The 49011-nt window shown below is 69.6% G+C and carries 38 protein-coding genes and 5 pseudogenes; 27 read left to right on the plus strand and 16 right to left on the minus strand.

The genetic code is table 11. The features are described from left to right. Nucleotides 1–697 precede the first annotated feature (697 nt). Nucleotides 698–1084 carry a hypothetical protein gene (locus ACIRRY_RS49590; RefSeq protein WP_403987038.1) on the minus strand — a complete coding sequence of 129 codons (387 nt, stop codon included), beginning with the start codon at nt 1082–1084 and terminating at the stop codon, nt 698–700. 323 nt (nt 1085–1407) lie between these two features. On the opposite strand from ACIRRY_RS49590, the gene ACIRRY_RS49595 reads away from it, so the two are divergent. Continuing rightward, a complete protein-coding gene (locus ACIRRY_RS49595) occupies nt 1408–1980 on the plus strand; it encodes a Uma2 family endonuclease (protein ID WP_403987041.1) in 573 nt (190 codons plus the stop codon). 356 nt (nt 1981–2336) lie between these two features. On the opposite strand, the gene ACIRRY_RS49600 is transcribed toward ACIRRY_RS49595, so the two are convergent. The 3 genes from ACIRRY_RS49600 to ACIRRY_RS49610 form a co-directional block, all read right to left on the minus strand. Further along, nucleotides 2337–2981: a hypothetical protein gene (locus ACIRRY_RS49600; RefSeq protein ID WP_403987044.1), complete on the minus strand. Its 645-nt coding sequence runs from the start codon at nt 2979–2981 to the stop codon at nt 2337–2339. 1296 nt (nt 2982–4277) lie between these two features. Next, nucleotides 4278–4481, minus strand: coding sequence for a hypothetical protein (locus ACIRRY_RS49605; RefSeq protein ID WP_403987047.1), 204 nt, complete (start codon nt 4479–4481; stop codon nt 4278–4280). A gap of 272 nt (nt 4482–4753) precedes the next feature. Then, nucleotides 4754–5479 (minus strand): TetR/AcrR family transcriptional regulator, encoded by a 726-nt coding sequence (locus ACIRRY_RS49610; RefSeq protein WP_403987050.1) that lies wholly within the window; start codon nt 5477–5479, stop codon nt 4754–4756. 135 nt (nt 5480–5614) lie between these two features. On the opposite strand from ACIRRY_RS49610, the gene ACIRRY_RS49615 reads away from it, so the two are divergent. From ACIRRY_RS49615 to ACIRRY_RS49625, 3 genes are all read left to right on the plus strand, one after another. Beyond that, nucleotides 5615–6739 (plus strand): FAD-dependent oxidoreductase, encoded by a 1125-nt coding sequence (locus tag ACIRRY_RS49615; protein ID WP_403987053.1) that lies wholly within the window; start codon nt 5615–5617, stop codon nt 6737–6739. Between the two features lie 168 nt (nt 6740–6907). Further along, nucleotides 6908–7270: a PadR family transcriptional regulator gene (locus tag ACIRRY_RS49620; protein WP_403987055.1), complete on the plus strand. Its 363-nt coding sequence runs from the start codon at nt 6908–6910 to the stop codon at nt 7268–7270. Next, nucleotides 7271–7849, plus strand: coding sequence for an HAAS signaling domain-containing protein (locus tag ACIRRY_RS49625; protein ID WP_403987058.1), 579 nt, complete (start codon nt 7271–7273; stop codon nt 7847–7849). A 547-nt stretch (nt 7850–8396) separates the two neighbouring features. On the opposite strand, the pseudogene ACIRRY_RS49630 reads toward ACIRRY_RS49625, so the two are convergent. Then, nucleotides 8397–8690: pseudogene (locus ACIRRY_RS49630) on the minus strand (LexA family protein); the annotation flags it as partial. A 71-nt stretch (nt 8691–8761) separates the two neighbouring features. Between ACIRRY_RS49630 and ACIRRY_RS49635 the strand changes: the two are divergent. The 6 genes and pseudogenes from ACIRRY_RS49635 to ACIRRY_RS49660 all read left to right on the plus strand — a co-directional run bounded on the left by ACIRRY_RS49635 (nt 8762) and on the right by ACIRRY_RS49660 (nt 11795). Then, nucleotides 8762–9307, plus strand: a complete 546-nt coding sequence (locus ACIRRY_RS49635) for a SigE family RNA polymerase sigma factor (RefSeq protein WP_403987061.1) — start codon at nt 8762–8764, stop codon at nt 9305–9307. Then, the gene (locus ACIRRY_RS49640) at nt 9304–10011 is read left to right on the plus strand and encodes a SecDF P1 head subdomain-containing protein (protein ID WP_403987064.1); all 708 of its coding nucleotides are present in this window, start codon (nt 9304–9306) and stop codon (nt 10009–10011) included. The genes ACIRRY_RS49635 and ACIRRY_RS49640 overlap by 4 nt, the downstream gene beginning before the upstream one ends. Before the next feature lie 200 nt (nt 10012–10211). Then, entirely contained in the window at nt 10212–10352 is a 141-nt protein-coding gene (locus ACIRRY_RS49645) for a hypothetical protein (protein ID WP_403987067.1), read from the plus strand. 148 nt (nt 10353–10500) lie between these two features. After that, nucleotides 10501–10693, plus strand: a pseudogene (locus ACIRRY_RS49650) (IS256 family transposase); the annotation flags it as partial. Nucleotides 10694–10875: 182 nt separating this feature from the next. Continuing rightward, on the plus strand, nt 10876–11244 hold the full coding sequence (locus ACIRRY_RS49655) for a hypothetical protein (RefSeq protein WP_403987070.1): 369 nt from the start codon (nt 10876–10878) through the stop codon (nt 11242–11244). An 8-nt stretch (nt 11245–11252) separates the two neighbouring features. Then, a complete protein-coding gene (locus tag ACIRRY_RS49660; protein ID WP_403987073.1) occupies nt 11253–11795 on the plus strand; it encodes a sigma-70 family RNA polymerase sigma factor in 543 nt (180 codons plus the stop codon). Between the two features lie 463 nt (nt 11796–12258). On the opposite strand, the pseudogene ACIRRY_RS49665 reads toward ACIRRY_RS49660, so the two are convergent. The 7 genes and pseudogenes from ACIRRY_RS49665 to ACIRRY_RS49695 all read right to left on the minus strand — a co-directional run. After that, a pseudogene (locus ACIRRY_RS49665) lies at nt 12259–12399 on the minus strand (transposase); the annotation flags it as partial. A 578-nt stretch (nt 12400–12977) separates the two neighbouring features. Beyond that, on the minus strand, nt 12978–13358 hold the full coding sequence (locus ACIRRY_RS49670) for a hypothetical protein (protein WP_403987076.1): 381 nt from the start codon (nt 13356–13358) through the stop codon (nt 12978–12980). A 357-nt stretch (nt 13359–13715) separates the two neighbouring features. Then, nucleotides 13716–14603 (minus strand): IS3 family transposase, encoded by an 888-nt coding sequence (locus tag ACIRRY_RS49675; protein WP_403987079.1) that lies wholly within the window; start codon nt 14601–14603, stop codon nt 13716–13718. Beyond that, entirely contained in the window at nt 14600–14899 is a 300-nt protein-coding gene (locus tag ACIRRY_RS49680) for a transposase (RefSeq protein ID WP_403987082.1), read from the minus strand. The genes ACIRRY_RS49675 and ACIRRY_RS49680 overlap by 4 nt, the downstream gene beginning before the upstream one ends. Nucleotides 14900–14963: 64 nt before the next feature. Continuing rightward, entirely contained in the window at nt 14964–15455 is a 492-nt protein-coding gene (locus ACIRRY_RS49685; RefSeq protein ID WP_403987143.1) for a hypothetical protein, read from the minus strand. A gap of 81 nt (nt 15456–15536) precedes the next feature. After that, a pseudogene (locus ACIRRY_RS49690) lies at nt 15537–15822 on the minus strand (3-dehydroquinate synthase); the annotation flags it as partial. A gap of 118 nt (nt 15823–15940) precedes the next feature. Further along, nucleotides 15941–16912: a LuxR C-terminal-related transcriptional regulator gene (locus ACIRRY_RS49695; protein WP_403987085.1), complete on the minus strand. Its 972-nt coding sequence runs from the start codon at nt 16910–16912 to the stop codon at nt 15941–15943. Between the two features lie 387 nt (nt 16913–17299). On the opposite strand from ACIRRY_RS49695, the gene ACIRRY_RS49700 reads away from it, so the two are divergent. The 12 genes from ACIRRY_RS49700 (at nt 17300) to ACIRRY_RS49755 (ending at nt 41532) form a co-directional block, all read left to right on the plus strand. Further along, on the plus strand, nt 17300–17470 hold the full coding sequence (locus ACIRRY_RS49700) for a hypothetical protein (protein WP_403987088.1): 171 nt from the start codon (nt 17300–17302) through the stop codon (nt 17468–17470). 7 nt (nt 17471–17477) lie between these two features. Then, nucleotides 17478–17777 carry a hypothetical protein gene (locus tag ACIRRY_RS49705; protein WP_403987091.1) on the plus strand — a complete coding sequence of 100 codons (300 nt, stop codon included), beginning with the start codon at nt 17478–17480 and terminating at the stop codon, nt 17775–17777. A gap of 273 nt (nt 17778–18050) precedes the next feature. After that, nucleotides 18051–18290 carry an MbtH family protein gene (locus ACIRRY_RS49710; protein WP_403987094.1) on the plus strand — a complete coding sequence of 80 codons (240 nt, stop codon included), beginning with the start codon at nt 18051–18053 and terminating at the stop codon, nt 18288–18290. Then, nucleotides 18287–19822 (plus strand): condensation domain-containing protein, encoded by a 1536-nt coding sequence (locus ACIRRY_RS49715; RefSeq protein ID WP_403987097.1) that lies wholly within the window; start codon nt 18287–18289, stop codon nt 19820–19822. The genes ACIRRY_RS49710 and ACIRRY_RS49715 overlap by 4 nt, the downstream gene beginning before the upstream one ends. Then, entirely contained in the window at nt 19813–21126 is a 1314-nt protein-coding gene (locus ACIRRY_RS49720) for an MFS transporter (RefSeq protein WP_403987100.1), read from the plus strand. The genes ACIRRY_RS49715 and ACIRRY_RS49720 overlap by 10 nt, the downstream gene beginning before the upstream one ends. 8 nt (nt 21127–21134) lie before the next feature. After that, complete coding sequence (locus tag ACIRRY_RS49725; protein WP_403987102.1) at nt 21135–22178, plus strand: TauD/TfdA family dioxygenase; 1044 nt, start codon at nt 21135–21137, stop codon at nt 22176–22178. 2 nt (nt 22179–22180) lie between these two features. Further along, nucleotides 22181–26005 carry an amino acid adenylation domain-containing protein gene (locus ACIRRY_RS49730; RefSeq protein ID WP_403987105.1) on the plus strand — a complete coding sequence of 1275 codons (3825 nt, stop codon included), beginning with the start codon at nt 22181–22183 and terminating at the stop codon, nt 26003–26005. Continuing rightward, nucleotides 25998–31688 (plus strand): amino acid adenylation domain-containing protein, encoded by a 5691-nt coding sequence (locus ACIRRY_RS49735; protein WP_403987107.1) that lies wholly within the window; start codon nt 25998–26000, stop codon nt 31686–31688. The genes ACIRRY_RS49730 and ACIRRY_RS49735 overlap by 8 nt, the downstream gene beginning before the upstream one ends. 62 nt (nt 31689–31750) lie before the next feature. Next, nucleotides 31751–39040, plus strand: coding sequence for an amino acid adenylation domain-containing protein (locus ACIRRY_RS49740; protein ID WP_403987109.1), 7290 nt, complete (start codon nt 31751–31753; stop codon nt 39038–39040). 25 nt (nt 39041–39065) lie between these two features. Further along, nucleotides 39066–39905, plus strand: coding sequence for a thioesterase II family protein (locus ACIRRY_RS49745; RefSeq protein WP_403987112.1), 840 nt, complete (start codon nt 39066–39068; stop codon nt 39903–39905). Nucleotides 39906–40158: 253 nt separating this feature from the next. Continuing rightward, the gene (locus tag ACIRRY_RS49750) at nt 40159–40608 is read left to right on the plus strand and encodes a cysteine dioxygenase (protein WP_403987137.1); all 450 of its coding nucleotides are present in this window, start codon (nt 40159–40161) and stop codon (nt 40606–40608) included. Nucleotides 40609–40971: 363 nt separating this feature from the next. Beyond that, a complete protein-coding gene (locus tag ACIRRY_RS49755) occupies nt 40972–41532 on the plus strand; it encodes a GNAT family N-acetyltransferase (protein ID WP_403987115.1) in 561 nt (186 codons plus the stop codon). Here the strand turns inward: ACIRRY_RS49755 and ACIRRY_RS49760 are convergent. From ACIRRY_RS49760 to ACIRRY_RS49770, 3 genes and pseudogenes are all read right to left on the minus strand, one after another. Further along, nucleotides 41478–42278, minus strand: a complete 801-nt coding sequence (locus ACIRRY_RS49760) for a transposase (RefSeq protein WP_403987118.1) — start codon at nt 42276–42278, stop codon at nt 41478–41480. The genes ACIRRY_RS49755 and ACIRRY_RS49760 overlap by 55 nt on opposite strands. Nucleotides 42279–42461: 183 nt before the next feature. Beyond that, complete coding sequence (locus tag ACIRRY_RS49765; protein WP_403987121.1) at nt 42462–43034, minus strand: S1 RNA-binding domain-containing protein; 573 nt, start codon at nt 43032–43034, stop codon at nt 42462–42464. A 46-nt stretch (nt 43035–43080) separates the two neighbouring features. Next, nucleotides 43081–43227 (minus strand): annotated as a pseudogene (locus ACIRRY_RS49770) (IS630 family transposase); the annotation flags it as partial. Between the two features lie 68 nt (nt 43228–43295). On the opposite strand from ACIRRY_RS49770, the gene ACIRRY_RS49775 reads away from it, so the two are divergent. From ACIRRY_RS49775 to ACIRRY_RS49795, 5 genes are all read left to right on the plus strand, one after another. Then, nucleotides 43296–43604: a transposase gene (locus tag ACIRRY_RS49775; protein ID WP_403987124.1), complete on the plus strand. Its 309-nt coding sequence runs from the start codon at nt 43296–43298 to the stop codon at nt 43602–43604. Next, nucleotides 43601–44518 (plus strand): IS3 family transposase, encoded by a 918-nt coding sequence (locus tag ACIRRY_RS49780; protein WP_403987127.1) that lies wholly within the window; start codon nt 43601–43603, stop codon nt 44516–44518. The genes ACIRRY_RS49775 and ACIRRY_RS49780 overlap by 4 nt, the downstream gene beginning before the upstream one ends. A gap of 120 nt (nt 44519–44638) precedes the next feature. Further along, a complete protein-coding gene (locus ACIRRY_RS49785; RefSeq protein ID WP_389096723.1) occupies nt 44639–44851 on the plus strand; it encodes a hypothetical protein in 213 nt (70 codons plus the stop codon). A 724-nt stretch (nt 44852–45575) separates the two neighbouring features. Next, nucleotides 45576–48095, plus strand: a complete 2520-nt coding sequence (locus ACIRRY_RS49790) for a DnaB-like helicase C-terminal domain-containing protein (RefSeq protein ID WP_403987140.1) — start codon at nt 45576–45578, stop codon at nt 48093–48095. Further along, complete coding sequence (locus ACIRRY_RS49795) at nt 48095–48667, plus strand: hypothetical protein (RefSeq protein ID WP_403987131.1); 573 nt, start codon at nt 48095–48097, stop codon at nt 48665–48667. The genes ACIRRY_RS49790 and ACIRRY_RS49795 overlap by 1 nt, the downstream gene beginning before the upstream one ends. 50 nt (nt 48668–48717) lie before the next feature. Here ACIRRY_RS49795 and ACIRRY_RS49800 read toward each other — a convergent pair. Continuing rightward, on the minus strand, nt 48718–49011 hold a 294-nt coding region (locus tag ACIRRY_RS49800), incomplete at its 5' end, for an integrase core domain-containing protein (RefSeq protein WP_403987134.1).

The following is a 49011-nucleotide window of genomic DNA, read 5'->3' on the forward strand; positions in this document are numbered from 1 at the left end:
CGCAGAGAACTCCGGCGCTGCGCGCCTCCGGGCCGAGGATCGCATTCCCGCCCGGCCTGAAGGCCGGGATTCCCTGCGAAGAACAAGGGATGGACAGTGAGGGCTTGTCCCGCGCCGCGGAAGGCTGGACCTCCGCCGCGGCTCATCCCTCGGCACGACCGGAGCACCGACGAAAGACCGGGTGCGACACCGACGGACATCTGCGGGGGAGAAGACGTATCCCCGCCCCGTGTGAAGCCATCGGAAGGGAACGCGGCATGACGGGCGCTCCCCGCGTCGCCTCTCTCATCGTGGCCGAGGACGGCCTCATCGACCACAATCGGCAGCACGCCGAACTCACCGAGGCCGCCTGCCGCATACCCGAAGACTGGAGATACCGAAGTCCGTTGCCGAGTGAGACGGTCTGGCCCAGGGGCCGATCTGTGTGCCTGCGGCCTGTACGAAGTCCGTGATCGCCTGGAGAGCGGCCTCACTCCGCGTGTGGCGTTCCTGTCCGTTGGCCGCGCCGGAATGGCTTTTACGCGTTCCAGCGCGTCTCGGCTCAGTTCTGCTACTGCACGGGCGCCGTACTCAGCCGCCTGGGCCGCGTCGGTGATCGCCCCGAGATCCAGCAGCAGGTCCATGGCCTCGACCGCGTCGGTGCTGCGCTTGACCAGTTCTGCCACCTGCTCGGCAGCCTCCGTTACCGGCAGGCCCCTCAGGTCCAGGCGCGCAGCCCCAGCCCGTTGCTGAAGGCGTCCGCCAGTTCCTGGGCCAGCGCCTGCTGAGCGGGCGGCCGTTCGGGGCCGGTGACCGGCGCTGCGGCAGTGAACAGCCCGAACTCGCCCCACAACGCGTCACCGACCATCTTGGGGTCTTCCTCGGCATGCCGGGTGTCGATCCAGCTCTGCCCCGAACCGCTCACCGGGTGCAGCTGCTGGGCCGCCTTCTGCAGATGCTTGACCCGCTCCCGCGTCGAGGGAGCCTCACCGGTCCGCAGGTTGATCACCGGGACGGTCCACAACGGGGCCATCCGCGCCGCGAGATCCGCGGCGACATCCCTAAAGCCCAGAACGTCGCCCCGCTTGACGGGTAACGCAGGCACATACTGAAACGACACGGGGCCCCCAATCCCGACCGTCAACTGATCGCAGAGTGACACGCGACACCAGGACGCGAAAGAACGCCTCACCCCCAGACGCCGCAGCAGGCTCGCCTGTCGGCCATGTGCGCTTCTTTCGCGCCCCGAGTGTGCTTCAACTCCCTCTTTTTGAGGGTGGAAGCTGCTTCCGGTGACCAGACCACGAGCCTCTCCGATCTATCCGGGCGTCTGGCTGCATCAACTACGCTGTCACTGATCGTGTGGCCTGTGTCCGTGCTCCGGGAGCAAGGCCCCTTGACCACCTTTGAAGGCGCCTGGAGGCAGCCGTGACCGCCGGACTTCCTGACTGGATGATCCCGCCCAGGCCGAGTGGCTGGGAGGCGGAGGACCTTGACCACCTTCCGCAGGCGCCGCGGCACACCGAACTCATCGACGGAGCATTGATCTTCATGATGTCGCCGCAGCGGTCCTGGCACTCCCGGCTCGTGGAGAATCTCACGTTCGGCTTGCGGCAGGCAGCTCCCGCGGGCTTCGAAGCGGAGCGGGAGATGACGGTCCGCCTGGACAGGAAGAGCCGGCCCGAGCCCGACATCCTTGTCTCTACCGCCGCATATGATCCTGACCGCACCTGGTACGCGCCCGAGGATGTCGCTCTGGTCGTCGAGGTCGTCTCGGAGGAGTCGGCGGACCGTGACCGGTCTCTGAAACCCTTCAAGTATGGCCAGGCCAAGATCGCCCACTTCTGGCGTATCGAGGACGAGGGGGGCGCCCCCACTGTCCACACCTACGAACTCGACGCTATGACGAGTACCTATGTGCCCACAGGCATCCACCGAGGTCGACTGAAGGTGTCCGTACCCTTCCCCCTGGATATCGATCTCGACGCCCTCGTACCGTGACCGAGGAGTGAAGCTTCCGCCGATTGTGTCCGGAGACCGACGGCCTGATGGTCCTGGTCATCCGTGCAGACCCGGCGAAGGCGCCGCGCCCGCTCCTGATCCAAGGTGCCGCACCGATCCGTCTGCACGGACGCAACGCGGTGGCAGGCCGGTCACGGCTCACCGAACTGATCACTGAGGCCGCTCCCCAGCGTGTGGCTTCCGAGCTGAGGCTGCCGCAGACCGGATTCCCCACTGACAACGAAGGGAAGCCGACGGCGGACTTCCTCGTGCGTACGGGGATCGTCGTTCCGGTCGGCGCTCAGCCACCTGGCGCCCGCTGTCCGAACGCAGCACCGTGTTCCCGGAGCCCGGCTTCAGCGGTCGGTGCCCTCGGGCTGGCCCTCGGTCCCAGATACGGCCACCGGTGCGGATGCGGCGGGGGCGGTGTAGAAGACGGAGTTGCCCTGCTTGGTGCGCTGGGCCTGGCTCTTGGCCACGAGGCCCTCGGTGGTGACGCGGACGACCTTGGTCTTGATGGTGCGCTCGGGGTGAGCCTTGCTGAGTGCGGTGGAGATTTCCGCGGCGGAGCGTGGCTCGCTCTGTTCGACGAGGTGGCGGCGGATGAGTTCCACCAGGGTGGGCTGGGCCTTGGCTGTGCCGGTCTTGGACGTGGTCCTGTCGGCGACTGGCTTCCCGGCCGTCGTGCTTTCCCGCGGGGCCGTGGTCTTCCGTGCCCTTCGCCTGCTGGGGGGTGCGGCCTCGGTCTCCTGCGGGGGAGTCGGTGCGGTGGCACTCTCGGCGGTGGCCGGCGGGCCATCCGGTTCGCGTGTGACACCGAGCGCCTGCTGGATGTTGACCAGCACGCTGTGATCCTGCTGCAGGGCATTCATCTGCTGTTGCAGGGCGGCGATTTCCGCGCCGACGCGTTCCTGTTCCTTGAGGTTGCCTTCGAGGTCTCCGGCCACCTGGGCGGTGTACTGGGATGTCAGTCCCGTGGCGGCCGTTGTGCTTTCGGACATGATGCTGGCCTTTCCTCGGTGTGCGGCGGTGATCCATGCGCGCGGTCTTGAACAGAGGCAGGCTCCCTCTGCGCCGTACCGGCGGTGCAGCCACTGTGACTGCCGCAGGATGCCTTGGTGTAGAGATACTACGGACAGGCGGAACCAATTGTTCCTCTCGAGTGGCATCCGTGGTCCGGCACGGACGTCAGCGCCACGCCGTCTGGCTCCTTTGGGGCCCTGCTACCGGGCGGGTCCGTGTGCAGGGGCTGGGGCAGTTCCGGACTGGCTCGGCGGTCTCCTGATGGCGGTGCCAAGTTGTCAGGGCGCCTGTTGTCACCAGCCGGTCGAGGAGCTCTCCGGTCTGCTGCGGGGAGTGCCCACACAGGCGCATGCCGCACAGCAACCCGTCGGCAGCCGGACACGACCGCGGGTGTCGGCGCGCAGAGCGCACTGCAGGCTATGCAGCCGGGCGGAAGGGGAGACGAACCGGGGCAGCGTGTCACTGAGGTAGATGAGCATCTCCCGCACGCGTACCCGCTCGTCGAGTTCCGGGCGGGGCCCGACGCGGACAGGGGACGGAGGGCCGGGGGAGGAGTGCGGCCGAGCAGTGTGTCCGGCACCACGGCGGTATGGCTGGTCGCCCCCGTGCAGGCCGTACGGGCGTCGGCCAGCCGCCAGGCGAGGCCGCCGCGGTCACGGTAGACGGTGACACCGACGAGGGAAAGAGCGATCACGCCGCACAGGACAGTGGCGAAGACCTTCTTCCGCTGAACTTCCCCCAGATGCGGGCGTTCGGCTGTGACGGTCTGCCGTTCGCCGAACATCCCCTGGACCAGGAAGTGTCCGCTTCGTTGGAGCCGCTGCTCAAGCCGCTCCCGGGAGACAAGAAGGCTGTAGGTCGTGCCGGTCGGGCGGTCCCACGGCGCGCACACCCGTCGTGGCCCGTGACCGCTGAACGCCGTGCGCACGGCCGTGGAGCCGGTGACGACGCCGATATCCGCGCTCCGCCCAGGACGGGATGTGCGCGGGCGCCCTCGACGCGGCGTGGACCGCCGAAACTCAAGGCTCTCGCATGATCTGGGACGACCACGAGGCCACCTGGCCACCGTCGAGGCCTATCAGGCCGAACACGGCCATCTCGCCGTCCCGCCCAGCAGCCCGGCGGCCAGTTCCTCGTCGACCAGCGGGCCTTGGCCCGCAAGGACTGCCTCGCACCCGAGCGCACCGCCGCTTCCAGAAGACCCGGTGCCGGCCGTGAGGATGAGGGCGGCGGTGGAGAGATCGTCGACTTCGTCGAGACGGAGGCAGTGGCGATCATCGGTTGAGACCAAGCGCGGTTCGAGACCGAGGATCCTGGCAGCCTTGTGGATCGACAGGCGTGTCATCTCCGAGGCTGACCACCGTGCGCACACCGGCCAGGTCACGCGCGGCCCAGAGCACGGTCAGATCGGGCACCGAGGAGCCCGGGACAAGATGGCCGCCATCCATGCCGAACGATGGCGCGAGCCAGTCGATCACCGTGCTCTCCACCAGTCGCGCGCCCGGCGAGGTCCCCGGATGCAGCAGGTTCTGGTTACGGCTCGCCGCTCACGTGATCCAGGGGGTGGGGCCCATATGGATGAAAAAGCCCGGTGCCCCGACCGGGTGGCGCCCTTGAATGCCGGGTCACTCGATCCCCCGTCGGTATTTTGTCGTCGAAAGGGAATCCGATTTAGAGAAGCCTGGTCAACGCGGCAGTGGCCCGTCACTTGTGAATGTTTCGGTGCCGTGGGGCCATCGCATGCCGCAGGTCAACCGGATGCGGGCCGGAGATTGTTCATGAGCAGGCCGAGGGTGAACTTGAAGCGGTCGTGTCCGGTGCCGGAGATGAGCTCGGCGGCGTGGGTTCGGGTCTGTGGGAATTTCTCGGCCGGCAGTGCGGTGAAGCGGGCCAGCAACTCCTCGTGGCTGAGCACCCATTCCGGGTCCTGGTGCCGGTGCCGTTGCCGGACCAGTGACCGTTCCAGGGCGTACGCGCTGACGTAGAGGGACAGCGCGTCGCGGGCCCAGCCGGCCGTCCTCGGTTCGATGCCGCCCGCGAGCAGGATCGCCAGGATTCCCTCGCCGACCCGCAGCGTTTCCAGGCTGGTCGGCACCATGGCCAGCGCGGCGCGCGAGACTCCCGGGTATTTCAGGTACAGGTCGCGGATCTGCGTGTACACCCCGAGCAGTTGCTCGCGCCAGGCGGCCGGGTCCGGTTCGGGGAGCGTGACCTCGGCGTACAGCCTGCCGATCAGCAGGTCGTCGATGTCGTCCTTGTTGACGATGTGCGCGTACAGCGACGACGGACCGGTGCCGAGCACGGCGGCGACCCGGCGGATGGTCAGCGCGTCGTACCCCTCGGTGGCGACGACTTCCAGGGCGGCGTCGGTGATCCGCTCGACGGTGATCGGCTTCTTGCGTGCCGGCGGAGTGGCTGCCTCCGCCCCGGGCTGGGCGTGGCGGGCTGCGCGGCGGTGGCGGGGATCTGCGGACATGCCGACCACCCTACCTTGACACGAACTAAGTTCGTTTAGTAGAACTTAGATCGTCAGAACGAACTTAGTTCGTGCCGAGGTGCCGAGGTGCCGAAGTATCGAAGTACCGCGGTATCGATATCCCGGAGGTATGTCATGCGAGTTTCCGTCGTTGGAGCCGGTCTGGGAGGTCTCGCTCTCGCGCAGGGTCTGCGTGGTGCCGGCATCGAGGCCGACGTGTTCGAGCGCGACCCGGGGATCGTCGCCCGGTTCCAGGGCTACCGGCTCGTGCTGAACCCGACCGGTTTCCAGGCGGTGCGCGACTGCCTGCCGACACGTTGGCACCCGCTGCTGGACGAGATCGTCATGGACGCCTCCGCCGAACAACTGGTCCTGGACCCGCAGTTGAACGAGATCGGCAGGTTCGGCGCGGGCCGGACTGGCATCGTGGTCGACCGGCAGGTGCTGCGACACCTGTTGCTGACGGGCCTCACTGTGCACACCGACGCCGCGCTGACCGGCTACGACGTGCAGCCCGACGGCACCGTCCAGGCCCGGTTCGCCCACCGCGCCCCGGCCACCGCCGACCTGCTCGTCGGCGCGGACGGCGTCACCTCCGCGGTCCGCGGGGTGCTGTCGCCGCGGACCACCCCGATCGACACCGGCGTCCGCTTCGTCATCGGCCGCACCCCGCTGACCGACGAGTTCGCCGGCCTGTCCAAGGCGTACGGCTCGAAGATCACGGGCGACGGCGTCAGCCTGCTGCTCGGCGCGATGCGCTTCCGTACCCCGCCGAAGCAGGCCGCCGAGCGACTGGCCCCCGACGTCACGCTGCCCGACATCGGCGACTATGTGCGCTGGGCCATGATCCTGCCGTCGAACGGCTCACTGGAGGATCTGACCGCGCAGGACGCCGTGCTCTCCAGGATGGAGGGCTGGCACCCGGAGCTGCGCGCGCTGATCGAGCAGGCCGACCCGGACAACAGCACGCTGCTGTCCATCCGGGTGGTCAAGCCCGGTGAGCGCTGGGCGTCCGGCCCGGTCACGCTCCTCGGCGACGCGATCCACGCCACCTCCCCGACCGGGGGCAACGGCGCGAACACCGCGCTGCGCGATGCCGAACTGCTGCGCCGCTGCCTGATCGAGGCCGACGCGGGCCGCCGGGATCTGCTCGGCGCGGTCGACGACTACGAGCGGCAGATGTTCGAGTACGGCGCCGAGGCCGTGCGCGGCAGCCTCGAAAGGCTGCCCGCCTTCGCCCCCGAAGCGAAACTGTTCTGAGCCCGCCGAATGATCACGACTGGTGTGCGCTGCGGACACAAGGTAGGGCCCCTGCACCGGTACACGCTCAGCGCCTGATCAACCCCTCCCTCGAAACGATCCGCACCCTTGCCCCTTTGACGCGTATCTGGGAACCGGGGGTTGACGCGCTCGCGTAGTATGCATTGCATGGTAGCTGGCAAAGCAAGCAACGACGTGGACGCCCGCGGTGTGAGCCAGCTGCGCAAGGGCGTGCTGGAGTACTGCGTCCTGGCGTTGCTGCGTGACAGGCCTCGCTATGGGGTGGAGCTGCTGGAGACTCTTGCGGATACGCCGGTCATGGCGACCAGCCAGGGAACGCTGTATCCGCTGCTGTCCCGTCTGCGCAGAAGCGGCCTGGCGGACACGTTCCTGGTGGAGTCGGCCAGCGGGCCGTCTCGCAAGTACTACGAGCTGACCGACCAGGGTCGGGAGGCTCTGGACGAGTTCTCCGGGCACTGGCCCAGTTTCCGTGATGCTGTTGACCGTTTTCTCGTTTCTGGAGATGAATAAATGAGCGCCTCCCTGACCCACCCGCTGGTTCGCACTTACCTGGCCTCGGTCGACAGAGAGGCAGCAGTGCTGTCCGGCGACCGGCGCCGTGACCTGGTGGCAGACCTGCGCGAGCACATCGAGTCCGTGCTGGCGCAGGGCGCCGATGACGCGACGGTCCAGCAGGCCCTGGACAAGCTCGGCCCCCCCGGAGAGATCGCCGCCGCCGCGATCGCCGAAGAGCCCGGCGTCGACCCGCTGCAGCCGGAAAGCAGCGCGCGCACCACTCTGACCCTGGGCATGATGGTTTTGGCCGCCCCGTTCTTCTGGGTCCTCGGCATCGGCCTCGTACTGGCCGTCTCTGCCGCCGTGCGGATCTGGCGCTCCACAGCCTGGACCAGGCGGGACAAGCGCCTGGGCGGCATCTGCGCCCTCTCACCCCTACTGGTGACCCCCGCGGCTGCCGCACTGTTCGCTTTCGCCGACGGCCTCGGGCCGGCCGAACTCGTAGGCGCATTCGTGATCGCCACGGTGATCCCGCTGGCCGGAGCCATTCGACTGGGGCGCAGCGCCGCACGCCTGCACCCACACGCAGCCTGAAAGGCCCGCCCCAACGGGTCCTGCTCCGAGCAGGACTGGCCCACCTGACTGCCGTCTCGCACGACATCCTGCGCCGGGGCGGCCCCGTTCACCAGTTCCGCCACATCGACCTTCAACGCCACCTGGTATCCCGCCCTGTTCCATAGGGCCGATGGGGAGGGCGGCGAGGCCGCGGCCGTGCGCGGACTCGCCCCGGTCCGGGGCCGGCTCCGTCACGACGCCGAGCTGGTCATCGAGGTCACCCGCCACTGCAGGCTCCGGGATCTCCCCGACGTCCGGGAACCGGTCCTTCACCTCGAAGAACTTCAGCAACAGTGCGAAGCCCAGCCGGTTCGCCCCCGACTTGTTCCGCGGCCGCTCCCGGACGCGCCCGCCGCCGGAACGCGACACTGACGGGGCTCGTGTCGTGACCGGTCAAGTCACTCAAACCCCAGATGCCCGGCCGCGCCGGCGCCAATCCGGTGCGCAAGCGCCCCTCACCCTGAGGGGGGAGAGGGGGGCACCCCAACACCCCTACCGCGACTGACCCCTTTTGTGCTCGGACGTGGCACGAGGCGACTGGTATCCCCTCTTCCCCGACCCCGTCGTCGCCGAATTCCTCCTCGACTTGGCGGGGGAGGGGGAAGACTTCCTCGAGCGACTCCTCGGCGAGGATCGGGCCACCGGCGGCGATCCGGCCCACCAGGGGGACGTACGACGCGGCGGCCTTGCCCGCGGTGTCCGTGGGCTGTACCGACGAGGACTGGTCGCTGCCGCGGACCTCGTACGCGCGCGGGCGGTGCGGGTCGCGGCGCAGGAAGCCCTTGCGTTGTCGGCGTTGCTGTCCGGTGGACGAGGCGGAGAAAGTGGGTGCGGCAGGGCAGTCGTTTGCGTGTCCGTACCCGTCTTTAAGGGGGAACGAGGGAGGGCGCATTGAACGCCGACGAGGAACGCCAGTTCCGCGAGTTCGTGGCGGCGCGGTCGAGATCGCTGCTGCACACGGCCTACCTGCTGACCGGGGACTGGGAACAGGGCCGGGACCTGCTCCAGACCGCGCTTGCCTCCACGGCCCGACGCTGGTCCAAGCTCCGTGACCGGGAACAGCCAGAGATCTATGTGCGCCGCGCGCTCTACCACGCCCAGGTGGATCGCTTCCGGCTGCTCAGCTGGGGGCGGGAGACGGTCACGGACTCCGTGCCGGACCAGCCGTCCGCACAGGGCGCCAACTGGGCCGACGCCGTCGTCCAGCGGCAGGACATCATGGCCGCGCTGCGGCGGCTGCCCAAGCGTCAGCGTGCGGTGGTCGTGCTGCGCTACTTCGAGGACCGGCCCGACAGCGAGATCGCCGCGATCCTGGGCGTCGCTCCGGGCACGGTCCGCAGCCAGACCCACAAGGCCCTCGTCACGCTCCGCATCACTCTGGCCGAGGCAGGGCCGTCCGCCTCCTCCAATGCCTCCGGAAGGGGCGTGACCGCATGAACGACTCGACCGAGGAGCTGCTGCACGAAACGCTGCTGCACGACACCTTGCACACCCATGTCCGGGAGCGCGACGGTGACGTCGGCGCCCATCTCGTCGGCCTGGCCGACGGCGCACTGCGGGTCGCCCGGCGGCGGCAGCGGCTAACGCGCGCCGGTGCCGGGGTCGCCCTCGCCGCGGCGGTTGCCACCGCCTGGGTGGCTGTCGCGGACGACGACCCGCTGCGCGCCCACGTGGTGCAGCCCGCCGAAGGACGAGACGCAACAAAGGCGGCCACGATCTCCCTCCTGCCGGTCACCTCGGCGACAGAGCGGGCCTGCACCCCGGCCGGCGGCGGCTATACCGTGCACCGCACCGAGACCCACCCGGCGATGTGCATTCACGCCGACCCGGCCGGCGGATTGAGCGACGTCCGCGTCTTTGCGGCGAAGGCCGAGAAGGGCACCGTCGACGGCAGCTGGCAGGTGGAGGTGACCCTCACGCCCGCCGACCGGACTCGTTTCGCCACGCTGACCGGCTCCCTCGCGTCGGCCCCGGCCCCGCGCAACCAGTTCGCCATCGTCGTGGACGGCAAACTGTGGGACGCTCCCATGGTGGCCCACTCGATCACCGTGGGCCGTGTCGAGATCGTCGGCGCTTACGACGGAGGCCTCACCAGCGCCATGGCTCACGACCTCGCCCAGCGACTTGGCCTCGGCAGGTGAGTGGCCAACTCCTGCTGTGGGAGCGGCAGTTCAGGGAAGGCGTTCGTCGTGTCGGGCGGCTTGCCGGGTCGCGGAGACCGAAGCCGTTGAAGGCTTGGATCTGCCGTTCGCATGGTTGCTGACGCCCCGCTGGTGTTGTAGCGCGAGGTCGGCGGCCCCCGGGCAGGGTGCGGACACCCGCGTGTCGTCCTCCCGGACGCGTGCTGAAGGCCGAGTACGTCCACAGGCACGCCTTCGCCACACGCACCGAGGCCCGGATCCGGATCGCGACCTGGATCACCGACTTCTACAACAGCCGTCGGCTCGCGGAGTTGGTCAAGGGCAGGCGGGATGAGCGATGACGCTTCGGCAGGCACGGCCTTCCAGGCAGGTCACGGGGCGTCGAGAACTCCATGATCTCGGAAGCCGTGCCTGTTCCGCTCTCCCCGGCCGGCCAACCTGGCGAACCGTCATGAACCTGAGCCCGGCGACTACGCCGAAGCCCTGACCCGGAGGGCTGTTCGCGCCCGCGGACACTTCCTCAACGAGGCCGCCGCACTTCAGGTGCATCTACGTGGCGCTGATGAGCCTGGACCCCACGGGCAAGCGTCGTAAGCGGTGGACCATGCGCTGGAAGACACCCCTGAACGCCTTCCAGATCGCCTTCGAAGGCCGCCTCCCCCAACCAGCAACCGACCTTTAACAACCAATATCACCCGCTAAATTGACATCCCCGTGGCTGCATTTGATTACGAATTAATAAAGACTGCCGATGTGGCGTGCACCAGAGACGGGCCGAGGCGTGGGGGTGGTGGGGCAGCAACGGGACTCACTCAGGTGGCTCAAGCTGTCCGTTACATCCTCCGAGGGAGCAGGGGTTCAACTATGAAGCAACGCATAATCGGGTTTGCTGGCGTGGCTGCTGCAGGTCTGTGCGTCGTGTTGGCCACGACGGCACTTGCCGCGCCCGGCAAGAGTGTCGGACGTCAGACTGTCCACCGGTCCCAGGTCGTCATCCCGAAGAAGGTCTCTTCCCAGGAGGACACCAAGGCCGAGGTGGAGAAGATGAACGCGGAGCTCCTCGCGATTCAGGAGGAGACCAAAGGAACTGGCTTGAGCCCGGCCTGGGTGGCTGAGTCGGTCAAGTTGGTAAAGCAGTTGAGGGCGATTGGGCAAGCCACGAAAGCGCAGCTTGCGTGGCTGAAGCTGACTCCTGCCGAACAGAGCAAGCAGGCTGCCCCCGTAGCCAGCTAGCTAGCTGAGTGCAAAACGAAAGCAGTGGTGACCGGGGACAGCAGACCGGCCATTTGGACTTCGAGGAGTTCTACCAGTCTGCGTACGCGCGGCTGGTAGGCCAACTGTTCTCGGTCACCGGGAGTCTCGAACAAGCCGAGGATGTCGTTCAGGAGGCGTTTGTTCGTGCCTTGGGCCGCTGGCCTCGGATTCAGACCTACGATGTCCCAGAATTATGGGTACGCCGTGTGGCGATCAACCTGGCAGTCAGCGAGATCCGTAGGTTGCGACGGCGAGCTGCTGCGTTACTTCGCCTCGGTGCACAGACCTCGCAAGTGCAGCTCTCCCCAAAGACAGTTCATCTTGCTGAGATGCTTGGACAGGTGCCCGTAAATCAACGTCCTGTGCTGCTGCTCCACGACGTACTCGATCTCCCAATAGATCAGATCGCGGAGCAGTTGGGCTTGCCGTCGAGCACAGTGCGCGGCAGGCTCGCCCGGGCCCGGGCAAGCCTGGCCCGGCATCTCGCCACCGATCCGGAAGGAGCCCTACCCTGCGATGGCCGCCCCTGAAGACTGCAGTCTTTCTCATCTCGTGGAGGAGGGCACCCGGGCCGCACGGCAGCCGCCGCTCATGGACTTGCAGCGCCGAGCGCGGCGCCGCAAAACCCTCCGCAGGGCCGTGACAGCAACGGCTGTAGCCGCTGTGATGGTTTTCTTTTACCCTCTGATCGGCTCCGAACACTCCACGATAAGCACGCAAGGTTCGAGGACGCCCAGTACCTCTCCGCCTAAAGTTGCCAAGTCTCAGATGTCTTTGGAGAACAGAGAGCTCTTGAAGCTTCGGTACGTGATTGAGAGCAGCACCACTGGCCCAACTCAGGAACAAGTAGCCCAGGCGACCAAGTTGGTAGAGGAACTGAAGGCGCAGGGAAAGGCCACTGCAGAGCAGCTTGAGTGGTTGGGGCTGGCTCCTGCTCTCAGGAGCAAGAAAGCTGCCCCTGTAGGCCAGAACTGAGCTTGACTCTAACAACGGCTAACACAATGAGTCGAGTTGTCGGTGGGTGATGAGGCAGCAGGCGAGTTTGAGGAATGCTTCGTGGATGTCGGCTCTGCGTTCCCAGCGAATGCGGAGTCGGCGGAAGCCGTGGAGCCAGGCGATGGTCCGCTCGACTACCCTCCCCTGAAGCTGAGAGCTCCCCTCCCCTTCTCTGAGATTGAATTGCAGCGTCGCATGACACGACAGCAGCAGGATCAGGGGGATGGGTTGTTCATCATCGGTGTGCTGGCCTTGACGTTGTTCATCCTGGCCATCATGTGGGCCATCGTCGGAGTACACGCTCTGCTTCTCGGCCGCATGCCGGGCCACTGGCTCCAGCAACGAGTGCGGCAACCGAGACTCTGGGGAGCAGGGGCTCTACTGATGCTGGTCAGCTGGAACGTTCGCTCGCCCTCGCTCCTCGCCATAGGAATCGGCCTCGTCGCACTGGGGCATGTCGTGAAGCCCACGCGCTGAGTCTGCCAACCGCACCGCACCGGAGGTTAAACAGCAAGAGCCTGTGTCTGAACCCTGGCGTGCCGCAGCCGATGGCCATGGCATGGAGGCAGGTCCGGGCCAGATGGACGGATCGGGCGAGGCCGCTGCCATCGCCCCTACGGTCCGGATCCCGGCTCCCGGAGGGGGATTCCGAAGCATCGTGCCACGCAGCGGGGCCGATACCGCTGTGTGCGATACCGGCCCCGGGGCCTTGGGTGTTACGGGCGGTCGAGATTGATGGAGTTCACGGGGGTCAGGTCGACCCAGTAGGCCACGCCAGGTGCCATGTCGAAGTCGCAGTTGACGCCGTTGTAGCCCTTGCAGAGGTGGGCGTGGGCGCCGCCGGTCTGGTTGTTGTAGACCCAGTGCCAGCCGTACTGGCCGCTGAGGTTGTGGGCCCCATAGCTCCAGTACGTGTTGGTGGGGCTGGTCTGGCTGTTACCTGGGTTCACACCTTCCGGGAAGATGCACACCGCTCCGTCGGGGCAGGTGCCCCAGGAGTCGGCGGCGGGCTTCGCCTCCGCCGTGCCGACGCTCAGCACGGCTGCGGCGGCGGTCGCGATCGCGACCGCGGCGGCACCTCTGATGCTCTTGCGCATGATCGTTTCCTCCCCCTTCAGCGCCCTTGGTCAGTAGGCGCGGCAAAAGCCTATTGGCGCAGTGGGAGCACACTCCAAGACTTCGATCCAGTTCGAAACGTCGGTCCGGGCGGGCCATGAGCATCAGGGCGGTGGGGCTGCGCGAGGCCCACGAACACCACCTGCCAGAGATCACCCTCGCCGCGCTCCGTTTCGCCCGCGCCAACGACCCCGCTTCCCGGCCTAAGGCTTGTCCCGTAACGGGAGAGTGATGTCCCCGCAGTGGCGCGACAGCGCTGGCGGCTAGGGTATTGAGGAGTATCGATCTTGGGGGAATCAGTGGGTTGAAGTTGCCCCGTGATCTTGGACACTCGTCGGTTATGCCGAGAGGGCGTGTTGATGCCGCTGCCTGGTCTCGGCCGGGGTGAGGTAGCCGAAGGTCTTGTGCTTGCGCAGGCGACGGCGGTTGTAGAACGTCTCGATGTAGGTGAAGACCTCGGCGCGGGCGGTGGCCCGGTCGGGCCAGGTGCGGGTGCCGATCTCCTCCTTGAGCAGGGCCCAGAAACTCTCCGCGGCCGCGTTGTCAAAGCATGATCCGGTGCGTCCGCAGCTGCTTCTTAGCCCCAACTCCCTTATTCGGGTGCGGAATTGAGCCGAGGTGTATTCGCTGCCTCGGTCACTGTGGATCACGCAGCCGGGCTCCAGGTTGCCCCGGCCGTGGGCCATGTCGAGGGCATCCACGACGAGTTCGGCGCGGTGGTGGTCGGCCATGGCGTAACCGACGACCTCGCGGGTGGCCAGGTCCAGCCAGCAGGCGAGGTAAGGCCAGCCCTCGGCGGTGGGCAGGTAGGTGATGTCGCCGACCAGCTTGATCCCGGGCCGCTCGGCGTGGAAGTCACGGCCGGTCAGGTCAGGGGCCGGCTTCGCCTTCTTGTCGGGCCGGGTCAGCGAGCGGCGCTTGCGGCGGGTGACGCCCTGAATGTCACGCTCACGCATCACGCGGGCGATGCGCTTGCGGTTCACCCGCCGTCCCAGGCGCCGAAGTTCGGCGTGGATGCGAGGGACACCGTAGGTGCGGCGGGAGGCGATGTGCAGCACCGTGATCTCGTGTGCGAGCTCGTCGTCGGCGGCCTGCCGGGCCTGCCGGGCGGCTTCGCCTTCGCACCACGCGTAGTAGGAGGAACGGGCGACGTGCAGCACCCGGCACAGCAGCACGATCGGATAGTTGGCCTTCTCCGCATGGATGAACCGGTACAACTTGCTCACCGGTCGCTCTCCTTCGCGAAGAAGGCGGTCGCTTTTTTCAGGATCTCGATCGTCTGCTGCTGTTCGCGGTTCTCCCGCCGCAGCCGCTTGAGCTCCTCACGCTCGGCACTGTTCAATTCGCCGGGAGTGCCCTCGCCCCGGCCCGCCTTCGCCTTGCGGTACCAGCCGCGCAGGGACTCGGAGCTGATGCCGAGTTCCCGGGCCACGGCGGTGACCGTCTTGCCCGAGGAGTCGACGAGCGCGATCGCGTCCCGCTTGAACTCCTCGGTGTACCGCTTCGTGTACTTGCTTCCCACCTGGTGCTACTTCCTCTGGAACCTCAGGTCCCAGTCTCCAGGTGTCCACGATCAAGGGGAAGGTTCACAGGGCCTCGCGCAGGGACATGGCGAGGATCATGTTGGCCACGCGGACCATGAGCGTGCGCTTGCGAGCCAGCTCGGCAGGGTCGGCCTGCGCCAGGAGTTTCTCGACGTGGCGGCGGGCCAGCCGGTGGCTCTTGGGCAGTGGGGACGGGTCGATCGCGTCGAGGACGCTGTGGATGCGACGGCGGACGACGGCGTAGGCGGCCTCGAAGCCATGGTCGTGGTCGGGGTGGGGGCGCAGGCCGAGTTGCTGGCGCATCTCGTCGGCGAGCGCGAAGTACAGCAGGTCCGTGACAGCGGTGAACAGGAAGTACAGCAGGTCCGTGACAGCGGTGAACAGAATGACGCCGCCGTTGTGCGCGGCGGTCAGGCACATACCGACCAGGAGGGCCTCGACCGGAAGGGTGCAGGGGCTGCCCGTTCCGCGGGCGACGAGCGGTTCGATTTCCTCGACCAGGCCGGAGTCGGCCACTTCGTCGAGGACCTCCATGAACTCGTGGTCGAGGACAAGAGCGCGCTGGGAGCGCAGGCGGGCGATATGGGGGGATGGCTGCGTGCTTCCTTCTTGACACCGAATGGAGCGCTCGATGAGCTCGGCGGTGTGGTGCCCGCCGGGGTGCGGGGGCCTGCGGATCGGCCTCCATGAGCTCCAGGATCTGCGGGTCGGTGATGAAGCCGACCTTGATGATTTCGGCGAGCCCGGAGACGTAGTCGTTGACAGGGAGGGAGTCCAGGTCGGCCAACTCGCACAGCACGCCGGCGGGCGGGTGGAAGGCGCCGACGAGGTTCTTGCCCTCGGCGGAATTGATGGCGGTCTTGCCACCGACGGCCGCGTTCACCATCGCGAGGACGGTGGTGATGGCTATCCCAGTGGCGGAATCGACGGGGAGCATAACTGGGGTGCTCACCCCGCGACTCGACGCCGTTTTGGTTCGGTGTGGGAGTCATCGGCCAGGTAGCGGCCTGTCGGTTTCGTCAGAGCCAGCCGCGTTGTGCGGCTTTTATGCCTGCTTCGAAGCGGCTGGAGGCGCTGAGACGTTCCATGATTGAGGCGACTTGTCGCCGAATGGTGCGATCGGTGAGGCCGAGGCGCTGTCCGGCCGCTTCGTCGGTGAGGCCAGTGCCGAGCAGGCGTAGGAGTTCGCGTTCGTGGTCGGTGAGGCCGGCTTGAGGGTCGTCGGGGCGGGTGGTTCCGAGGGGTACAGCTGTGTTCCAAGCCTGCTCGAAGAGTTCGAGCAGGGCGGTGACGATGCCGGGTTCGGTGACGTGTAATGCGCCTTTGCGGTTGTCGGCGGGGTCCGTCGGCACCAGGGCGTAGGCGCGGTCGACGATGACCATGCGCTGGGGGATGGTGGGGGCGGTGCGGACTTCTCCGCCGTGGCTGAGCAGCGTGTGGGCGTAGGCGGCGATGTGGGTGTGGCGGCGGGCGTGTTCCTGGTACAGGGCGCGCAAGGTGACGCCACGGCCGAGGGCGGCGAGGTCGTGGTCGCGTCCGGCGTTGAGGTCGTCGGGGCGCTGGATGCCAGGTTGGACGCCGATGATCTCGGTGTGGGCCGTGCGGCACAGGCGTTCGAGCCGGTCGTGTATGGCGTCCATGCCGAGCAGGCGCTCGCCGTGGGCGGAGCGGTGTTGGGCGCGATCGGCGACCATGCGGGTGACCGCCGCGCGGGATGCGGCCAGTTGGGCCTGCCGGGCTGCGAGTTCGGCCTCCTGGCGGTCAACGATGTCGGCCAAGCCGATGTCGGGGTCGACGGCCCGCATCTGTCCGGGGTGCTCGCTGGACGCGCGGACCAGCATCAACTGGCCGAGTTCGTCGAGGCAGTTGTGGACCTGTGTGGGAGTCAGGCCGCATACGTCAGCGATTTGGTCGACACCTTGTTCAGGGTGGTCGAGCATCGCCTGGTAGACGTCTGCGGCATCGTTGCTTACTCCGAGTGCTTGCAGCATGCCCCGTGGTTCCCCTCCTGAACGCCGCCCCCCGGCCGCGCGTCGAGCTTCATCATCCCAACTCTGAGCACCACCGTTCAAGGTTATTTGAGCCACACGTGTCGGAGTCCGGTAGGCGGATATTCCGCCGGTGGCATATGGGCGCTTCGTTCAGGCGAGGTAATAGGACGAAACCGAAATTTCCCCAAAATGGGCGTGGCCGCATGTCCTGATCCGGATAGGCCCTGTTCAGGACTCCCGGAAAGCCTTCCAATGGTTTTGGTCTGCGGCGAAGCTGTTCATCGCCGGCACGGGACAGCCCGAACGGCGGCCGGGCGAAGCGTCAACCGCGGGACGCGAGACCGGAACAGGACACCTCACCATGTGATTCCGAAAGGCACGGTCACCATGATCCGCACCTGTATCGCCAAGGCCACCGCGGTCGCCGCCCTCATGCTCGGCATCACCGTGCTCCTCACCCCCGCCGCGGTCGCGGCCGTACCCTCCACCACGGCGGGAGCCGCCCTGGCCTCTGCCACCCGGATGACATCACCGGACACCGGCACCTGGGGCGGCTGACCGCCGCATGGACATCGTCTACACCAGCCTGAACCGTCGCAGCAGGGTTTTTGCCGACCCGGCGAGCGAGGTGTCCGAGGTGCTGGACGCCCTGTGGGCCCACACGACACTCGAGGACGGTCTGGAGCACGCCTCTGGCCGTGCCGAGAGAGACCGTGTCGACCTGCTGATGTACGTGCTCACTCTCGATCTGACCGCGCCCGGTTCCCGCAGCGCGACATGCCGCATCAACGCCCTGCTTCACCGCTGCCATGCGGCTTCACCGCGGATGCAGCACCGCTATCTGCCGCCTGACGTGCCGGTGTAGCCGCGCCACCAACCGCTTTCCGATAAGCCGCCGCGGCCGGTCTTTGCCTCTCGACCGTTGTTTCTGCCGGACAGCAGTCCGCGCCAAATCGCGTCGTGCCCAAAGGTATTTCCCTTCGTCACGTCTTCGCGATGGCTTTTCCCGCAGGACGGTCGAAATGACCTGAAATCCACGCCTTCCCATTATGTCTGCCCTTGGAAAGGGGCGATCAGCCATGCCTGCCATCTGCCGCCGCACCCTTGCGGTCGCCGCTGTCTCAGTTAGCGAGGTGTGATGTCGAATCAGCTCGACAACCCCAATGGCAGTTTCCACGTCGTCGTGAACGGCGAGGGCCAGTACTCGATCTGGCCCGAGCTCGCGGACGTCCCGGCCGGATGGACGGTGTGCCACGGCGCGGCAGACCGGTCCTCCTGCCTCGAATACATCAACACACACTGGACCGACATGCGCCCGCTGAGCCTGGTGGCACACATGGCACAGGCTTCCGCCGACGGTCGGGGAGAGCGGCGATGACCTCCGGCGGCCCCGATGCCACCCCCGAGGCACTGATCTTCGTACGGCAAAAGCCAGGTGCGTCGAACGAGGAAAGAATGACGCGATCACGCCTGGACGCGATATCTCCAGCGAAGCGCGCGCTTCTGGCGAAGCGTTTGGCCGGCGGCGGTAGGCGTCCCTGTGCTGTTGGCTTGCCCATAGCCGGGGCGGAATCCCGTCCGCTCTCCGCCGATCAGCGGAGCGGACCGCTCAGCTTTTCCGAAGAGCGCTTCTGGATCGCGTACACCTTTGAGGACCAGTCGTCCGCCTATCACGTGCCGGTCACCCTGAACCTCAGAGGGGCACTGTCCGTGCCCGCCCTCACGGAGGCGCTGCGGACACTGACCTTCCGGCACAGCATCCTGCGCACGCGCTATCCGATCGGACCCGAAGGCGAACCGATCGCGGTCGTCAGCGGCCCCGAGCCCGTCGACTTGTCGTGCCGGGACGTGGAGGGGGACGTGCGGGAGCTGCTCGACCGTGCTGCTGCCGCGCCGTTTGACCTGGAGGTGGACGCGCCGATCCGTACTGTGCTGCTGAAGGTTTCCGACGACGAGCACTATCTGCACGTCACGCTGCACCACATAGTCACGGACGCTTGGTCGACCAACATCCTGCTCCAGGAGCTGACGACCGCTTACACCGTGCGCATTCGCGGCGAGCGGCCCAGGCTTCCCGAGCTCACCGTCCAGTACCGCGACCACGCACACTGGCAACGTACCCAGGCCGAGCCTTTCGCCAGGCAGCTGGCCTACTGGCAGGAGGCACTCGACGGCGTTCCGCGTGACCTGGGGCTGCCCACCGACCGGCCCAGGCCGACGGAGCACCGGTCCCTGGTACCGGGACGCTGCATCACCACCGCGATCCCGGCGGATCCGGCCCTCCAACTGACCCGGCGCACCGGGACGACTCTGTTCATGGTGCTGCTCGCGGCCTACTCGGCGGTCCTCGGCCGCTGCGCGGGCCGCCAGGATGTGGTGGTTGGAACGCCGGTGGCCGGCCGGCCCGACCCCGCGGTCGATCCGTTGATCGGCTGTTTCATCAACACGCTCGCGATGCGGACGGACCTGTCCGGCGACCCCACCGTCGCCGAGCTGCTCTCCCGGGTGCGGGAGCGCACGCTCCAGGCCTACGAGAACCAGGATGTGCCGTTCCAACAGGTCATTGAGCGGGTGGGTGAGCGGACCGACGGCCGCAAGGCGCTGTTCCAGGCCTGGCTGGCCCTGCAGAACGTTCCCGACGCACCGCTGGAGATGGCCGACCTCGAAGTCGAGGAAGCGGCCGACGTCATCGAGGCGACGAAGTTCGACCTCACCTTCCATCTCCTCCCGGTGGGGAACCGGCTGGAACTTCGCGTCGAGTACGACAGCTCGCTGTTCGACGAGGAGAGAGTGCGCTGCCTGGTCCAGGAGTTCAGCACCTTCCTCACGGCCGCCGCGGCCGACCCGGACCGACGGCTTTCCGAGATCACAACCCATACATCCGATCTGGAGGTTCTCCAGTGGCGGTAACCGCCAAGCCGGGCTCCCTCTTCCGGCACCGAAGCTTCTTTCTCCTGTGGTCCAGCCAGTCCGTGTCGTTCCTCGGGACGCAGATCACCTATGTGGCGCTTCCCTTGACCGCAGTGCTGATTCTGAACGCGACGCCCATGGAATCCGGGCTGGTGGGGGCGCTTGAGAAGCTGCCGTTCCTCTTGTTCGGACTCTTCGTCGGCGTGTTCGTGGATCGGCGGGCCCGACGGCCGATCCTCATCTGGACCAACGCCGTCCGGTTCGCCGCGCTGGCGTGGATCCCGTTCGCCTACATGCTGGACATGCTGACCATGGGGCAGCTGTTGCTGGTCGTCTTCGTCGTCGGCACGATGACCGTCTTCTTCGAAATCGCCTATCCGTCCTATGTTCCCGGCCTGGTCGGCCGCGAACGGCTGATGGAGGCGAACGGGAAGCTCCAGGTGTCGGAGTCGGTGGCGGAAGTCGCCGGCCCCGGCGCCGCGGGAGTGCTGATCAGCGCCCTGAGCGCGCCCGTGGTGATCCTCCTGGACGCCGTGAGCTACGTCGTTTCCGCCCTGACCCTCCTGAAGCTGCCGGCGGACACGGCCCCCCACGCCCCGAAGGACGCCGATCGGCAAGCGCCCTCGGTGTGGGCGTCGGTGCGCGAGGGCTTCAGCGTCATCAAGCAGCATGCCCTGCTGTGCTGGTGCACGGTGGCAGCCGTCTTCACCAGCCTCTTCTTCAGTGCGGTGATGGCCGTGTACTTCCTCTTCCTGATCAGGGAAGCCAAGGTCGGAGCAGCCGAGATCGGAGTGATCACGGCAATCGGCAGCGCCGGCGCCCTGTGCGGTGCGCTGGTCGCCGACCGGTTGACCCTCCGGCTGGGCGTCGGCCCGACGCTGGTCCTGTCCCTGGCTTTCCCGGCGTTGGGCTACCTCGTCCTCGCGAGCGTGCACGGGAACTCCTTCGGGGCGGTCGCGACCGCGGCGGTCGCGAGTTTCGTCGCCCTCTTCGGCATCCCCGTCTTCGATGTGACCGTCATCAGCTTCCGGCAGGCGGTGACCCCGGACCACCTGCTGGGGCGGGTGAACGCGACGGTGCGCACCTTCGCCTGGGGCGCCCTCTCGGTGGGCTCGCTGCTCGGTGGCGCGCTCGGTACCGCCCTGGGCCTCAGGCAGGCCGTCCTGGTGTCGGCGATCGGCTTGTTCGTGCCGTCCGTGATCCTGCTGCTTTCTCCGGCTCGTGGTGTGCGCCGGCTGGACGAGGCCGCACAGGCCGCAGCCGAGCCGCAGTCCCCCCAGCCGTCTCTCCAACTCGACCAGTGAGGACCATCATGACCGTAACGTCTCCCACGAGCGTCCGTGGCATCCGTCGTCGTGTCGCCGTGTCCGGCACGCAGGAACTGGTGTCCGTCAGCCACAGCCGGCACTCCGTCATCTCAGTGGTCGAGCCCACGGCGCCCTCGGTCGACCTCGTGCACTGGGTGCGCACGAACCACTCCCGAGTGGAGGCACTGCTGGGCGAACGCGGCGCGGTGCTGTTCCGGGGCTTCTCCATATCCGACGCCGAGGACTTCCACGCCGTCGTCAAGTCGTGGTCCCCGGAGCTGCTCAACTACACCTACGGGTCGACGCCGCGCAGCCGCGCGGATGTGGCCGGGGTGTACACGTCGACCGAATATCCCGCCGACCAGACCATCCCGCAGCACAACGAGATGGCCTACGCGCGGATCTGGCCGACGTATCTGTGGTTCTACTGCCACCAGGCCGCCGTCGCGGGCGGCGCGACGCCGCTCGCGGACAGCCGCCGGGTCGCGGCCCGCTTGGACCGCTCGCTGCTGGACGAGTTCGCCCGGCGCGGGGTGCGCTACGTGCGCAACTACGGGACCGGGTTCGACCTGAGCTGGCAGCAGGCGTTCGAGACCGAGGAGCGTACCGAAGTCGAGGCGCTCTGCCGGGCCCAGGGCATCGAGTTCACCTGGTACGGGGACGACCAGCTGCGCACCTCGCAGATCTGCCAGGCCGTGATCGAGCACCCCCTGACCGGGGCGGAGCTCTGGTTCAACCAGGCGCACCTCTTCCACACGTCCGCGCTGCCCGAGGAGGTGAGCGCCGAACTGCTGGACGGTGATCCCGCGGACATCCCGCGGCAGGTCTACTTCGGTGACGGCGAGTCCATCGAGGACGCCGTTCTCGACGAGGTGCGCGCGGCCTTCGACGCCGAGACGGTGCGCGAGCCCTGGCAGGAGGGCGATGTCCTGCTGATCGACAACATGCTCGTCTCGCACGGGCGGGACCCGTACGAGGGCCCGCGCCGGGTCCTGGTGGCCATGACCGACGAGCACAACGGATCTCAGAACGAATGTACGGGGGAATGAGAATGACCGCGGTCGAACCCGAGCAGATCGAGGGTTACCAGCTTTCGCCCCAGCAGCAGGCGGTGTACTTGCGGGAGGGCGCGCGCAACCGGGCCGAGCGCAGCGTGCGTTGCGCGTCGAGGATCGCCCCGAGCCTGCTGGCCGGGCGGATGGAAGCACTGGTCGCGGGGCACGAGATCCTGCGGACCAGGTACGTGGCCCTTCCCGGGCTGCGGCTGCCCGTCCAGGTGGTCGACGCGGCGGGACCGGTCGACGTCGGGCCCGGACCGCTCGGCAGCACGCTGCTGCGGGCCGGCGAGCTCACGGTGGAACACACCGACAGCCTGGACGGCACACTGCTGCGCCTCGGTCTGCCGCGGCTGGGCGTGGACCGTACGACCTGGAGCCTGATCACCGGGTTCCTGCTCGGCGAGGCGTCCCGGGACACCGCCGCGCAGGACGCGGAGGAACGGCTCCAGTACGCCGATGTGGCCGGCTGGCTCGCCGACGAACTCGCCGCGTCGGATCCCGCCGAGGAGACGGAGGAGACGGCCGGCGCACGGAGCGCACTCCCGTTCCTCGCGCCCGCCCGGCTGTGGAACCCCGACGCCGAGCCCGAGACGCTCACGCTGACGGTCGAGGGCCCCGTGCTCCAGCGGCTGCGCACCGCCGCCCGTGACCTCGACGTGGACGAGGCGGCGTTGCTGCTCGCCGCATGGCGGTCCCTGTACGCGCGCTACACCCACAACAGCGACGACCGGGTCCTGGTGATCACAGACGGGCGCTCCGCGGACGGACTGAGCGCGATGCCGGGCCCGTTCGACCGACCGGTAGTCACGCGTCTGCCCCTCGACCCGGAGGACGCGTACGCGAGCGCCGCGCGTGCCGCGGCCGGGACCCTGCGGGACGCCGCGGCGAAGGAGTGCCACAGCGACCCGCAGACCGCTGTCCGCGCGGACGGCGTTCCCGTACTGTCCTTCCGCCACCAGCAGGATCCCTGGGCCGCGGCCACCGAACCGGGGCTCCTCGACAGGTCCGATGCGCCTGGCACGCTCCACCTGGAGTGTACTGAGGGCCCCGAGAGCCTGTTCCTGACCTTCGCGGGCACCGGCGCGCGGATCGCCCCCGGTGACCTGGTACCGCTCGCCGAGGCGTACGAGCAGCTACTCACCGACGCTCTCGCCGACCCCGGCCGGGCCGCGGGAACGCTCCGCCTGGTCGCCGCCGCCGCGTCCGGCCCGTCGGCCGAACTCGCCGACGAGCAGGAGATGGTGCTGCGACGCTTCCTGGAGCAGGCCGGGCGAACGCCCGATCTGGCCGCCGTACGCAGCGGGGACGAGACGCTGACCTACCGCGAACTGGCCCGGCGGGCCGAGGCGGTCGGTGCCCTGCTGCGCACCCGGGGAGTGCGGGCCGGCGACCGGATCCCCCTGCTGGCCCCGGCATCGGCGGACACGCTGGCCGCCATGCTCGGCATCTGGCTGGCCGGGGCCGCGTTCGCGCCCGTCGACCCGGCGTGGCCCACGGAGCGCATCGAGACCGTGGTCGGCCAACTCGGCTCCGCACCGGTTCTGGTGCCCCGGGCCGCCGCGCAGGTCGCGCTCTCCGTCCCGTCGCTGCCCGTGCCGGACCCCGACGGCCTGCCCGCCGACCTCACGCCGGGCCCGGCTGTGGCCGAGGGCCCCGCGTACGTGATCTTCACCTCGGGTACCTCGGGGCTGCCGAAGGGCGTCGTCGTGGGCCACCGTCAGCTGGCCCACTACGCCGACGCTGCCCTGGACCGATTCGGGCTGCCGGACGGCGCCGGGTTCGCGGCCGTGTCCACCCTGGCCGCGGACCTCTCCTACACGGCCGTGTTCCCCACGCTCGCGAGCGGCGGCTGCGTCCACCTCTTCGACACGGACGTCGCCACCAGCCCGCGGGTGCTCGCCGAGCGGCTGCGCGCCCACCCGGTGGCCGCGATGAAGCTCGTGCCCTCGCATCTCTCCGCACTGCTGGCCGAGGCCGACGACCCGCGGGAGCTGCTCCCGCGCGAGGTGCTGGTGCTCGGCGGCGAGCCGCTGCCGCGCGCGCTGCACGACCGGCTGCGCGAACTCGCCCCGGGGCTGCGGGTGTTCAACCACTACGGGCCCACGGAGACCACCATCGGAGCCTCGTGCCTGCCGCTGGAGGCGGCGGTCGACGAGCGCTGCTCCTCGGTGCCGGTGGGCACCGGCCTCGGGCGGAACACGCTGACCGTCGTCGACGGCGAGGGCAGGCCGCTGCCGCCGTGGTGCCCCGGCGAGGTGCTGATCAGCGGCCCCGGCGTCGCTCTCGGCTACCTGTCCGAACTGGACGAGGGCCGCGCCGGCTTCGGCCGGCCGGGAGACGAGGGCGGCTACCGGTCCGGCGACGTCGGTCGGCTGGTGCCCGGTGTCGGCGTCGAGATCATGGGCCGCCTCGACGACCAGGTCAAACTGCGCGGCTACCGGCTCCAGCTCGGTGAGGTCGAGGCGTTGCTGCACCGGCAGCCCTGCGTGCGCGCCGCGGCCGTGGTCGCGCGTGCCGACGAGAACGGCCTGGTGTCCCACCTCGACGCCTACGTCGTGGGAACCGCCGAGGAGAGCGCCCCGTCGGTCGCGGATCTGCGGACGGCTCTCGGTGGGGAGCTCCCCGCGGCCCTGGTCCCCACCGGATGGCAGGTCCTGGAACGGCTGCCGCTGACCAGCAACGGCAAACTCGACCGGGGGGCCCTGGCGCCGGTGGAGGCGCAGCGCACCCGGGCCGGCCGCCCGCGCGACTCCGTCGAGCAGCGGCTGCTCGTGCTCTGGTCCGAGGTCTTGGGCGTAGACGGCATTTCACCCGAGGACGACTTCTTCGAGCTCGGCGGGCACTCGCTGCGCGCCATCAAGCTGATCTCCCGCACCAACGCCGCCTTCGGCTGCCGGCTTCCGATGTCCTCGATCTTCAAGGCGCGGACCGTCGCCGCCATGGCCGCACTGGTGCGCGGCAGCGACGCGCAGGACTCCAACCTGGTGCCGCTGCGGCACGCCAAGGGCGCCGCCCCCGTCTTCTGCATCCATCCGGGCGGCGGAAGCACGCTCAGCTACTGGGAACTCGCCCGTCTGCTGCCGGCCGACCGGCCCGTGCTCGGCGTCGAGTCCTGGGGGCTGCACGGCAGGCCGCCGCACGTGGACTTCCGCGAGATGGCCGAGAACTACGCGGAGACGATCGCCGCGGCCTGCGACGAGCCCCCGGTGCTCATCGGCTGGTGCTACGGCGGACTGATGGCCCTGGAGACGGCCCGGGCGCTGCGGCGCAAGGGCTGCGAGATCGCCAGTCTGGTGATCGTCGACTGCCCGGCCCCGGGGTACGACGAGGAGGACGAGGCCGGTGAAGCGCCGCAGCCGCTGACCGAGTCGGTCCTCGTCGGCCGCTTCGCCTGGCACTACGAGCTTCAGCTGCCCGACGAGCTGCCCTCGGGACCCGCGGCGTACGAGCTGCTCCTGGAGGCCATGCAGAGCAACGGTCATCTGCCGCCGACCGCCGGCGGGGAAGAGCTGCGCACGTTGTTCGACGTCTACGCGTCGAACATGACCGCGCTGGAAGGGCTCTCCGAGGACACGGACGACAGCACCAGGACTCCCGACCACCCGGTCCTGCTGGTCCGCGCCGAGCCCGCGGGCGAGCCGCAGGACAAGGACCGGACCTGGGGCTGGCGTGCGCTGGTCGGGCCCGGCCTCTCGTTCGCCTCCGTCGACGCGGACCACCACGGCATCATGCGCGCGCCCGAGGTCGGCGAGCTCGCCGAGCTGGTGACGCGGGCCATCGAGGAGCCCACGACACAGGGGCGTGACAACCGTGACTGAACGTCAGCAGCGAGTCCCCGAGCCGTCCGTACTCCGGCTGCCGACGGACCGGGTGCCTTCCGCCGAGCGGCGCCGCGGGACGGAGTCCCTCGGGTTCACCCTGGACCCGGCCACGGCCCGGCGCCTCGACGAGATGAGCGGGGCGCACGGAGCCACCCGCGCCACGACACTCCTCGCCGTCTTCCAGCTCGTCCTGGGCCGGTACGCGGGGGTGCGGGACGTCGGCGTCGACGTACAGGCGCCGTCGGAAGACCGCTCGGACGCCGGAACTCAGGTCGTCAGGGCGCGCTGGGAAGACGGGCAGAGCTTCTCGGACTTCCTGCGACAGATACGCGCGTTCGTACCGGGGGACTTCGAGTCTTCCGACGTGCCGGGCACAGTGCCCCCGTTCCGGACCGAGGACCTGTCCCTGGCCTGGGAGGCGGAGCCGGCCGAGCACTCGGGGTCGGGCGCGCTGCGCGCTACGGCGGAGTACGACGGCGACCTGCTCGACCGCGCGACCGTCGAACGGCTGGCAACGCACTACCTGACCCTGCTCGAATCGGCGCTGGCCTCGCCCGAGGCGCGCATCGCGGACCTGGCGCACACCACGCCCGCGGAGCGTGCGCTGCCGGCCGCATGGGGAACGGAAGGAGGCACGGCCCACGCCGAGAACGTCGTGGCCGCCTTCCAGATCCGGGCCGAGGCCACCCCGGACGCCGTCGCGCTGGTCTACGGCGACGAGACCGTCAGTTACGCCCGGCTCCGGGAGCGCGCCGGGCACGTGGCGCACCTGCTCACCGAGCGCGGCGTCGGACCGGAGAGCGTGGTCGGCCTCGCCATGGAGCGGTCGGCGTCGCTGGTCGTCGCCATGCTCGGCGTCCTCACCGCGGGCGCCGCGTACCTGCCGCTGGACCCGGGACACCCGGAAGCGCGGCTGGCGTTCATGGTGGAGGACAGCGGGGCGTGCCTCGTGCTCGCCGACCGGGACGTCGACTTCGCCGACGCGGTGCCGGTCCTGCGGGCCGACGCACTGCCCGCGCCGCGTGCGAACCTATCCCGGACCACGGGGGAGGCGCCCGCGATCCATCCGGAGCGCCAGGCATGTGTGCTCTACACCTCCGGATCCACCGGCCGGCCCAAGGGCGTCGCGATCACCCACCGCGGGATCGTGCGCCTCGTATGCGACGCCGACTACCTCGGCTTCGGGCCCTCCGACGTCGTGGCGCAGATCGCCAACACCTCCTTCGACGCGGCCACCTGGGAGATCTGGGGCGCGCTGCTGAACGGCTCCCGGATGGTCGGGATCCGCAAGGACGAGGCGCTCACGCCCGACCTGCTGCGGGCCCGTCTCGAAGAGCACGGCGTCACCGCGATGCTGCTCACCACCGCCCTCTTCCACCGGTGCGTGGACACGGCGCCAGCCATGTTCGCCTCGCTGCGCACCCTCTTCTTCGGTGGCGAGGCGGCGGACGCGCGGCGGGTGGCGGCCCTGCGCACGGTCGCGCCCGGGCTGCGGCTGGTGAACGCGTACGGCCCCACCGAGGGCACCACCATCGCCAGCACGTACGACGTCGTGGACATGGCGCCGGACGCGGCCCGTATGCCCATCGGCCGGCCCATCGCCGACACCCGCCTGCATGTGCTCGACCCGTACGGCCGGGAGTCCGGCATCGGCGTGCCCGGCGAGCTGTACATCGGCGGCGCGGGTCTCGCCCGCGGCTACGTCGGACGGCCCGACCTGACCGCTGAGCGGTTCGTGCCGAGCCCGTTCGGCGTGGGTGAGCGCCTGTACCGCACCGGTGACGTGGTGCGCTGGCGCGAGGACGGTGTGCTCGAGTACCTGGGCCGCGCCGACACACAGGTGAAGATCCGGGGCGTGCGCATCGAGCCCGACGAGATCGCCGGAGTGCTCACGACGCACCGGGACGTACGGGCCGCCGTCGTCGACGTGCAGGGCGCGAACGGTTCCGAGCGCCTCGTCGCGTACGTCGTCCCCCGGGGCGAGCGGCGGGCCACGCCGCGCGAACTGCGCGCGTACGTGGCCTCCCGGCTGCCCGAGGCGATGGTGCCCGCCCGGTACGTCACGCTGCCCGAACTGCCGGTCACCCCCAACGGCAAGCTGGACCGCCGCGCCCTGCCCGCGCCGTCGGACGAGGACCGCGTCCAGGCCGAGACGTACGTCGCGCCGCGTGGCGCGACCGAGGAACTCGTCGCGCAGGTCTGGGCCGACCTCTTGGGCGTCCCGAAGATCTCCGCCCACGACGACTTCTTCGCGCTCGGCGGTCACTCCCTCCTCGCGACGCAGGCCGTGACGCGCGTCGCGGCGCGGCTCGGCGTGGAACTCGGCGTCCGCGCCGTCTTCGAGGCACCGACGGTCGAGGGGTTCGCCGCACGCGCCGCGGCGGCCCGCCGCGGGGACACCCACCTGCCCGTCGCCGCCACCGGCGACGGCCCGCACGCGCTGTCCTTCGCCCAACAACGCCTGTGGTTCCTGGACCGGCTTGTGCCGGGCAGCCCCCTGTACAACGTGCCGCTGGTGCTCGCCGTCGAGGGCCCGCTCGACGTGGCCGCGCTCGGCGAGGGACTCCGGGAGCTGGTGCGGCGCCACGCCTCACTGCGCACCCGGCTCGTGGCGGATGGGGACGAGCCGCTCCAGGTGGTCGACGCGGACGCGGAACTCCCCGTCCAGGTCGAGGACCTGCGGCACCTGCCGGAGGCGGTGCGTGAGCGTGAGGCCGACGAACGCGCGCAGCGCGAGGCCGAACAGCCCTTCGACCTGGCCCGGGGGCCGTCGGCCCGGGTCCGCCTGCTGCGGCTCGCCGACGAGCGGCACCTGCTGCTGCTCACGATGCACCACGCCGTGTCCGACGGCTGGTCGGTGGGCGTCCTGATCCGTGACCTTGGCGCGCTGTACGCGGCGGCCCGGGACGGCGCGGCGGCGTCGCTGCCGCCCCTCCCGGTCCAGTACGCGGACTACGCCGCGTGGCAGCGACGCTTCCTCGACGCCGGCGCGCGCGATGAGCAACTCGCGTATTGGAAGGACCGTCTCGCGGGGGCGCCGGCAAGCCTCGACCTGCCGACCGACCGCCCGCGTCCCCCCGCCCCCCGGCACTCGGGGGAGGTGTTCCCGCTGCGGCTGACCCCCGAGCTCACCGAGCGCCTCGGCGAGGTGAGCCGGGCGCACGGCGTGACCCGCTTCATGATGCTCCTGGCTGTGTTCCAGCTCGTCCTGGGCCGGTATGCGGAGGCGCGCGACGTCAGCGTCGGCACACCGGTGTCGGGGCGCACCCGGCCGGAGTTCGAGGAGCTCGTCGGCTTCTTCGTGAACACGCTGGTGCTGCGCACCCGCTGGGAGGACGGGCTCACGTTCGCGGAGTTCCTCACCCAGGTGCGGGAGACCACGCTGGGCGCCTACGAGCATCAGGACGTGCCGTTCGAGCAGATCGTGGAGGCGGTACGGCCGCCACGCGACCCGAGCCGGACGCCGCTGTTCCAGGTGATGCTGGCGATGCAGAACGCGCCGGCGGGCACCACCGCGTTGCCCGGCCTGACGGTGTCACTGCGCGAAGGCACGGGGAAGGTCGCCAAGTTCGACCTGACTGTGGCGTGGGAGGAGGCGTCGCTCGACGCCGGTGAGCTGTGCGGCTCGGTGGAGTACGACATCGACCTCTTCGACCGCGCGACGGTCGAGCGGATGATGCGGCACTACATCACGCTTCTCGACTCCGCGCTCGCCAGGCCGGACGCTCGCCTGACCGACCTGGAGATGATCGGCGCCGAGGAACTCACCGCCCTGGTCGGGCCGGTGGCCGGGGAGCCCCGCCGGCCGGCCGCCACATTGCACGGGCTTGTCGACGCCGCGGCCGCTCGCACGCCGGAGCGCACGGCACTGGTGCAGGGCGACCGGTCGATCGGCTACGCGGAGCTGCGCGAGCGTTCGGACGCCGTGTGCACGTATCTCCGCGCCCGCGGAGTGGGCGCGGGCGACACCGTGGTCGTCCGGATGGACCGCTGCCTGGCGTGGCCCGCCGCACTGCTCGGCGTGCTCAAGACGGGCGCCGCGTACGTCCCCGTCGATCTGGGCACCCCGCCGGAACGCCTCGGTCACGTACTGCGCGACGCGGCGGCCGCCCTGGTCCTCGGGTCGCGCGCGGACGGCGCGCCGCCGGACGTGGCGGTGCCCTTCGCCGCCGTGGAGGACGCCTTCGAGGCCGGGGCCGAGCTGCCCGCCGGGGAGCGTGCCGTGCACCCGGCGGCGACCGCGTACGTCCTCTACACCTCCGGCACGACCGGCCGCCCGAAGGGAGTGTGCGTCAGCCACGCGAACCTCGTGCACACGCTGGAGGCGGTCGCGGAGCGGTACGGACTCGGCGCGGAGGACCGCGTCCTGCAGTTCGCGTCGCTCACCTTCGACGTGGCGGCGGAGGAGCTCTTCGCGAGCCTCGTCCGCGGCGCGACCGTCGTCCTGCTGCCGACGGGGCCCGTGCCGGGCATCGACGAGCTGACGTCCCTCGCCCGGCGCGAACGCCTGTCGGTGGTCAACCTGCCCGGGTCGTACTGGCACGAGTGGGTGTCCGCCCTGGACCGGCACCCGCCGGCGGCGTGCCACGCGCTGCGCCTCGTGGTCGTCGGCAGCGAACGCGTCGATGGCGGCAAGCTCGCCGAGTGGCAGGCCACCGCGCCCGCGCACATCCGCCTGCTCAACGCCTACGGTCCGACCGAGACGACCATCACGGCGACCGTCCACGAGCCGTCGGCCGCCGCGGTGCCCGGGCGTGCGCCGGGCGGCACCGTACCGATCGGCAGGCCGCTGCCCGGGGTGCGCGCCTACGTGCTGGACGCCGCGCTGCGGCCGGTTCCGCAGGGCGTCCCCGGCGACCTGTACATCGCGGGCCCGGGTGTCTCGTACGGCTACCTCGGCGACCCCGGGAGGACCGCCGGGTCCTTCCTGCCCGACCCCTGGGGGCGGCCCGGCGAGCGCATGTACGCCACTCGGGACCGCGCGCGCCGTGGCGCCTACGGTGAACTGGAGTTCCTCGGACGCACCGACGACCAGATCAAGCTGCGCGGCTTCCGTATCGAACTCGGCGAGATCGAGGCTGCCCTGGCCGCGCACCCGGGGGTGCGGGACGCGGCGGCGGTGCTGCGCGAGGACATCCCCGGCCGACCGGAACTCGTGGGGTACGTGGCGCTCGCTGGCGCGACGTCCGAGGCGGAGCTGCGCGCGCACCTGGAGCAGCGGCTGCCGGGCTACATGGTGCCCACCGCGATCGTCACGCTTGACCGGCTGCCGCGCAATGAGCGTGGCAAGACTGACCGGCGCGCCCTGCCGCCCCCCGTTCGCCCGGAGCGGACGACCGCGGTGCCGTCCGCGCCCATGGGCGAGCTGGAGCGCGTGGTCGCCTCCATCTGGCGCGAGATCCTCACCGCCGAGCACGTCGGCGTGGACGACAACTTCTTCGAACTGGGCGGCCACTCGCTTCTCGTCGTGCGGGTGCAGTCGCGGCTGACCGAGACGCTCGGCACGACGGTGCCGATGGTCGACCTGTTCCGGTACCCGACGGTGCGTACCCTCGCCCGGCACCTCGCCGCCGGCGACGGGCCCACGGCGGCCGCGGGCGGGGAAGGGCGCCGCCGCGCCGCCGCCCGTCGGCAGCGGCAGGGTGCTCGGCCGGCGAGGACCAGGAGGCAGACGACATGAGACCGCAGACGCCGCGGACGGATGTGCAGTCACCGATGACGGAACACTTGGAGACAGAAGCGATGAGCGACGAAAACCACCTGCCCGCCGGCGCCGTTGCCGTCGTCGGCATGGCCCTCAGGGTGCCCGGCGCCCGCACGCCGGACGCCTTCTGGCGCAACCTGCGCGATGGCGTGGACAGCATCACGACCCTCTCGGACGAGGAACTGCTCGCCGACGGCGCGGCCCCCGAGGAGATCGCGCACCCGGACCACCGTCCGGCGCTCGGCGTCCTCGACGACATGGAGCGCTTCGACGCGCGGTTCTTCGGGTTCTCCCCGCGTGAGGCCCAGATGCTCGACCCGCAGGCCCGGATCTTCCTGGAGTGCGCCTGGGAGGCCCTGGAGCACGCGGGCCGGCCCTCGGACGCGACCGACGCCGTCACCGGCGTCTACGCCGGCGTGGGGGAGAGCGCCTACCTGCGCCACAACCTCCTGGCCCACGACGGCCTCGTCGAGCGCATCGGTGCCTTCCAGACCTCCATAGGCAACGACAAGGACTTCGTGCCGACCCGGGTCTCGTACAAGCTGAACCTGTGCGGCCCGAGCGTCAGCGTGCAGACCGGCTGTTCCACCTCGTTGGTGGCCGTGCACACCGCGTGTCAGGCCCTGATCGGCGGTGAGTGCGACGTCGCACTCGCCGGCGGTGCGACGGTCGTCCCGCACCGGCGCGGCTACCGGTACGAGGAGGGCGGCGTCCTGTCCGCCGACGGCCGCTGCCGGGCCTTCGACGCCGGCGCGTCCGGCACCGTGCCGGGCAGCGGCGCCGGTGTCGTGGTCCTCAAGCGCCTCGCGGACGCCCTCGCGGACGGCGATGTGATCCACGCCGTGATCCGCGGTTCCGCGATCAACAACGACGGCGCGCGCAAGGTCGGTTTCACCGCCCCGAGCGTCGAGGGACAGGCCGACGTGATCGCGGAGGCGCTCGATGTCGCCGAGGTCGACCCGGCCACCGTCTCGTACGTGGAGGCCCACGGCACCGGCACGCAGCTCGGCGACCCGATCGAGGTGGCCGCCCTCAAGAACGCCTTCGCCGACGCGGGCGCCGCGCACCGCTGCGCCCTCGGCTCGGTGAAGACCAACATCGGTCACCTCGACACCGCCGCGGGCGTCGTCGGCCTGATCAAGACGGTGCTGGCGCTCAAGGCGCGGGAACTCCCGCCGTCCCTCCACTACACCGCGCCGAACCCGCAACTCGGCCTGGAAGAGGGTCCGTTCTACGTCAACGCCGCCCTCACGCCGTGGCAAGGCGACCTGCTGCGCGCGGGTGTCAGCTCCTTCGGGATCGGCGGCACCAACGCCCACGTGATCCTGGAGGAGGCGCCGGAGCGCCCCGCCGCCGGACCGGGGCGCGGCCGGCAGGTGCTGCCTCTCTCGGCCGCCACGCCCACCGCGCTCGACACCGCGGCCGAGGAACTCGCCGCCCATCTGCGCGCACACCCGCAGGAGCGCCTCGACGACGTGGCGTACACGCTCCAGCGCGGACGCTGGACCCTGCCGTACCGGCGCTTCGTCGTGGCCGGCGACACCGAGGAGGCGGCGGAGGCGCTGAGCGTGCCCGCCCCGGCGCGCCCCGCCGAGCCCGAGACGGACCGGGAGCGTGAGGTCGTCTTCGCCTTCCCGGGGCAGGGCGCACAGCGCATCGGCATGGGACTCGCCCTGTACGAGCGCGAGCCGGTCTTCCGGGCGGAGGTCGACCGCGCCGCCGAGATCCTCCTGCCGGTCCTCGGCGAGGACATCCGCCGCCTGCTGTACCCCGGCGAGGCGGAGCGGGAGACCGCTCAGGAGAAGATCCGGCAGACCGAGTACGCACAACCCGCCCTCTTCGTCGTGGAGTACGCCCTCGCCCAGCTGTGGATCTCCTGGGGCATCCGCCCAGCGGCCATGCTCGGGCACAGCCTCGGCGAGTTCGTGGCCGCGTGCCTGGCAGGCGTCATGTCGTACGAGGACGCGCTGCGCCTGGTCGCCGTGCGCGGCCGGCTGATGCAGGGCACGCCCGCCGGTGCGATGGCGGCCGTGCCGCTGCCGGAGGGCGAGGTCACGCCGTTGCTCGGCGCTGATGTGGCCCTGGCCGCGGTGAACGGTCCGCGCGAGTGCGTGGTGTCCGGTCCCTTCGACGCCGTCGCGGCCGTCGAGGAGCGCCTCGCCGAGCGCGGGGTCACCACGAAGCGACTGCGCACCTCGCACGCCTTCCACTCGCGCATGATGGACGACGCCGCCGACGCGTTCGAGGCGGAGGTCGCACGCGTCGCGCTGACGACGCCCCGGATCCCCTTCGTGTCCGATGTGACCGGCGCGTGGATCACGGACGAGGAGGCCACCAGCCCGGCGTACTGGGCCCGCCATCTGCGCTCCACGGTGCGGTTCGCCGACGGCCTGCGCACGGTGTGCCGCCCCGACGCCACACTGCTAGAGGTCGGCCCGGGCCGGGTCCTGACGAGCCTCGTGCGCGGCGCGAACGACCTGCACGGGGCGGTCGCCTCGCTGCCGTCGGCCGGTCCGGACACCGACGCCGAGACGGAGGTGCTGACCGCCGCCGGCGAGCTGTGGCGCCTGGGCGCGCCCCTGGCGTGGGAGACGCTGCACGGCGAGGAGACACCGCTGCGCACCGTCCTCCCGACGTACCCCTTCGAACGCGAGCGGTACTGGGTCGATCCGCCGCGCGGCACCCGCACGGCGCGCGCGAACCCGGACGGCCTGGCGGTGCGCGGCTTCCGCCGGGTGGGCCCGGCGACGCCCGCAGGCGCACGGGGCGGCGCGGCACCGGCCGTCTGGCTGGTGGTCACGGAGCCGGCGGGCGCCCTCGACGGCCTCGCCGAGCGCCTGCGCGGCACGCACCGCCGGGTGATCGAGGTCCCGGCCGACGCCGTTGACACCCAGGACGACTGCGCCCGTGTCCTCACGTCCTCGCTCCCCGCGGACGAGCGGATCGAGGGTGTGGTCCACGCCGCACTGCTCGACACCGGCAACGAGGGCCGCGCCGATGGCGCACCGGAGGAGCTGGAGGCACTGGAGCGGGCTCTCGCGGCACGTGGGGACGACGGCGCGCGGTTCGTCGCCGTGGTGTCCGGCGCGCTCGACGTCACCGGTGAGGAACCGCTCGTGCCCGAAAGGGGCGCGCTGACCGCGTGGGCCCGCGCCGGACGTCCCGGCTCCCGGGTGCTCCTCGACGTGCCCGTACCCGGGACCGCCGCGGCCGCCCGCCGGCTGGCCGCCGCGCTGCTCACGGAGCTCGACGGCACGCCCGAGGAGCCCGTGGTCGCGTTCCGCGGCGGGCACCGCTTCGTGCCGGCGCTGGAGCCCCTGAACACCGCGGCGGGCGCCGACCCCGGCCGGCACGCCGGGGCGCACTACGCGTCGACGGGTGACGAGCGGGTCGCGACCGTGTTCAGCCGGGCCCTGTCGCACGCCGGTGCCACGGTGACCCCGCTGTCCGCGGCTCCGGCCGCACCGTCCACCGTCCTGATACTGCTCGACGCGACGGCCCCGCAGGCCCGTGTGCTGGACGCAGTCGAGCGCGCCGCCACGGCGGTCGCCCAGGCACCCGCGGGCACCGTGCTCGCCTGCGAGGTCCATCTCGTGGGTGGCGACGACTTCGAGCCGTCCCGCTCGACCGTCGCAGCCGTCGTCGAGACGCAGGTCGCGCTGGTGCGCCGCGAGTCCGAGATCCCGTGGACCGGCTTCGTCTGGTCCCGCGCGGACCACGCCACGGCCGAGCGGTGGGCGGCGCGCGTGGTGGGCGCGGTCGCCGGCAGCTGTCAGGCGGTCGTGGAGCCGAGGGCCGACCTCGCGCCGGACTCCGAGCCTGCCGCGCAGGCCGCGACCCCCGAGGGCCGCGCGGACCAAGCCGACGACACCGAGCGCCAGGTCGCCGCGATCTTCTCGGACCTTCTCGGCGTGGCGGACATCGCACCGGACACCAACTTCTTCGAACTCGGCGGCCACTCCCTGCTCGCGGCGCAGTTCGTCGCGCAGGTCCGCACGGTGTGCGGCGTCGAGGTCCCGCTGCGCGCGTTCGTCGGCGAGCCGACGATCCGAGGTCTGGCCGCGGCCGTGCGCGCCGCCCGCGTGGAGGCCGGGGACACCCTGCTGGAAGCGCTGCCGACCGTGGTGCCGGATCCCGCGAACGAGGGCGTGCCCTTCCCGCTGACGGACGTTCAGCAGGCTTACTGGATCGGCCGTACCGGCGTCTTCGACATCGGTAACGTCGGCATGCACGGCTATGAGGAGTTCGACGTCCAGGACCTGGACCTGCCCCGTATGCAGCAGGCGTTCCGCCGGCTCATCCAGCGGCACGGCATGCTCCGCGCCATCGTGCTCCCGCATGGCGAGCAGCAGATCCTGACCGACGTCCCCGACTACGTCATCGAGACGGAGGACCTGCGCGGGCTGCCCGGGAACGAGGCGTACGCGGCGCTAGAGAGCACCCGTGCGGCCATGTCCCACCAGAACTTCGAGGCCGACCGCTGGCCGCTGTTCGAACTGCGCGCCTCGGTCCTGGACGACGACCGCACCCGACTGCACTACAGCATCGACGGCCTGGTCACCGATGCCCGGGCCTCCAACGTCCTGCTGCGTGAACTCGCCCACCTGTACGAGCACCCGAACGTCGAACTGCCCGCGCTGGAACTGTCCTTCCGCGACTACGTGCTGGCGGAGAAGGACCTGGAGTCCTCCGAGCTGTACGGCCGCGCGGAGACCTACTGGAGGGAGCGGATCCCCGTCCTGGCGACCGCCCCGGAGCTGCCGCTGGCCTGCGACCCGCGCACCGTCGAGTCCCCGCGCTTCAAGCGGGTGGAGGGCAAGCTGCCCCGGGAGACCTGGGAGCGCGTGAAGGGATGGGCGTCGCAGCGTGGCATCACCCCCACCGCACTGCTCCTGGCGGCCTACAGCGAGGCGCTGGCCACATGGTCGAAGAACCGCCGCTTCACGCTCAACCTCCCCATGGCGAACCGGCTTCCGCTCCACCCGGAGGTGGACGCCATCGTCGGTGACTTCACCTCGGTCACGCTGCTGGAGGTCGACGCGGCGAGCGAGGCATCGTTCGAGGCGCGTGCCTGCGCCGTGCGGGACCGGCTCATCACCGACATCGACCACCGCGTGTTCAGCGGTGTCCGCGTCATCCGTGAGATGAAGAAGGTGCGCGGTGACGCTGCCGCGGCCATGCCGGTCGTGTTCACCAGCCTCTTCCTCGACCACGGCCAGGACACGCCGATCGGTGAGGTGGCGTACAGCATCTCGCAGACCCCGCAGGTCTGGATCGACGCGCAGGTCTACGAGGTGGACGGCGCGCTCGCGTTCGACATCGACGCGGTCGAACAGCTCTTCCCCGAGGGCCTGGTCGGTTCGATCCACGCGGCCACCCTGGAACTGCTGTGGTGGCTCGCGGGGGACGAGGAGAACTGGAGCCGGCCCGCGCCCCTGCTCGTCCCGCGCGCCGAACTGGCCGAGCGGGAGGCGTACAACCGGACCGAGGGCCCGCTGCCGGCGGGGCTGTTGCACGCGCCGTTCTTCGCCACGGCGGCCCGGACACCCGAGCGCACCGCCGTCGTCACTCCGGGCCGCACGCTCAGCTACGGCGAACTCGCCGCGCGGGCCGGTGGCATTGCCCGGCGTCTGACCGGCCTCGACGTGCGCCCCAACGACCTGGTCGCCGTCGTCATGGAGAAGGGCTGGGAACAGTGCGCCGCCGTCCTCGGCATCCTCGCCGCGGGCGCCGCGTACCTGCCCATCGACCCCGAACTGCCCGACGAGCGCGTCCGGCTCCTGCTCGAACACGGACAGGCCCGCGCGGTCCTCACCCAGTGCCGGGTCGCACAGGGCAGGGAGGACCGCTTCGACGGCGTACAGGCCGTGTTCCGGGTCGATGAACTCCCTCTGGAGGAAGACGCGGCCGACGGTCTGCGGCTGGACGGTCCCGCCACGCCGAGTGATCTCGCGTATGTCATCTTCACCTCGGGTTCGACCGGCCTTCCGAAGGGCGTGATGATCGACCATCGCGGCGCTCTGAACACGGTCGTCGACATCAACGACCGCTTCGGCGTCGGGGCGGACGACCGGGTCCTGGCCCTGTCCTCGCTGAGCTTCGACCTGTCGGTGTACGACGTCTTCGGCCCGCTGGCTGTCGGCGGTTCCGTCGTCATGCCGGACGCGAGCGCGCACCGCGACCCCGCGGCCTGGCTCGATCTGCTGGAAACGGCCCGGGTCACCCTCTGGAACTCCGTGCCGGCGCTGATGGAGCTGCTCGTCGAGCACATGAGTGTGAAGGAGGCGACCAGCACGGCGCTGCGGCTCGTGATGCTCAGCGGTGACTGGCTGCCGGTCACTCTGCCGGACCGCATCCGGCGGACACTCGGTGCCCCCGAGGTCGTCAGCCTCGGCGGCGCGACGGAGGCGTCGATCTGGTCCATCCTCTACCCGATCGGGGAGGTGTCCGCCGACTGGCCGAGCATCCCGTACGGCAGGCCGATGCGGAACCAGACGTTCCATGTCCTTGACGACGCCTTCCGGCCGCGGCCGACCGGGGTGCCGGGCCAGCTCTACATAGGCGGCGTGGGTCTGGCGCAGGGCTATCTGCGCGACGAGGCCAAGACGAAGGCCAGCTTTGTCGTCCACCCGGAGACCGGCCAGCGCCTCTACCGCACCGGAGACCTCGGACGCTTCCTGCCGAGCGGCGACATCGAGTTCCTGGGCCGCGAGGACTTCCAGGTCAAGGTGCAGGGCTACCGCATCGAACTCGGCGAGATCGAGACCGCGATCATGCAGCACCCGGACATCCGGGCAGCGGTGACCGTGGTCCAGGGGGAGCCGCGCGGCGCGAAGCGGCTGGTCGCCTTCGTCGTCCCGCAGACCACGCACGAGGTTCCGCAGGATCTCCGCGACTTCCTCGGTACCAAGCTGCCCCGCTACATGGTGCCGGACGTCTACGTGGAGATCGACGCACTGCCGCTCACCGCGAACGGCAAGGTGGACCGGCGGGCCCTGGTGGTTCCCGAGCAGGCGGTCCATGAGGCCACGCCGCTCTATGAGGCCCCGCGGACGCCGATCGAGGAGGCCATCGCCGAGGTCTGGGCAGGCATGCTCCAGGTCGAGCGCGTCGGCATCCACGACAACTTCTTCGCCCTCGGCGGAGATTCGCTCATGGCCATGCGCGCGGTGGTCCGCCTGCGCAAGGCGCTCGGCACCGAACTGCCCATCCGCGTCCTGTTCGACAGCCAGACGCTGGAGGACACCGCGCTCGTAGTCGAGGACCACATCCTCGCCGCAATCGAGGAACTGACCGAGGAAGAAGCTCAGGCGCTGCTCGCCGACTGAGCCGATCTGTCACGGAGACCTCAACGTGAACCGAACCGCAACCATCCGCGCGACGCGTGCCCACGGCTGGATCGTGGGCGCGCGGCGCCCGGCCGCACCTGCCATCCGTCTCTTCTGCCTCCCGTATGCCGGAGGCGGTGCCTCGGCCTATGCCGCCTGGCCCGCCCTCTTCCCGGACGAAGTCGAAGTGTGCCCCGTCGAACTGCCTGGCCGGCTGACCCGATGGAGCGAGAACGCCTTCGAACGGACCGAACCGCTCGTCGAGGCGCTAGCCACCGCGCTAGAGGGCGAACTCGACCTCCCCTACGCACTGTTCGGGCACAGCATGGGCGCCCTTCTGGCGTTCGAACTGGCCCGCGCGCTTCGCAGGCGCGGCGCCGACGAGCCGCGCGTCCTCTTCGTCTCCGCCGGTCCCGCACCCCAACTGCCGCGCCGGCTGCCGCGGATTCATGACCAGCCGGACGACGTCGTGGTGGCCAGGCTGCGCGACCTGGGCGCCGTCCCGGAGGACGTGTACGCCGAACCGGAGCTGCTCGAACTGCTTATGCCGACGATCCGCGCGGACTTCTCGGTCGTCGAGACGTACACACATCGGCCTGAGCCGCTGCTCGGATGTCCCGTCGTCGTCTTCGCCGGGACGGAGGACCGGGAAGTGCCGCCCGACCAGGTGGCCCCCTGGCACGAGCAGTCGACGGGCGGCTTCACCCAGCACGTCCTGCCCGGCGACCATTTCTTCCTGCACAGCGCGCGGTCCGCGCTGCTGGACACGGTCCGCGCTGCGCTGACCGCCGCAGCCGGTCGACCGTCACAGATCGCGAGAAGCGCGATCAACCCGATTGACCGACCCGAACGAAAGGAACAGTAATGAACGCGATGGAATCCTCCAGCCTGACGCTTGCCCGGTGCTGTGCCCACCTCATGTCCTTTGACGACGGTCCGTTCACAGTTCGCGCCCACACTGCCGCCGTCACCTCGGGCCTCCCGGCCGAGGCCCGGGCCCCGGAGTCTGTGACAGCCGCCAAACCCACTGCGGTTCGGCTGCCGGCGATCCGGGCGGTTGGTGCGTGAGCGACAGCGACGTCCAGATCGCTGGCGACATCCTCGAGGTCCCGCACCTCATGCAGCCTCCACGGGAGCATCCGGTCACTGTCGCCGAGTTCGCCGGCCTGGCCTGCTCCATCGCGGCCGACCGCTCGCAGTGGGAGCACCTCGTGGCGTACGACGCGACCACGCGCTGGAACCACCTGCTGCGCACTGGCCCGGGCTACGAGGCATGGCTGCTGTCCTGGGTGCCGGGTCAGGGCAGCGGGCTGCACGACCACGGTCGTTCTTCCGGTGTGCTGACCGTCCTGGTTGGCACGCTGACCGAGCGGACCGGGCGCGGCACGCGTGCGTTCTCGGCGGGAGCGCAGCGGGTGTTCGCGCCGGGGTACGTACACGAGGTAGCGAACGACACGCTGGAGCCTGCGGCGAGTTTGCATGTCTACTACCCAGGCCTCACCGAGATGCCCATGCACACCTCCGCCAATTGTGCGGCGCACACCGATCCGCGCCCGGTGACTGCCTGACGCGCTGTCGTACCTGCGGCGGTGTCTGACTATTGCGTGGTCTGAACCGGGCCGTGCGGGATACAGACGTCATGGGGTTCGGCACCACCGGGGACCAATCAGCCTCAACTACCCGCGCAGCCGAACTCGCAGGTGCAACGGCGGTGCGGGGTGCGTGCTGGACAGCCCGTAAGGGGTGCCTTGGGGCCTCCGCCGGGTCGTCGCTGCTGCGGCGGCCGTGCCCAGTCAGGTTGACGCGAGCATGGCCCACAGGAGCGTCATGGCGTGGTGGGCGCTCAGCGTGAGAGCACCCAGAAAATCTGGTGAGCCGATGACTACACCGTTACGCTGCCTCGTCCTACAGGATCAGAAAGGTTCCGCACCATGAACGGCAGTACGTTACCGTTTCCCGATCGGATCGAGCTCACAGGGGAAGGGCTCGTCCTGCGTGACTGGACGGAAGTAGACCTGGCCGCGATGCCGGATTTGTTCGATCATCCTGACATCGCGTACTGGACGCCGATGGTCTCACCCTTCGACGAAGCGGCCGCTCGCGCACGGCTGGACCGGGACCGGCGGATGCGGGCGGAGGGCACGACCATCCTGCTCGCCATCACCGTTGACGGCTGCGTGCCGCTCGGCGAGGTGATGCTGCGGCGCGCTCCAGAGGGCACAGAGATTGGCTACGCGGTCGGCCCGGCGTACCGCGGCCAGGGGCTGGCCGCGCGGGCGGTGCGGGTGATGGCCGCATATGCCTTCGAGCAACTGGGCGTGGAACAGGTGATCTTGGAGCTGGAGGCCGAAAACGCTGCCAGCGTCGCCGTGGCCACCAAGGCGGGCTTCAGCCAGCTTGACGTGCCGCTGATTGAGGGGGAGGAGAAGGGACGGCCCTATGCCCTACAGACGTGGGGCCTGCGGCCAACATCGTCAGGCTGTTCAGGGTGACTATCCGCCGCTGGCGAGGGGCGTCCGGTCTTGTTCGGGAGAGCGAGGTGGAGACCCCTGAGCAACGTGCTGGCGGCGGACTGCTCCACAATGGTCTGGAACCGCACGGTCCACAGCGAGAGTGGTGAGGGCCGTGGACTCCTGGCGTGAGCTTCCCCCAGTGCGCAGCTGACCAGGTATGCGGGAAAAACGGGGGTACAGCGCGGGAAACGATCTTCAGACGCCCCGATATAGCCCCTGACCAGCGAGTTCCGTCGGTGCCCCTTTATGACGGGCCACTGCTCGTCCTTCCGGCCGGCGATCCTCGGCTCGTCCCGCTCGGTGGCCTTGCGGCTCGGGACCTGCACGCTCCAGCCGATGCGGTGCAGCAGCAGATCCAGCCCGGCCAGGGTGTACTCGACGCCGAACCCACGACGCGCGACCTCGGCGATCCGGGCCGGCGTCCAGCACTGGTCGCTCCAGCCGCACGCGGCCGGACCGGCTTCCAACACCGCTTCCAGGGAGCGTAGTTGACCCGCATCGAGCTTGCAGCGGGCGCCACCAGGGCCTTTGGAGACCAGCGCCTGGCGGCCTCCCGAGGCCAGGGCCCGGCGCCAGCGGTTCGCCGACATCCGCGTCACCCTGAACCGCCGGGCCACCTCCCCGTCACTGGCCCCTGCCTCGATCAAGTCAGCCGCCGCAAGCCGGACTTGCTCACGCCGATCCCGCTCCTCGGCCGTCAGCCCACCGCCATCGGGATACCTCATCCCTCCGGCATATCGCAGCCCACACCAACCGTCACGACCCCACGTAACCCACACCGTTAAAGATCTCTAGTGCTGTGACCGCCTAGGTTCACCGGGTTGGAGCGGTGCTTCCCCTTGCGCCGAGCGGTCGCTCAGACCCTCAGGAACGCTCGTGCGAGGAACCATCGCGGGAGTGTGAAGGAGTCACCGGTGGTCAGATGAGCTTTGTCGTCGAGAGAGAACCAGCCTGCGTCGCTCTCGGTCGATCTCAGTGACGACGACCGTGACCTCGTCGCCGGCCTGGACGACATCTGACGGACTTTCCACGGGCGTCGATGTGAGCTCTCGCAGGTGGACCAGTCCCTCGATCCCGTCGGTGACCTGGACGAAGACGCCGAACGGCACCAGTTTCGTGACCCGTCCGTGCAGTTTCTGCCCCACCGCAGTGCGGTCGGCGAATGTTTGGAAGGGGTCCGGCTGTGTCGCCCGCAAGGACAGTCTGGCCTCCAGGTTCCATGTGTCGAACTGGAGGAACTCGGCTGAGACGCGCTGTCCGACCTGCACAACGTCGAAGGCGGTTTCGATGCGCCGCCAGGACAGTTCGGGGATCGTGATGAACCCGACGCCGGGGAAGACCGGGTGGTCGGGGCCGTCGTCCAGTGCCACGAACACGCCAAACCGTTCGATCGCTGTGACGGTGCCGGAAAGGATGTCGCCGTAGTGCACTGATTCCAGGAACGCCCAGAGTTCTGGGTTCTCGGACGGTCCGCCCATCATGCTCCCAGCCTTTCACAAGGAGCTGCGCACTCGGCGGGAAGGGCGGTCACGCTGCAGTTTTGAGGGGACGTCCGCCCCAGCGGATGCCCTTCTCGCTGCGGATGCGGGCGCGTTCCTTGCGTTCGGCGGCCAGGACGTCGCGGTGGCGGGCGTTGGCGTTGCGCCAGCGTAGGTAGGCGTGGAGGGCCCGGGTGAGGTTCCCCCGGGATGCGGAGTGTGTTGACAGAGGGTCAGATGGTTCTCATGAGAGGAACATCGACCATGGCCGCCCCCAGAAAGTACTCGCTGGAGTTGCGTGAGCGTGCGGTACGGATGTACCGGACCTCGGACCCGAAGCCGCAGATCAAGAAGCTCGCCGTCGATCTCGGCGTGCATCCCGAGGCCCTGCGCGGCTGGATCCGCCAGGCCGAGGCGGACGCCGGCGAGCGCGACGATCGTCTCACCAGCGACGAACGCGCCGAACTCACGGCCCTACGCAAGGAGAACACCCAGCTCAAGCGGGCCAACGACGTCCTGCGGACGGCCTCGGCGTTTTTCGCGGCGCAGCTCGACCCGACCCGGCCCAGGTGACGGCGCTCGTCGACGAGCATCCCCGCCTGGGAGTCGAGTGCGTACTTCGGGAACTCCGTATCGCTTCCTCCACCTACTACCGCTGGCGCCGCGCGGAGAAAGAACCGTGCGAACGGCGCCGCCTCGACGTCGAGCTGACCGGGCAGATCCGGCAGATCCACGCCGACTCCGGCGGGATCTACGGCTCGCCGCGCGTGCACGCTGTCCTCAGGCGTGAAGGCACCCGTGTCGGCCGCAAGCGGGTCGAACGCCTGATGCGTGAGGCCGATCTGGCGGGCGTCAGCCCGCGCCGGAACGGCTTCACGCGCCGCGATCCCAAGGCCACGCTCGCCCCGGACCTGGTCAACAGGGACTTCACCGCACCGGCGCCGAACCGGTTGTGGGTCACGGACCTGACGATGATCTCCACCGGCGAGGGCCCGCTGTGGCTGTCCGCGATCCGGGATGCGTTCTCGCGGCGGGTGGTGGCCTGGGAGACCTCCGCCCGTGCGGACGCCGATCTGGTGCTGTCCAGTCTGGAGTACGCCCTCGCGTCCCGCGAGGTCGAGCCGGGCAAGCTCGTCCATCACGCTGACCACGGCTGTCAATACGCGTCCATCAAGCTCACAACTCGCTTGGTACGGGCGGGAATTGAGGCGTCCATGGGGTCGGTCGGGGACTCGTACGACAATGCCCTCGCGGAGAATTTGTGGATGCTCGTCAAGACCGAGTGCGTGCGCGGTCGCGTCTTCGCGACGAGGGCAGAGGCGAACCTCGCGCTCTTCGAGTACATCGACGGTTTCTACAACAGCCGGCGCATCCAGAAGCGGCTCGGCTACCTCAGCCCGATCGAGTTCGAGGAGAAGCACTACGCCGAGCGGGCAGCGACCGAACGAGCGACCCTGAAACCCCGTCAACCCCTCCTGACCAGCTGATCAGCACCTCCCGCACAGCGGGGGAACCTCACACAGCGGGGGAACCTCAGCACTGTCGGGCGCGCGTTGCGGATCGAAAATGGGGAGCGGCAGTGTCGCTGTCGGCGTCATCGTGAAGCCATGAGTCGCTGGAAGCTGCACGACAACTGGCACGCCGATCTCCCCGGCCTCACCGCCGAACAACTACGCGAGCGTCGGGACTTCGCTTCCCAGCGTGCTGATCACGCCGCAGCGCGGGGCATGGGCCGCAACCCCAAGGCCGCCCGCGGCTGGCGGGAGATGCTGCGAGCCGTTGAGGATGAACTTCTCAAGCGGGGCGTCGGGGACGCGTAGCGCCGAGCATCCGCGGGCAGGCATCGCGGCCTTCATACGGCGGCGATGCCGACCTCAATGACGGCACGTCGTGGAGTGGCCAGGCGACCGCGGCTGTCCACAACATGAGAACGCATCAGCCCTGAGTCAGGGGCCGGTGGTAGTCGCGGGCGGCGTGACGCAGGGCGGCGGCGATGTTGGTTCGTCCGTCCTGGCGATGGATGCCGATGGCGAGGTTGCGCAGCCAGCGCCGTCCGTCCCTCTGTCCGACCCACTGGCGCCCGGCGCATCCCGGCCCCTGAGAATGACGGTCCGTGCGCCTGAGCGGTACGGCCGTTCCAACCGCAGCTCTGTCCACCAGAACACACCGATCGATCCACCGCCGCGAGGACGGGCACGCCGACGCGCGCGCCGTCGAAGCGCGGCAGTGGCAGCCCGGCATGTACAAGGAGACACCTGACGAGCAGGAGCAAGTGGCACGCGGCTGGGACCGTCTGTTCGTCAGCGGGCGGAGGCCGGGGCCACCGGCCCGGTCTCCGCCCTGTCGTGCAACAGTTCGCTGCCGCTCGCCGGCGAATGCCACACGCTGGCAACGCCCGACAATGGATCCCGTAACTGAGTGATTATTGTGCAGAGGAGTGTGAATCTCTCTAAATTTCATAGTGGATTTTGATATGGTAACGGTGAGTTCGACACTCTGGGAGGGTGAGTGAGCCAGAGTCAGAAGCCGCTGGCCGAGACCGCGATGAACGCGACCGAGGCCCGTACGGAGCTCTTCGCCCTGGTGAAACGCGCCGAGAAGGACGGGGTCTCGATACTGATCCACAAGCGGGATGATCACGCCCTGCTGGTACCGCTGGCCCGGTTCCCGGCAGCCCGGCAGCCCGGCGCGTTCCCGTCCCACGTACTGAGCGCAGCACAGAAGGACTTCGGTGATCTCATCACGCGGGCGGCTCAGGGTGAGCCGCAGGTGCTCCGGCGCAACACCACACCCGTCGCGGTACTGCTCCCCGCCGACACCGACGCGGGTGCTCTTTTGTCCGACACGGCCGTGTACCCGGGCGCGGCGTCCGCAGGAGGTGCGGTGAAAAGCCCACACACTCAGGACCGCGGCAGTGCGCCGCGCAGGCTCGCCACGCTGGGCGATGCCATGGGGTCCGTACTCGCCTCAGGTTCCGCCGGAGGCCCCATGTTCGGGCTGGCCGGGCTGGACGCCGCGACGGGCGGTCTGCAGCCGGGCCGGCTGACGCTCGTGGCTGCCCGCCCGGATGTCGGCGGAAGCCTGCTGGGGCTGGCTGCCGCGCGGCAGACCGCGCTCGTGGACCGACGCACGGTCCTGTACGCGGCGTCGGGACCCAACCGTGACGACATCTTCCGCCGGATCGTCTCCGCGGAGACCGGGGGCGACTACCCGCGCCTGAAGCAGGGCCGCCTCACCGAGCACGAGCAGCAGGTCGCCCGCCAGTTGGTCCAGGCAGGCGACCTGCTGATGATCGACGACGGCAGTGATCTGACCGCCGAGGACATCGCGGAGACCGCACCGCACATGGAGGGCCTGGCCCTCGTCGTCGTGGACCGCCTCCAAGCCGCCCGCAGCGCCCGCCTGCCGCTGTCCGGAGACCGTCTCCCGGACGCCTCCCAGGTCCTGGCCACCCTCGCGCGCACCCTGCACGTGCCGGTCCTCGCCATCGTCGACAGCGACGACCCCACCCTCCTGGGCCTCCTGGACGCCGACATCACACTGACGCTCACGCCGACCGGGGACCCTGCCAAGGTCCAGGTGACGCTCTCCGAGCGTGACTTCGGCGCGATCGGCTCGGCGTACCTGAGCCCCGACCTGCTGCACGCCCGCTTCCTTGACGCCGGCACCGCCCCCGCCGCCCGTACGGCCGGTGACCAACCCCCGCCGCCTCTGGGCAGTGCTGTGGAGCGGGAGTTGGCCGAAGCCGCGCTTCCCTACACATCCGGTGCCCGGCAGGGACTGCCCGCTGCCGTCACCCATGTCCTGGCCGCGCTGCGCACCGCGCTCACCAACGGTGACCAGGACGCCCTGGACGACCTCGGGCCATCGCTCGCCGATATCGCCGCGCCGCCGCCGCACCTGCCGGACACCGACGAGGGACGCCGCCTCACCGCCGCGCTGAACGCCTGCAACACCACCGCGGCCGTCGACGCCACCGAGCAGCCTGTCGCTATTCAGTCCACTGAGGGCAGCGGACCCGTCGCCCCGGACGACGAGGACGACGAGGACGACGAGGACGCCACGGAAGGGGAAGTAGAACTTCAGCCGGGTGATGAGGAAGACGAGCCCGAGACAGCGGTCTTCCCCGCGTTGAAGATCCTCAGGGAAGCGGTCGAGCGCTCGAAGATGCACCCGATCTCGGTCATCCGCAAGGAGGAGCGGGAGAGCGGTCCATGGCCGCTGATCAGTGAGCACATGGACGGCGAGCCCCGCTGGGTCCACCCCGATGTCACCGCCACCCGGGTTCCGTACGTCAGGGCGAACGGAAAGAGCGTCCGGCGCCACAAGCTCGACGTGCCGGACTCCTTCGGCGAGGGCGTGCTGTGCCTGATCGACCGCAACGGCAGCTTCCCCTCCGCCTGTTCGGCCGTTCCCCTCGCCCCGAACAAGCTGCTGCACACCGGGCCGCTCGACGCGTACGACAAGACGACGGCCGGCATCTATCTCATCGACATCCCGGAGTGGAAGCGCCGGGACATGCCGCACCCGCTGGGGCGGATCATCGAGCGGCCCGACGAGCAGGGGCGTGTGTGGGTCACCACCCCGCACCTCAAGCTGCTTGTGAAGCTCGTCAAAGACGAACACATCGCCACGATGCCCACCATCCACGACTCGTGGACCGGGAAGGCCAACGAGTCGCTGTTCAAGCCGTTCTACGAAGCCACCCGGAACGCACGGACCGAGCTCGTCCAAACAGGCGGCGAACCCTACAAGGCGTACAAGACCCGGCTGTCCATCGCGCTGCGCCTGCTGTGGCCCAAGCGGCAGGAACAGCGCTCACCGTTCTGGCGTCCGGACTGGCGCATGAGCATGGTCGCCGAGGCAGAAGTCCGCCACTGGGTCGTGGCCTTCCGGGCCGTCCTGGAAGGCTACGTGCTCCTCGCGCTGCGCAACGTCGACGCGGGTGTCTTCTGGGCGCCCGACGGCACCGCGCCCACCACGTACCGGATCGGGACCGGCTTCGGCGAAGTGAAGGCCAAGTTCCTCCAGCCCGGCGAGATCATCCCCGAAGGTGACGACTGATGGCCGGCCCCACAGGCCGCGGCGACTCCCTGGGCGCCGCTCTCAACGACCTTCTGCACTCCCAGGTCACCCCCCGGCACCGGCTGTCGACCTACACCGCCAGGCACTGGCACGCCCAGCTCAGCCAGCTCACCGCAACCCACCGCGGCCACCAGGCCCTGGACGACGCCGGTCTCGACGTCACCGTCAAGACCCTGGTCAACTGGCTGTCCGATCCCGAGTACAACGTCCGCCGCAGCTACCGCGACCTCATCCACACCGCGTACGAGAACGTCGCGATCGTCCCCGCCGACCCGATCCCGGACCACATCAAGCGGGGCCAGTACGAGATCAGCGGCGTCGTCAGGACCGGGAACGACGAACGCACCCGCGGCACCCGGGACGCCGCGCCCCTGCGGATCGACGCCACCCGGGGCAACTGGGACGAGATCGAGGAACTCTGGCTCGCCGGCGAACTCACCGACGACGAGCTCGAGGACCACTTCGTCGACGACGTCATCGTCGAGGACATCGGCGAAGGCACCGACGGATGGGAGTTCCCCGGCGCCTCGTACTCCGTCGAAGTCCGGTAACAGCGTGCACGAAGCAGGTGAGGCGTCCCCCGGAGTGTGGACACAGGGGTTCATGCTGCGAGTGTGATTCTACGTTCTCTCTGCTGCTGTTCGAACTCGGCAGGTGAGAGGTAGTTGAGGGCGCTGTGGCGCCTGCGGGCGTTGTAATAGGTGAGCCACTGGAAGATCTCCAGCCTCGCCTGACGCATCGTCGAGAACAGCCTCTGGTGCATCGTCTCCCTCTTCAGTCCCTGCCAGAAGGATTCGGCGAGGGCATTGGTGTGTCCAGAAGGTGAATGTGCGGTTCTGATGTAGAAGACGGAAACGAACAGTCGCCATGCTGTTGTGGAGATGAAGGTAGGTCC

It is taken from the genome of Streptomyces sp. NPDC101776 (genome assembly GCF_044766845.1).
Taxonomy (GTDB): domain Bacteria; phylum Actinomycetota; class Actinomycetes; order Streptomycetales; family Streptomycetaceae; genus Streptomyces.

Bases quoted from the DNA above. Each gene is read 5' to 3' on its own strand.
- ACIRRY_RS49625 (WP_403987058.1), top strand. From the start codon at position 7,271: ATGAGCGCCTCCCTGACCCACCCGCTGGTTCGCACTTACCTGGCCTCG.
- ACIRRY_RS49760 (WP_403987118.1), bottom strand. From the start codon at position 42,278: ATGAGGTATCCCGATGGCGGTGGGCTGACGGCCGAGGAGCGGGATCGG.
- ACIRRY_RS49655 (WP_403987070.1), top strand. From the start codon at position 10,876: ATGAAGCAACGCATAATCGGGTTTGCTGGCGTGGCTGCTGCAGGTCTG.
- ACIRRY_RS49700 (WP_403987088.1), top strand. From the start codon at position 17,300: ATGATCCGCACCTGTATCGCCAAGGCCACCGCGGTCGCCGCCCTCATG.
- ACIRRY_RS49795 (WP_403987131.1), top strand. From the start codon at position 48,095: ATGGCCGGCCCCACAGGCCGCGGCGACTCCCTGGGCGCCGCTCTCAAC.
- ACIRRY_RS49790 (WP_403987140.1), top strand. From the start codon at position 45,576: ATGAACGCGACCGAGGCCCGTACGGAGCTCTTCGCCCTGGTGAAACGC.
- ACIRRY_RS49685 (WP_403987143.1), bottom strand. From the start codon at position 15,455: ATGGAGGTCCTCGACGAAGTGGCCGACTCCGGCCTGGTCGAGGAAATC.
- ACIRRY_RS49610 (WP_403987050.1), bottom strand. From the start codon at position 5,479: ATGTCCGCAGATCCCCGCCACCGCCGCGCAGCCCGCCACGCCCAGCCC.
- ACIRRY_RS49750 (WP_403987137.1), top strand. From the start codon at position 40,159: ATGCAGCCTCCACGGGAGCATCCGGTCACTGTCGCCGAGTTCGCCGGC.
- ACIRRY_RS49740 (WP_403987109.1), top strand. From the start codon at position 31,751: ATGAGCGACGAAAACCACCTGCCCGCCGGCGCCGTTGCCGTCGTCGGC.
- ACIRRY_RS49765 (WP_403987121.1), bottom strand. From the start codon at position 43,034: ATGATGGGCGGACCGTCCGAGAACCCAGAACTCTGGGCGTTCCTGGAA.
- ACIRRY_RS49730 (WP_403987105.1), top strand. From the start codon at position 22,181: ATGACCGCGGTCGAACCCGAGCAGATCGAGGGTTACCAGCTTTCGCCC.
- ACIRRY_RS49670 (WP_403987076.1), bottom strand. From the start codon at position 13,358: ATGCGCAAGAGCATCAGAGGTGCCGCCGCGGTCGCGATCGCGACCGCC.
- ACIRRY_RS49785 (WP_389096723.1), top strand. From the start codon at position 44,639: ATGAGTCGCTGGAAGCTGCACGACAACTGGCACGCCGATCTCCCCGGC.
- ACIRRY_RS49615 (WP_403987053.1), top strand. From the start codon at position 5,615: ATGCGAGTTTCCGTCGTTGGAGCCGGTCTGGGAGGTCTCGCTCTCGCG.
- ACIRRY_RS49620 (WP_403987055.1), top strand. From the start codon at position 6,908: ATGGTAGCTGGCAAAGCAAGCAACGACGTGGACGCCCGCGGTGTGAGC.
- ACIRRY_RS49725 (WP_403987102.1), top strand. From the start codon at position 21,135: ATGACCGTAACGTCTCCCACGAGCGTCCGTGGCATCCGTCGTCGTGTC.
- ACIRRY_RS49695 (WP_403987085.1), bottom strand. From the start codon at position 16,912: ATGCTGCAAGCACTCGGAGTAAGCAACGATGCCGCAGACGTCTACCAG.
- ACIRRY_RS49755 (WP_403987115.1), top strand. From the start codon at position 40,972: ATGAACGGCAGTACGTTACCGTTTCCCGATCGGATCGAGCTCACAGGG.
- ACIRRY_RS49715 (WP_403987097.1), top strand. From the start codon at position 18,287: ATGACCTCCGGCGGCCCCGATGCCACCCCCGAGGCACTGATCTTCGTA.
- ACIRRY_RS49640 (WP_403987064.1), top strand. From the start codon at position 9,304: ATGAACGACTCGACCGAGGAGCTGCTGCACGAAACGCTGCTGCACGAC.
- ACIRRY_RS49775 (WP_403987124.1), top strand. From the start codon at position 43,296: ATGGCCGCCCCCAGAAAGTACTCGCTGGAGTTGCGTGAGCGTGCGGTA.
- ACIRRY_RS49600 (WP_403987044.1), bottom strand. From the start codon at position 2,981: ATGTCCGAAAGCACAACGGCCGCCACGGGACTGACATCCCAGTACACC.
- ACIRRY_RS49710 (WP_403987094.1), top strand. From the start codon at position 18,051: ATGTCGAATCAGCTCGACAACCCCAATGGCAGTTTCCACGTCGTCGTG.
- ACIRRY_RS49705 (WP_403987091.1), top strand. From the start codon at position 17,478: ATGGACATCGTCTACACCAGCCTGAACCGTCGCAGCAGGGTTTTTGCC.